The organism is Halorubrum halophilum (assembly GCF_000739595.1).
Taxonomy (GTDB): Archaea; Halobacteriota; Halobacteria; order Halobacteriales; family Haloferacaceae; genus Halorubrum; species Halorubrum halophilum.
In genome coordinates, this window is record NZ_BBJP01000081.1 from 110,431 (window position 1) to 163,502 (window position 53,072).

A 53,072-nucleotide genomic window follows, 5' to 3' on the forward strand; every position below is an offset into this window, starting at 1 on the left:
GGAGCGAGTGAGCGTCTGGATCGACAGCATGTCGAGCGACTGGACCATCGCGCGGGGCACGTTGATCGGCTCGTTCTCCAGCCGGTTGATCACCGTCTCGATCGAGTCGGCGTGCATCGTCGAGAAGGTGGTGTGGCCCGTGTTCATCGCCTGGAACAGGGTGATCGCCTCCTCCCCGCGGACTTCCCCGACCACGATGTACTCGGGGCGGTGGCGCAGCGCGGAGCGGAGCAGATCGTACATGTCGATGTCGGCGCCCTCGTAGCGTCGCTCGCGGGTGACCGAGGAGAGCCAGTTGTCGTGGTAGAGGGACAGCTCGCGGGTATCCTCGATGGTGAGTATCTTCGCTCGCGGCGGCACGAACATCGACACCGCGTTCATCGAGGTGGTCTTCCCGGAGGCGGTGCCGCCCGCGAAGATGAGGCTCTTGTTGTGCTCGATACAGAGCCAGAAGTACGCCATCTGTGCGACCGAGAACGTGCCGTACTCGATCAGGTCGATCGGCGTGAACGGGTCCTCGGCGTACTGCCGGATCGTGAACGCGGAGCCGCGCGGCGTCACCTCCTCTCCGAGCGCGAGCTCCGCGCGCGACCCGTCCGGCAGGGTCGTCTCCACCATGGGGTCCCCGACGGAGACGTGGCGCCCGGACTGCTGGGCGAGCCGGATCACGTAGTTGTCGAGCGCGGACTTCTCGAACGAGACGTTGGTCTCGATGTCGGTGTAGTCGTCGTGGTAGACGAAGATCGGGAGGTCATAGCCGTCACACGAGATGTCCTCGATGTGACGGTCGTTGAGGAGCGGATCGACCTTCCCGTAGCCGCGGAAGTCGCGGTAGAGGTAGTACGAGATCGCGTGGAACGTGTCCATGCCGACGTCGACGCCGTACCCCTCCAACAGCGACTCAAGCTCCGTCCGGAGGGTCTCCTCGTCGGTCCGGCCGGTTCCCTCGCGGTACAAAAGCGGGTCCCGGATGTCGTCGACCACGCGGTCGAGGAGGCCGCGCTCGAACCGATCCAGATCCGGCTCGACCGCGTAGTATCTGTGTTCGCTCTCCGCGTCGTCGTAGGTGATCACGACGTACGCGTACGGCGCGTTCACCCAGTACCGGTCGACCTCGCGCTCGCCGTCGGGGACCGCGAAGGCGGCGATCGGGCCGTCTCGGTCCGGTCGGAAGGGCCGAACGTCGAGGTCGGTCCCTCGAAGCACCTCCCACGTTCGCGAGAGCCGCCGCCGGAGGGCCTCGATGCGGTCTCCGGCGTCGTCGTCGCGAGCGTCACTCGCCATCGTCGTTACGGGGCGGTATGCGCCGTGGCGGTTTAAAGTCCACTCGGTGATTATCAGCGGCGACATCGGGGCCGTCGTCGGCTCTGGTCGCCGTCGATAGGCTCGTCGCTCTCATGCGCGGCGACGCCGACGGCTCTGGCGGCTCTCGCACTCGACGGGGATCCGCCCGTTACGTTCATACGGGACGACCGCAAAGGATTGGACAGGAAATGCGGCGTGACTACTTCGAGCTGACCGTCGAGGGCGTCGACGACGCCGACCGGCAGGCGACGCCGCTGGTCCGTATCGACTTCCACGGGCCGGACGGACTCCTGCGCGACCGGCTCTCGGGGACCGACGGCGACCTCCTCGACGCCGACGACGTCGACGTGGCGTTCCGACTCCGCGAGCCCCTCTCGACCGCGGACGACCCGGAGGGCGTGGTCGGCGTAACGAACCGCTACACCGGGGACTTCGTCCTCGAGCTCAACGAGACGGCCACGGACGTCCTCCCCTTCATCCACGCCGCGCGCGACTCGGCGGGCGACGAGGACGCCCGCTACCGTGTCGAGATCGACGTCGACGGCGAGCGGCTCGTCACCTACGACAAGGACACCTTCCTCGTGTACGACCACGAGGGGAACCTCCTGCGCAACGAGAGCCTGATACCGTCGGGCGTCGAGCTCTGACCGAGCGCCGGAGCGTACGTGCCGCCTTGCCGCCATCGATCTGCAGTATTCACTCCCGGTGTCGATCAGAAAGTGCCCTTCAGCGACCGCTGCTTCGAACAAGAAGATCTCTGAAGGGCGGGATTTTCACAGAACCGGTGAGACGGGACCGAACCCGAACGACGGGACGGAAAGGGAAGAGAGGCGGACCGCCTTAGTCCTGACAGCAGCCGCCGGCCTCGCCGCCGAAGTCGACGGCGAGCGGCTCCGAGATGGCCTCGTTGACGGCTTCGAGGGTGTCGTTCAGCTCCTCCTGCGCGTCGAGGAATTCGCTCATCACGGGCATCGAGTGGAGCTCGTCTTGCGCCGCTTGGACCTTCTGGAGCCCGGAGTTCGTCGCCTGTCCGGTCTCTCTGGCCTGCATGAACTCCGCGCGGAGCTGCTCGAACTCGTCGATCTTCGCTTGGACCTCCTCGTCCCGCTGGACCGCTTCGCGGGCCGACTCGAACCGCTCGTACTCCTGTGTCCGGGCGATGCGCTCGCCGAGCTCGCGGCCGAGGTCCTCGATCGTGGCCTGTTCGTCGGGGGAGGCGTGTTCGACGCTCATACCCGATCGTCGGTGCGGATCGGTTTCAACCTGCCGGAGCCGGGGGTGCTTCCGGGGATCGGTCGCCCAGCGTCCGTCCCGCTCACTCGTCCTGCGCGACCTGCGACTCCACGAACGCTACCACGTCGCGCAGCTCCTGCTGACCGATCCCGTGGCCGCCCGGATAGCTCCCGCGGGTGACGGCGGCGCCGATCTCGTCGAACCGATCGGCAGCCGCGGTCGACCGCGACTCCGGGATCACGCGGTCGCCGGCCCCCGCGCCGACGAACACCGGCTTGCCCTCGATCCCGTCGGGTTCGAGGTCGGCGTGCGCGTCCGCGAGGTAGCCGTGCAGCGCGCCGACCCACGCGTAGCGGTCCGGCTCCTCTAAGGCGAGCGAGAGGCTCGTGATCGCCCCCTGACTGAACCCGAGCAGGCCGAGCCGATCGGGATCCAAGTCGTAGGCGTCGACCGCGGCGTCGACGCTCTCGGCGACCAGATCGAGGCTCCGCCGGAAGTCCGCCGCGTCGGGCTGGCTCGACTCGAGACCGCCGGCGGAGAGGTCGAGCTCGTACCACGTGTAGCCGCCCTGCAGCGGGTCGGGCGCGCGCAGGCTCACGACGTGGAGCTCGTCGGGCAAGCGCTGCGCAACCGGCAGCAGGTCCTCCTCGTCGGCGCCCCGGCCGTGCAACACGAAGACGGCGGGGGCGTTCTCGGGCTCGTCGTCGGGCGCGACGTGGACGTGTTCCAGCGGGACGTCGGTCATGTGTCCCGCGTTCGTCGGCTCGGGGGTTGTATCCGTCGGCCGCGGCAGCGATCGGTTCCGGGCGGGAACCCCGCGATCGATCCGGGGATCGAGTCGTCATCCGCGCCGATACGCGGGTGAATTATTTGGCGATCGCGGCGAGAGCTCGATCCATGCGTCCCCGCACCATCGCCGGTGTGACGGCGATCCTCCTCCTCGCGGCCGGGATCGCCGCCGCACCGGCGGCCGACGCCCGCGAACCGCCGACGCCGATCTGCGGCGTCTGTGACCTTGACCGAACGACGCCGGACGGCACGCCCGTGGTCGCCGGCGAGAGCGAGCTGACCGTCACGCTCCGCGAGAACGGGTCGACGACCTGGGAGGCGGAGGTCGACCTCGCATCCGGTGGCGACGCGCTCGCGGCGAACAAATCGCTTCGGCACAGGGTCGTCACCGAGGCGATTCAGGACGGGATCGCGGAGCCGAGAGACGTGGACGCCAGGGTCGACGGCGACACGCTCCGCGTCGACTACCGGGACCCGAACGCCACGGAGCGACACCTCGGCGTCGTGGTTTTCACGCCGCTGACGCCCGCAGCCCCCTCGATTCCACTCGCCATCGGCGGCGAGGGGGTGCGGTACCTCGGCGCCGATCGAGTGACCGTTCGCGGGGCGTCCGGATGGGAGGTCCGGGGCGACGCGAACGCGGCCGACTCGGACGGCCGGCTCGTCTGGACCCGCGACGGCGGCGGCGAGCCCGACGACCGGGGGCGGGTCTTCGTCGACGTCGATCGGGATCCGGTCGCCGTCGAGGAGAGCGCGGTGCTTCCCGGCGCGCGGGCGTGGATCGGACGACTGCTCACGAGCGACACCCTCTGAGGGACCGGACGCGCCGCGCCGCACCGCGTCGGGTACGAACGTCACGAACATCACGGACGAACGCCACGGTCGAACGCGCCGTTTAACCGTCCTGCCGCACAATTCGTTCGACATGAGCGGCTCCACGGAGGGCGACCTCACCAAGACGGGGATGGCCCTGAAACACGACCGCGAGTGGGACTACGAACTCGATCGGATCCTCGAGGCGATCGAAGAGCGCGACGCCTCGAAGGTCGGCCTCCAGTTCCCCGAGGGACTCAAGCGCCGCGGCCCGAAGGTCGCCGACGACCTCCGCGAGGTGGCGCCGGACGACGTAACCTTCATGCTGTCCGGACAGCCCTGTTACGGCGCCTGCGACCTCGACACGTACCTGATGCGCCGGACAGACGTGTTCGTCCACTTCGGCCACACGCCGATGAAGGAGTCCGACAGCATCGTCTACGTCCCCCTCTTCTCGAACGTCGACCCCTTCCCGATCATGGAGGACGCGCTCGAGGAGGAGCTCACGGCTCCGGAGGAGGACGCCGACGTGGGTCTCGTCACGACCGCCCAGCACATGAACCGCTTCGAGGAGATGACCGACTGGTTAGAGGAGCGCGGCTACGAGGTCCACACCCGCCGGGGCGACGACCGGCTCACGAAGGAGGGGCAGGTGCTCGGCTGCAACTACGCCTCCGCGGACATCGACGCCGAGCAGGTGCTGTACGTCGGTGGCGGGAAGTTCCACCCGGTCGGGCTCGCGATGGAGCACCCCGACAAGCGCGTCGTCATCGCCGACCCCGTCAACAACGCGGTCTCGGTCGCGGAGCACGACCAGTTCCTCAAGCAGCGCTACGCCTCGGTCCACAAGGCGATGGACGCCGAGAAGTGGGGCGTCATCTTCTGTACGAAGATCGGCCAGGGCCGCTGGGAGAAGGCCCAGGAGATCGTCGAGAACAACGAGAACGCCTACCTGATCACGATGGACGAGGTGACGCCGGACCGCCTCCGCAACTTCGACATGGACGCGTTCGTCAACACCGGTTGTCCCCGGATCACGACCGACGACGGCCCGCGGTTCCACAAGCCGATGTTGACCCCCGGCGAGTACGAGGCCGCGATCGGCGAGAAGCCGCTCGACTCGATCGAGTTCGACACGTTCCACGACACCTGGTAAGCGGCGCAGCCCAGATCCGCCGACACCGAGAACCACAGCGCACCCCGCCGCCGACCTTTTCGAATGGAGAAAGTGTTTCACTCGCGAGATCGATCCCCCTCCACATGGTCCCGCCACAGGCTGCGTCCCTCCTCTCTCGCATCGTCGCCGCAATCGGTCCCGCGATTGATAGTCCGCCGCAGTGGACCGGCGTGGAACTTCTCGGATCTGCCGCCGTCAGCTTCGTCACGACCGCCGTCGGCATTACCCTCGTCGGGGTGATCGTCTCAGCGGTTTCCCCCAACTTCACCGACGACGGCGTCGAGTACCTCCACGCTGAGCCCGGAGAGGCGTTCGTGTACGGCGTCGTGGCGTACGTGGCGATCGCCGTCGCGATGTTTCTGCTCGCGATCACCGTCATCGGCCTCATCGTCGTCGTCCCCGCGGTGATCGTCCTCGCGGTCCTCAGCTTCGGCGGGACGGCCGTCTCCGCCATCGCCCTCGGAACGTGGATCCGATCGGCGCTCGGGATGGGGGCCGCGGACGGGCGCGGAGCCGACATCGTGGTCGGCGCGGTCGCGTGCGCGGGACTCGGCCTCGTCCCCGTCCTCGGCGGGCTCGCGAGGTTCGTCGTCGGCGCGATGGGGTTCGGCTACCTCGCGCTCTGGATCGCGAACGGTCAGTTCGACCGCGACTACGGCTCCGTCAACGCCGGGAGGTACGGCGGAACCGGCGGCTCGACGGGTCCGGACTCTCTCGGCGAAAACGACGAGGGCGACGCCGACCGCGAAGGGGTCGATGACCCCGACCGCTTCCGTAACATCGCCGCGCTTGACGCCGAACGCGAGGCGGAAGCGAACGAGCGAGCGGCGGAGGGCGACGCGTCCGACGAGACCGGCTCGACCGGGCGCGAGCGATAGCGGCGGAGACGGGCCGCTTACCGAGTCGCTTCGACCTCTCGTTCCACGTAGTCGACGGCGTCCGCGGGCGATTCCACCGCCTCCACGCCCTCAATGTCGTGCGTGTCGAGCCCGGCGACGGCTCGTCCGTGCGCGAGGGCCAGTCCGATCTCCGAGAGGGTACCGTCGGAGCCGTCGACCGCGATCGCGGCGTCGCCGTTCATCACCACCAGGGCGTTGCGGGCGTGACCCATCCCGGTCGCGATCGGCACCGTGACGTGCGGGTTCGCGTCCGCGCGGCGGTCGGTCGGGAGAATGCCGATCGTCTCTCCGCCGGCGTTCTCGGCGCCGCGACAGACGGCCTCCATCACACCGCCTAGACCGCCGCAGACGACCGTGTGGCCGTGGTTTGCGAGCCGTTCTCCCAGCTCTTCGGCGACCGCTTCCGTCTCGGGCGGGACCGAACTCCCGCCGATGACGCTGACGCGCATACCGCGGGACGCGAGCTGGACGCATATAAAGGAGGTCGTACCTGTCGCGGGATTGGTGAAACCCTTTTAAGCGCTGAGCGTCCATACTCCCTATGACGTACGATACCGTCGTGTTCGACAACGACGGTGTCCTCGTGGGCCGCACGCGGTTCGACGTGCTCCGGGATGCAACCCGGGACGCGTTCGAAGAGTGCGGCGTCGAGGAGCCCGATCCGGACGACGTAGAGCGCATGACCATCGGTGCGACCCCCGGCAGCGTGGGGACCGTCTGCCAGACGTACGACCTCGATCCGGGGTCGTTCTGGCGGACCCGCGACGACGTGGTCTCGAAGGCCCAACAGCAGGAGGCGCGCGAGGGGCGCAAGACCCCGTACGACGACCTCAACGAGCTACAGAGCCTCGAGGTGGAGATGGGGATCGTCTCCTCGAACCAGCAGGCCACCGTGGACTTCCTCGTCGATCACTTCGACGGCTTCGAGCGGTTCGGCGCGGCCTACGGCCGAGAGCCCACGATCCACTCGCTCCAGCTCCGCAAGCCGAACCCCCACTACATCGAGCAGGCGCTCGGCGACCTCGACGCCGGCAACGCCTTGTTCGTCGGCGACAACGAGTCCGACGTGCGCGCCGCCGAGAACGCGGGCATCGACTCCGCGTTCATCCGACGGCCCCACCGGCGCGACTGGGAACTGAACGTCTGGCCGACCTGGGAGATCGATCGGCTCTCCGACCTCCACGACATCGTCGGGTAGGTCACGGTCGGTGGCGGGCTCGAATCAGAAGGGTCCCCGCCCACCCCGCTCTCTCAAGGTTTAACTCCGATCGGGAGCTACGCCGCCACAGTGACAGACGCCCCGCCGTGGACCGACATCTTCGGCCACGCAGAGCCGTACCCCGAGCAGGCCGACGGGATCGACGCCGCGATCGACGCCGCCGAGGACGGCGGCTTCCTCGCCTTGGAGGGCGCGTGCGGGACCGGCAAGACGATGCTCGCGCTCACCGCCGGGCTCGACCGCGTGCGCGACCCCGACTCCGAGTTCGAGCGCGTGTTCGTCCTCACGAGCGTCAAACAGCAGCTACGCCAGTTCGAGACCGATCTGGAGACGATCAACGAGGATCTCCCTGAGGGGTACGATCCGGTCTCCGGACTCACCCTCGTCGGCAAGGCCGACGTGTGTCCGTACGCCCGCGAGAACCGTGGCGGGATCGACCGCGAGAACGTGTACGAGCGCTGCGAGGGGCTCCGCGAGCGCACCCGCAACCTCGTCGGCGACGGCGGCGCGACCACGACCTCGAACCTCGTGAGCGAGGCGCAGAGCCAGCAGGTCGGGCTGATGGACTCGGGGGCGCAGGGCGGCTCGACCGGCGGCGGAAGCGGCGGCTCCGGCGCCGCCGACTACCTCACCGTCGACGGCGAGCCCACTCCCTACCGACCGGACACCGAGGAGTTCGAGGGGACCGAGTTCTGCCCGTTCTACGCTGGGTTCCTCGACGACCTTCCCGAGGACGGCGACCCCGCTGAGGCGGTCCCGTTTGACGTGACCGAGCTCGGCCACGTCGGGCCGACGGAGCTGGTCCGGCTCGCCGCCGGCCACGGCACCTGCCCGCACTCGATCATGGGCGCGCTTGTCCCCGAGGTCGAAGTCGTCATCGGTAACTACTACCACGCGTTCGACCCGGTGACGACGGGCACGTTCACCGGCGCGCTGCTGGACGACTCGACGTTCGTCGTCTGCGACGAGGCGCACATGCTCGAACCGCGCGTACGCGACCTCGTGAGCGACCGGGTCGCCGACGCCAGCCTCCGCGACGCCGAGAACGAGCTCACGCGCGTCGTCCAGCCGCTCTCCTTCGAGACCGCGGGTGCGGAGTCGGACGACGCCGAACTCGTCCGCGGCGAACTTGAGGATGCCGACGTGACCGTCGAGGAGATCGAGTCCGTCCGGGAGTTCTACGCCGACCTCCGGGGCGAGCTCGACCGGCGGGTGACCGAACGGCTGGACCGCGAGCGTCCGGACTGGCGGGCGTCGATGCGCGACCTCGACGACGACGAGGTCGCCCTCCGCGACCCGGAGGAGCCGGCCGAAGACGAGATCACGGCGTGGGCGAAGCGAGAGGGGTACGGCGACCGCGTCTGGGCGCGCGCGGAGCAGGTCGGTGCGGTCGTCAAGCGGGTGCTCGACTCGCTGGAAGAGGAGGACAAGAAGCGCGCTGCCCCGGGCGTCGGCCGCACCCTCAACGCGTGGTACCGCGAGGACCACGAGGAGTTCTTCCGCGCCATCGACCTGGAGCGGACGTGGGACGAGACTGCGCCGCCCGACTCGTGGCGGCGCGCGTACAACGCGAGCCTCGCGCTGTACAACTGCCTGCCGAGCGAGCCGATCGGCGATCGGCTCGCGGAGTTCGGCGGCGGCGTCCTCATGAGCGCGACGCTGGAGCCGATGGACGTGTTCCGCGAGGTGACCGGCCTCGATCACCTCGAAGCGCGGGGACGACCGGTCGTGGAGCGGACGTACGGCCTCTCCTTCCCCGCGGAGAACCGCGAGAGCTTGGCGGTCGACGCGCCCAAATTCACGTACCAGAACCGCGGGGCGCCGGGAGAGGAGAACGACACGCGCCTCGCGCACCTCGACGCGACCGCGGCGGTGGCGGGCCGCGAGGGGAACGTGCTCGTGGGCACACCGAGCTACGCGGAGGCGACGTGGATGGCCGAGTCGCTCTCGGAGCGGCTGGACAAGCCGGTGTTGCTCGACGAGTCGTCCGGCGATCGCGCCACGGAATCGCTGAAAGACGAGTTCTTCTCCGGGAAGGGGAAGGTGCTCGTGACGAGTCTCCGGGGGACGCTCACCGAAGGCGTCGACTACCGCGGCGACCGCCTGTCGGCCGCCGTGGTCTGTGGCGTCCCGATCATCAACACGGCACGACCGCGGACGCGAGCGGTGATCACGGCGTACGACCGTCGGTTCGAGTCGGGGTTCGAGACCGCGCTCACCGTGCCCGCGGTCCGGAAGGCCCGGCAGGCCGTCGGCCGCGTCATCCGTGGCCCGGACGAGCGCGGCGTCCGCGTCCTGCTCGACGCCCGGTACGCCCGCGAGTCGTGGAACAGCGTCCGCGAGTACCTCCCGGTGCACGAGCGCGAGGAGTACCAGCCGGTGAGCCCGGATATGCTCGGGCTCGCGCTGGACCGGTTCGAACGGCGGACCCGCGGCGACTGAGGCGCGGGGTGAAGAAACGGCTGGACGACACTGAGCAGAAGTCGGGGTTACCACCCGCTTAACGTTTCGTTTTACGTAGGTATGTGGCTCGTAACTAACCCTCGGTGACGCCCGTACGGTCTCATGCAGCAACCGACACCGAAAGAGCGGTACCACGTCGTCTGCAGAGAGTGTCAGCTCGAACGGCTGTTCAGCGTCGTCGACGACGCGAACAGCCTCGAACGCGAACACGTCGCAGAGACCGGTCATCGGGTCGCAGTCGGCCGAGTTCGCTAGCTCGCGTCGTTCGGACGAGAGCCGTACCGCCGCGGCCCGGGTGCGGAACGAATCGGAGAAGTCGTCGGGGTGCGGAGCGGAACGGCGCGACGACGGGAAAACGGGGGCGCCCTCGCCGGATAGTCAGTTCTCGCGGCGGGCGAACGCGAGGTTGCCGGAGACGTTCTTGATGTAGGCCGTGACGGTCTCGCCTTCCTGTGCGCCGGGGACGAAGACCGTGTACTCGCCGCGTTCGGCGACGCCGTCGCCCTTGCGGCCGGTGCCGACGATTTCGAGCTCGTACGTGTTACCCGACTCGATCGCCTCCTCCTGCCGCTGGGTGTTCGAGGTGTTCTGCTTTGCGACGGGTCGGAAGGCCCCGCAGGCCTCACAGCGGAGCATGGGCGTGCGGTTCTCGGTCTCGAGCCGAGTGTCCGGCAGACCGCACTCCGAGCAGGTGACGAACGACTCGATGTACGAGTCGATCGCCGCCTGAAAGTCGCGCTCGCGGAAGTTCCCGCTGTAGCGGGCCCGTCCGTCCTCGTACTGGCCGGCGGTACCGAGCTCCTGCTGGATCTTCGAGTGGACGTGTTCGGGGTCGCGGCTCAACGCGTCGGCGATCGCAGAGAGGTTCGTCAGCCGGGTGAACGCGCCGTCCTTCTGCGCCTCCGGGTCCGGGACCGACAGCCGCTCGTCGGAGCCGCCGAGGTCCGGAACCTCCTCCATCGCGCGGTCGAGGCTCGATTCGTAGTCCATACCTGTGCGGACGGCGGCGCGACGGAAATCGCTTCCGGGTTCGGGATCGAAGGGTGACGACGCGACTTTGAGGCGAGAAACAGAGCTGAACGAAAAGGGAGAAAAGAACGCGAAACTCTGCGTGTCGCGTTCGTCCAGAAGTAGCGGGAAGTAGATTTGAACTACCGATCTCCGGGTTATGAGCCCGGCGGAATCTCCTGGCTATCCCATCCCGCTATCGTATCAAAATCGCGTGCGACTGTTAAGGGTTCTGATCCCATCGCCCGTGTGCGATTCGTCCACGAAGCGTTTAAGTACTGATCGGGGCGTTCTCTCCCGGCTGCCGTCGGTCGTCAGGCGGCCTCGTCGTCGGAGCCATCGGCGCTCGCCGCCGCGTGCCGTTGGCTGAGCCGGAGCGCGGCGAGCGATCCGACCGCGAACCCGATCGGGAGCAGGGCCTCGGTGGGCTCGCCGGAGAACGCACGCGGAGCGGTCAACCCCGCCATCACGGCGAATAGCAGCGCCATCAGCCCGGCGATCGGGACCACGTAGCCGTCGGTGACCGGGGTGCGGTCGGATCCGTCGCTCATGCGGGTACGTCAGGGAGGCCGGATTAAAAACCCGAGGCGGACGCGGTCGAGCCGGACATGTTCGCTCGACCGCGTCCGCCTTGCACCGGCCGCAAACGCTTTTATGCATCATAGATAGTGATAAACCGATGCGAAAACCCCTACTGACGACGGACTTCTTGGACCGAGCGCGGCGCCACTACGCCGACGAGGAGGCCGTCCTCGCCACGGACGGGACGCGGTACACCTACGCCGAGCTGGGCGAGCGCGCGGATCGGTTCTCCGCCGCCCTTCAAGAGCGCGGGATCGAGAAGGGCGACCGCGTCGCGGTGTTGGACCCGAACACGCACTATCACCTCGAGGCGGCCTACGGCGCGATGCAGGTCGGCGCGATCCACACGCCGCTGAACTACCGGCTCACGCCCGACGACTTCTCGTACATGCTCTCCGACGCCGGCGTCGACGCCGTCTACGCCGACGCCGAGTACGCCGCGAATATCGAGGCGGTCCGCGACGAGGTGCCGACCGAGACGTTCCTCACGAATGACGCCGACGCGGTCGCGGGCGACTGGGAGTCGTTCGACGAGGCTCTCGCCGACGCGGACCCCGACGCCTACGAGCGCCCGGAGATGGACGAGGACGACGTGATCACGATCAACTACACCTCCGGGACCACGGGCGACCCCAAGGGCGTCTGTCGCACCCACCGCGCCGAGACGCTGCACGCCTACCTCATCACCATCCACCAAGAGATCACCGACGACGACGTGTACCTCTGGACGCTGCCGATGTTCCACGTCAACGGCTGGGGACACATCTACGCGATCACGGGGATGGGCGCCCGCCACGTCTGTACCCGCGGGGTCGACGTCGCCGAGACGTTCGACCGGATCCGCACCGAGGACGTGTCGTACTTCTGTGCGGCGCCGACCGTCCTCAACATGCTCGGCGACCACCACGCCGAGCACGGCGGCGCGACGACCGGCGACAACGACGTGCGGGTCGCCACCGCGGGCGCGGCGCCGCCGGAGACGACGATTCGCACCGTCGAGGAGGAGTTCGGCTGGGAGCTCAAACACGTGTACGGCGCGACCGAGACCGGGCCGCTCGTGACGACCTCGGACGCGAAGCGCCACTACGACGCCGACTCCGACGACCGGTTCGCGGTCAAGAAGACGCAGGGGATCGGCTACCTCGGGACCGACGTGCGCGTCGTCGACGAGAACGGCGAGGACGTGGCCGCCGACGGCGAGACGATCGGCGAGATCGTCGTCCGCGGCAACCAGGTGATGGACCGCTACTGGAACAAGCCTGAGGCCACCGAAGCGGCGTTCTCGGAGCGGCTGGAGGGATACTACCACATGGGCGACCTAGCCGTGGTCGACGAGGACGGCTTTGTCTCGATCCAGGACCGCAAAAAGGACATTATCATCTCCGGCGGCGAGAACATCTCCTCGATCGAGTTGGAGGACACCCTCTTCGAGCACGAGGTCGTCTCCGACGTCGCCGTCATCCCCGCGCCCGACGAGCGGTGGGGCGAGACGCCGAAGGCGTTCGTCGTCCCCGAGAGCGGCGACCCCGACGATCCGGGCGCGACGCCCGAGGAACTCACGGCGTTCGTTCGCGAGCGCGTCGCCGACTACAAGACGCCCGGCGAGGTGGAGTTCGTCGCCGACCTCCCGACGACCGCGACCGGGAAGATCCAGAAGTACGAGCTGCGGGAGCGCGAGTGGGACGAGGAGGACCGGATGGTCGGGGAGGGGTAGCTAACGAACAAAACGGCGGAGGAGCCGCCCGCCTCAGTCCTCGCCGAGCAGACTCTCGACGAGTTCCTCGGGCTCGAACAGGGTGAGGTCGTCGTACCCCTGTCCCGTCCCGAGGAAGAGGATCGGCTTCCCGGTGACGTACGCGACGGAGATGGCGGCGCCGCCGGAGGAGTCAGCGTCGGCCTTCGTCAGGATGGCGCCGTCGATCTCAGCGGCGTCGTTGAACTCCTTCGCGCGGTTCACCGCGTCCTGGCCCGCGACCGCCTCGTCGACGAACAGGGTCATGTCCGGGTCGACGACGCGGTCGATCTTCTCCAGTTGCGCCATCAGGTCGTCGCTCGTGTGGAGCCGGCCCGCGGTGTCGCCGAGGACCACGTCGATGTCGTTCGCCTCGGCGTATTCGACGCCGTCGTAGATGACGGCGGCGGGGTCGCCGCCCTGGTCGTGGGAGATGAGCTCTCGGTCAAGCCGGTCGGCGTGCTCCTGAATCTGCTCGTTGGCGCCCGCCCGGTAGGTGTCGCCGTTCGCCATCACCGACGAGTAGCCGCGGTCGGCGAGCCACTCGGAGAGCTTCGCGATGCTCGTCGTCTTCCCGACCCCGTTGACGCCGGTGAAGACGATGGTGACGGGTTTGTCCGCCTCCGCGATCCGCTCTTCGAAGTCAAACTGCCCGACGGCGATCACGTCGAGGAGGGCGTCGTGAAGCGCCGACTCGACCAGTTCGCCGGTCGTCTCGACCTGCTTGCGGGACTCGCCGAGCATCTTCTCGCGGACGGTCTCGAGGATGCGCTCGGCGACGCTCATCTCCACGTCGCTCTCGAGCAGGGCCATCTCGAGGTCCCACAGTGGCTGCTCGAGGTCCTCCTCCTCGATGATGATCCGGCCGGTCGCGAACGCCTTCGCGCGCTGGAAGGTGCTGGGCTCGTTGTCGTCGTCTGCGTCGTCCGAGCCGCCGGAAGCGGCCGTCTCGGCAGCGTCAGCGTCGCTTTCTGCGACGTGATCGGCCTCGGGGGACTCCGCGGCGGCGCTCTCGTCAGCCACGGGCTCGTCTCCCTCCGGCTCGTCCGACTCCGCGGGCTCCTCGACCTCGGCGTTCTCCTCGACCTCGGCGTTCTCCTCGACGTCCTCCCGGAACCCGGAGAGCTTGTCTTTCAGTCCGTCGAACACGGTCGGACCTTACTCCTCGCCGCCTTCGCCCTGCTGCATCTGCTGCATCTGCTGCTGCTGCATCTGCTGTTGCATCTGCTGGGCCTGCTGTTCGAGCTCGTCACTCTCGGTCTCAAGCTCGTCGACCTCCTCCTGCGTCTCCTCGATGCGCTCGTCGAGCGCGTCGCGCTTGCGACCGAGCACGTCGATGGCGTCTTCTTCGCTCTGCTCCGCGGAGTAGTTGCCGCCGAGCGAGACGATGATCTCGTCGATGTCCTGAACCTCGGCGCGCACGTAGGCGCCGCCGCCGAGCGGGACCTGCACCGTCGAGCCCGAATCGAGGGTCTCGATCGCCTCGATCGCGTCGTCGATATCGGACTGCTCCTCCTGATAGTCGGCGATCTCGGCTTCGAGCGCCTCGATCTCCTCGTCGAGCGCCTGCAGCTCCTGCGAGAGCTGCTGGAGCTGCTGTTGTCCGCCGCCCATCATGCCGCGGACACCTCCTCGATGTCAATCTGGGTGCGCTTCCGGTTGTGCTGGCTCCCGACCGTGGTGTAGATTCGCTCGCGGGCGAGGTCCTCGTTCTCCGCCTCGACGTCCTTGGTGAACGGCTGGAAGCCGTCTCGGCTCTGGAACCGTCCACTCACCGTGTAGGTACTCATGTTCACCGATCCGGCAGGGACAGGGAAGTATCTTCCTAAAAATCGAGACGCGGCCGAACATCAGAAAAAGCAACGAAGAAGCGTTGAAACGCCCTTCGAGACGTAATTTGTTGTCGTCAGACGCGCGATCACCCGGCGAGGTCGGTCGCGTCGTGACCGAGTCGGATGGCCCCGCCGCCTGTCGGCGACAGGAATCCGAGAAGGGTACGGGTCGCGGTCGTCTTCCCGGCGCCGTTCGGCCGGAGAAAGCCGAACACTTCGCCGTCCTCGACGGTGAACGACGCGTCCTCGCTACCGCGAACGTCGCCGTAGTACTTCGTCAGAGACCGACGTTCGATTGCGGGCGTACCGTCGGCAACTCGGCGTCGAGTTTTAAAAAGGGGGAGCAGGATCGCCGGACCGGGCGCGGTCCCGTCAGGCGAGAGTCGAGCGAGGACCGGGGGGCGAAACGCGCGCGTCGGCCTCAGTCGATGAAGCCGAGCGTCTCCTCGATCCGACCCAGCTCCGGGCCGGTAGTGTCCTCGCCGACGACGTACCCCTCGTCGGTGGCGACGAGCCCGGAGCCGACGAGCGGCGCGCCGTAGTTGATCGTTCCGAGGTCGGCTCGCACGTCGAGCGCCTCCTCGACGGCCTGGAGCTCCGACTCGGTCGACTGGGGGTGGCAGAGGACGCCCGTGTCGTTGGCGACCGCGGCGGTGCCGACCGTTCGCACGTCGCCGAGGTCGCCGCGGACCACGGGGACGTCCAGCGTGTCTTTGATCGTCACGATCGACTCGCGCGGGAGGTCCGGGTGGACGTAGGCGCCGTAGTCGTTCGCGAGGACGACGTTCCCGGCCGCGTTGATCTCGCCGGGGAGCTCGCTGACCTCGCGGTCGGCGGCCTCGGCGATCCGCGACTGCTCCCGCTCGGTGGCCCGCGCGGAGACGAGAACCCCGTTCTCGTTCCCTGTCGCGAGTGAGCCGACGGTGTTGGCGCCGCCGACCGTCGTGAGGAGGGGCTCGGCGCCCAGTTCCTCGCCGAGCGCGTCGGCGAGCTCCTCGTCGACGTCCGGCCGGACCAACAGGAGGTCGTCGATCGCGCGGGCGAACACGCCCACGTACGACGAGCCGGTGAAGGTCGCCCGTAACACGTTACTCGGCGTGCTCGGCTTCGACGACCGGCTCGTCGTCTTCGACGAACCGGGCCGCGCGGACGCGGACCTTGCTCGGCGGGTTCTGTCGCCCGTTCGCCCAGACAGCCTCGTTGACCGAGGTGTCGATGACGACTTCCTCCTCGTCGACGGAGAAGTGCTGCGCGAGGTGTTCGCGGACGATCTTCATCGCGAAGTCGGCGCGTTCCTGGACCGGCTTGTCGTTGGCGTCGCGGAGCGGGACGGTGACGACGCGCTCCTCGAAATCACTCGTCGACATTTACTCGTCCAGGTCGTTCCGGCGCCAGTTGCGCCGCTTGGGGTTTCGCGTGACGTTCATGTCGGTCTTCATCATGACCCACGCGGGGACGCGGGTGTTCTGGCGTTCCGCCTTCGCCAGACGCTTCTTTTGGGCCTTCGACTTGTCTCCCATAGTGGCGCACACTTCCCCCGGGTCGCATAAAACCCCTTCCATACGGGGTCGCTCGGCAGCGTCGAATTCCGCGAGACGCACCGTGTCTCGGCGGGGTCAGAGCGCCCGTTCGGCGAGGTTTCGGTAGATCCGGCAACATCGATCGAGGACCTCGATCCCGACGCTCTCGGTCTCGGTGTGCGCCTCGCCGGGCTCGGAGGGCCCGCAGACGAGGGGCTCGGTACCGGCCTCGGCGAGCCAACCGGCGTCGGTCGCGTGGGGCTTGACGACGTGTTCGGGCGCGTCGAGCCCCAGCTCGTCGTGGACCTCGCGGGCCGCCGCGAGCGCGGCGTCGGCGAATGCGTCATCGCCGCAGGCCATCGGCGGGAGGTCCTGATCCACCTCCCACGCGACGCCGTCGACCGCCTCCGCGGCGCGACCGATATCGGCGCGGTCGCCCGGGACGGTGCGCTCGTCGATCGTCACCTCGCAGCGCTCCGGGATCACGTTCCACGTCTCGCCGCCGTGGACCATCGTCACCGCGAGCGACCCGGTCACGGATTCGCTGAAGACGGTCGCCTCCGGGGCGTCGAGCCCCCGAATCACGTCGATGGCGTCGCTCGCGCGGTAGACCGCGTTCTCGCCGGCCTCGGGCTCAGAGGCGTGCGCCGCGGTCCCGCTCGCGACGAGCGTGGAGGCACGCCGGCCCTTGTGCGCGACGACCACGTCGGTGACGCCCGGTTTCGAGTAGGCCGTCGATCCCTCGGCGACGACCGCGCGGCCGGGGGCGAACCCCTCCGCGATCGCGTGGCGCGCTCCCGTCCCGCCGACCTCCTCGCCGACGAACGAGGCGAACGCGAGTTCGCGGTCGGCCGGCGGCTCCGCGTCCCGGAACGCGAGCATGCAGGCCGCCACCGCGCCCTTCATGTCGGCCGCGCCGCGGCCGTATATCCGGCCGTCGCGGCGCTCGACGACGTAGTCGCCCGCGTTCCCCTCTCCGGTCGTCTGGCGGTCGGCCGGGGGAACCACGTCGTGGTGGCCCACGAGCGCGAGCGTGTCGGCGTCGTAGTCGTTCGTCTCGCCTTTATAAGCGATCACGTTTCCCACCGCGTCGCGCTCGATCCGCGCGTCGGTCTCCGCGCGGAGCCACTCCTCGATCGCGTCGCCGGCGGCGGTCTCGTCCTCGTGCGACGGGATCGCGACCAGCGTTTCGGTCAGGTCCGCGAGTTCGTTCATACGGTCGGGTCGGTGTTTGGCGGCTTAAAAACTGAGTGTGCAGATGTCATTTATACGCCGGTTGCGATGGCGCGCGCCTCCGAGCGCCGAGCGGGCGCGAGGAGCGCCGCGCGAGGGAGTCGGTCGCCCGGAGCAGCGCGGAGGGCGACCGACGAGGCTGGGGAGGTATGAGGTGCGGTGCTGTGCGGGGCAGGGTGGGACTCAAAGGGGCAGCCGATGAGGCGGGCGCAGGCGACGTAAGCACTGGAAGGAGCGAGCGTAGCGAGCGACTGAAGCGCACAGCGAGCGTGCGCCCGCCTCATCGGCTGGGGCTTTGGAGGTGTTCACCGTCGATCCGTAGTCATCGATTTATAAACGGGACCCCGCTCAGTGAATCACATCTTCCTCATAAGCGCGCGTGATTAATACGTCTCCGAGCCCTTACCCCAACCATGTCTAATCAGCTCGAAACCGCGACGCTCGGCGGCGGGTGCTTCTGGTGTACCGAGGCGGCGCTCGAACTGCTCGACGGCGTCGAGTCGGTCACGTCCGGCTACGCCGGAGGCCACGCCGACGACCCCACGTACAGACAGGTCTGCTCCGGCAACACCGGCCACGCCGAAGTCGTGCAGGTGGAGTTCGATCCCGACGTGATCGCCTACGACAAGGTGCTGGAGGCGTTCTTCGAGGTCCACGATCCGACCCAGCTCAACCGACAGGGCCCGGACGTGGGGACCCAGTACCGCTCGATCGTACTCACCCACGACGACGAGCAGCAGGAGGTTGCCGAGGCGTATATCGAGGCGCTCGACGAGGAGTACGACGACGACGTGGTGACCGAGATCGAGCCGCTGGAGACGTTCTACCGCGCCGAGGAGAAGCATCAGGACTACTTCGCAAAGAACCCCGACGACGCCTACTGCACCTTCCACGCCAAACCGAAGATGGAGAAGGTCCGCGAGAAGTTCGAGGCGAAAGTCGCGAAGTAGGGCGTTTGCGATATCGGAAAACGCGTGTTTGAACGCTTGAACGATTGTTTATAAGCGATCATCGATAGGAGTACGCCGGTAGAAATCTCCAAAGTCCCAGCCGCTCGGTGATACGTGATCGACGGCTCTGCGGTGAACACCTCCAAAGCCCCAGCCGTGGGGAGCGCGCACGCTCGCTGCGCTCCTCGTCACTCGCTTCGCTCGTTCCTGCGGTGCTTACGTCGCCTCCGCGCTCCCCACGGCTGCCCCTTTGAGTCCCACCCGACCGCACCGCCCCGCACCTCACGCCTCCCCAGCCTCGTCGGTCGCCCTCCGCGCTGCTCCGGGCGACCGACTCCCTCGCGCGGCGCTCCTCGCGCCCTTATCAGGGCGCTCGGAGGCGCGCGCCACCGCGATCGGCCATTTATAAACACTCATCACCCGATCCCTCTCCACTCCCGATCGCGTTCGCCCGGCAACCTCGCGGTCGAACGGTAGACCTTTGCCGCCCCCGGTGTGAGCGGGCGTATGGTCTCGCTGGGACTGGTGGTGGCGCGGTTCAACGACTCCGTCACGGAGCCGATGGCCGAGGCCGCCCGCGAGGCGGCCGCCGACCGCGACGCCGTCATCGTCGACGAACTGAGCGTGCCGGGTGCCTACGACAGCCCGCTGGCCGCCGACCGGCTCGCGCGCCGCGACGACGTCGACGCCGTCGCGGTGGTCGGCGCCATCGTCACCGGCGACACCGACCACGACCACGTGATCGCGAGCGCGACCGCCGACAAGCTCACGCAGGTGAGCCTCGACCGCGACACCCCCGTCACGTTCGGCGTGAGCGGGCCGGGGATGTCCGGCGCGGAGGCGCGCGAGCGCATCGACAAGGGCGCGGACGCCGCCGAGGCCGCGATCGACCTCGCGGAGGAACTCGAATGACCGGCGGAGACGACACACGGAGGACACCACAATGAGCGACGCATACGACTTCTCAGAGCGGATCGGACGCGTAGCACCCAGCGCCACGCTGGCGATATCGAACCTCGCAGCCGAAAAGGAGGCCGAGGGCGCCGACATCGTCGACCTGTCGGTCGGCGAGCCCGACTTCGACACCCCGGAGAACATCGTCGAGGCCGGCAAGGACGCCCTCGACGCGGGTCACACGGGCTACACCTCCTCGAACGGGATTCCCCAACTCAAGGAGGCCATCGCCGAGAAGCTCCGCGGCACCGGTATCGACGCCGACGCCGACGAGGTGATCGTCACCCCCGGCGGCAAGCAGGCGCTGTACGAGACATTCCAGACGCTGATCGACGACGGCGACGAGGTCGTCCTCCTCGATCCGGCGTGGGTCTCCTACGAGGCGATGGCGAAGCTCGCCGGCGCCGACCTCTCGCGGGTCGATCTGGCCCCGCACGGGTTCCAGCTGGAGCCCGCCCTCGATCAGCTCGCGGAGACGGTCTCGGACGACACCGAGCTGCTCGTCGTCAACTCCCCGTCGAACCCCACGGGCGCCGTGTTCTCGGAGGCCGCCTTGGAGGGCGTCCGCGACCTCGCCGTCGAACACGACGTCGCCGTGATCTCCGACGAGATCTACGAGCAGATCACCTACGACGCCGACCATCTCTCGCTCGCGAGCCTCGACGGGATGGCCGACCGGACGGTCACGATCAACGGCTTCTCGAAGGCGTACTCGATGACCGGCTGGCGGCTCGGCTACCTCCACGCGACCGAGGAGTTCGTCGGGCAGGCCGGCAAGCTCCACTCGCACTCCGTCTCCTGCGCTGTGAACTTCGTCCAGCGCGCGGGCGTCGAGGCCCTCGAGAACACCGACGAGTCGGTCACGGAGATGCGCGACGCGTTCCGCGACCGTCGCGACCTCCTCGTCGACCTGTTCGACGAGCACGGCGTCGACGTCGACGTGGGCGACGGCGCGTTCTACATGATGATCCCGGTAGATGAGGACGATCAGGCGTGGTGCGAGGCCGCCATCGAGGAGGCCTCCGTCGCCTGCGTCCCCGGCAGCGCGTTCAACGCGCCGGGGTACGCCCGTATCTCGTACGCCGCGAGCGAGGAGCGCCTCCGCGAGGCGGTCGACCGACTCGTCTCGAACGACCTGCTGTAGCGCTCGAACCGCCACCGCAGCACATTTTCTCGGCGGCCACGAAGCCAACTCCATGGACGAGTCCGAGCGGGAGGCAATACTCGATCAGGTCACCAGTCAGAGCGCGACGGTCGGCGCCTCGGTCCCGGACACGGTAACTATTGATGGAACCGAGGTCGACCTCTCCGAGTTCATCGTGGAGACGCGAGCGATCGAGACGGTCCCGGCCGAGATCGACCGAAAGGTCTCGTCGGTGAAGACGACGCTCCGCGCGGAGCGCGAGCGACGGATGGCTCGTCTGAGAGGCGAGAACGGTGACACTGAGACCACCGATACCGACGCGATCGACCTCCCGCTCGATCGCGAGACCGCCGAGACGCTCGCCGACGAGATCGTCGGGATCGACCGGGCGCTGAACGCCTTAGAGACGATCCGTCATCCCGACTTCGCCGACGAACACGATTCAGCGACGCTCGACGGCCACGAGCGCTGGCTCTCCTTCGTCGACGCCGTGCGGGACTGACCCAAACCGACACGGCCGACCGTCACGGCCGAGCGATGCGACGTTCCGAAACCCTTACTCCCGGAGCGGAACACCTCAGCGTATGAGCGATACGTCCGACTCGACGGATGACGCGGGGGAGGCGCCCGACGGGGGCGACGACGCCGCGGCCGCCGTCGACGCCGAGGAAGTCCGGCACGTCGCGGATCTGGCTCGCGTCCGGCTTGACGACGACGAGGTCGCGGCGTTCGCCGACCAGTTCGGCGACATCCTCGACTACTTCGAGGCGCTCGACGAGGTGCCCGAGACCGAGCGAGAAGAGGAGCTCGTCAACGTGATGCGCCCCGACGAGGTCGAGGCGGGGCTTTCACAGGAGGAGGCGCTGTCGAACGCCGAGGAGACGGAAGACGGCTTCTTCGTGGGGCCGAAGGTGTCGTAGATGGCGGCCGACCACAACGCCTTCATCACGGAGGAAACGATCGAGGGCGATGCGGACGCTGAGGGACCCCTCGCGGACGCGACCGTCGCGGTCAAGGACAACATCTCCACGGAGGGGATCCGGACCACCTGCGGCTCGGAGATGCTCGCCGACTACGTCCCGCCGTACTCCGCGACGGTGGTCGACCGCCTCACGGAGGCGGGCGCGACGATCGTCGGGAAGACGAACATGGACGAGTTCGGGATGGGGACGACCACGGAGACCTCCGCGTTCGGCCCGACCAAGAACCCGGTCGACCCGGAGCGCGTCCCGGGCGGCTCCTCGGGCGGGTCAGCGGCCGCGGTCGCCGCGGGCGAGGCCGACGTGGCGCTCGGCTCGGACACGGGCGGGTCGGTGCGCTGTCCGGCCGCGTTCTGCGGCGTCGTCGGCATCAAGCCAACCTACGGGCTCGTCTCGCGCTACGGCCTCGTCGCCTACGCGAACTCGCTCGAACAGATCGGGCCGATCGCGGGCACCGTCGAGGAGGCCGCGGCCGCGCTCGACGCCATCGCGGGCCCGGACCCGCACGACGGAACCACTCGGGACCTGAGCGAGGTCGAGGGCGCGGACCCCGACGCGAGCTACGCGGCGGCCGCAGACGGCGACGTGGACGGACTCACCGTCGGCGTCCCCACGGAGCTGTTCGAGGGCGCCGACGAGCGCGTCGTCGAGACGGTCGAGGCCGCGATCGCGGATCTGGAGGCGCAAGGAGCCGAGACCACCGAAATATCGCTCCCATCCGTCGAGCACGCGGTGCAGGCGTACTACGTCATCGCGATGGCCGAAGCCTCCTCGAACCTCGCGCGCTTCGACGGCGTGCGGTACGGGAGCCGCGCCGAGTCGGACGGCAACTGGAACGAGTCGTTCGCGGAGACGCGCGAGGAGGGGTTCGGCGCGGAGGTCAAACGCCGGATCCTGCTGGGCACGTACGCGCTCTCGGCGGGCTACCATGACAAGTACTACAAGAAGGCGCAGGACGCCCGGGCGTGGGTCCGGCGGGACTTCGAGGACGCGTTCGCGGACGTGGACGTGATCGCGTCGCCGACGATGCCGGTGCTCCCCTTCGAGCTCGGCGAGAGCCTCGACGACCCGCTCCGGATGTACCTCGCGGACGCGAACACGACGCCGGTGAACCTCGCGAACCTCCCCGCGATCTCGGTTCCCGCGGGCGAGGCCGACGGGCTCCCCGTCGGCCTCCAGCTCGTCGGGCCGAAGTTCGACGAGGAGACGGTGATCCGCGCCGCGAGCGCGGTCGAGGACAGATGAGCCTGACCGACGAGGAGCGGAGCCGGCTCGCCGACATCGTCCGGCTCCAGCCGACGAAGAACGGCGAGCTGCAGGACGCGTGGGGGCTCGACGGCGGCAGCGAGGTCCACCAGTACCTCGAGAACCACCTGAAGGAGTACTACTACCGCGACGACGATAGCCTGATCCGGTCGACCGCCGAGGCGAACGACCTCGTCGACGTCGAGCCCGGGATCGAGGCCGACGCCGTCGCCAAGGGCGGCGCGCCGGAGACGATCCGCGTCCCCGAGCTGGAGGCGCGGGTGTTCGAGGTCGTGGCGGCCCCCGACGAGCGCTCGCAGTCGGTCGTGGCCGTGCTCAACGCGGTCCGCGAGGCGTTCGACCTCGACCCCGACGTGGACGAGGTGCGGCGCGCGCTCCGGAGCCTGGAACGCAAGAACGTCGTCGAGGTCGTCTACCGGACCGTGCCGACGTTCAAGCTGGCCGTCGAGCGCGACGAGATCACCGTCGAGATCGCGGAGTAGCTCGCCGCCGAAGCCGCCGGCCCTCCCGCCGGCGCGGCGACCGCGGAGGAACGCCGTTCCGCAACGACACCTTATAAGCCGTCGGGGCCGGAACCCTCTCGGTAATGCTACAGGGGGTCAACGTCGCGCTCGGCGTCTCGGGGAGCATCGCGGCGGTGAAGGTCGTCGAACTCGCCCACGAGTTGCGCCGCCGCGGCGCGAGCGTGCGCGCCGTCATGTCCCCGGCGGCGACGAACATCGTCCACCCGTGGGCGGTCGACTTCGCGACCGACGAGCCCGTCGTCACCGAGATCACCGGGAGCGTCGAACACGTCGAGCTGTGCGGCCGGGACGGGTGGGCCGACGTGCTCCTGCTCGCGCCCGCGACTGCGAACACCGCCGGGAAGGTCGCGGCCGCGATCGACGACACCCCGGTCACGACCTGTGCGACGACCGCGCTCGGCGCGGACGTGCCGGTGGTGATGGCGCCGGCGATGCACGAGCCGATGTACGACCACCCGGGCGTGCTGGAGGCGCTCGACCGCCTGGAGTCGTGGGGCGTCCGCTTCGCCGACCCGCGGATCGAGGAGGGGAAAGCGAAGATCGCTACTGAGGACGACATCGTCACGGAGGTCGCCCGCGCGACGACGTCCCAGACGCTCTCCGGAGCGCACGTCGTCGTCACCGCGGGCGCGACGAAAGAGCGGATCGACCCGATCCGGATCCTGACGAACCGGGCGTCGGGGAAGACCGGGCGGGCGGTCGCCCGGGCGCTGTACGTCCGGGGCGCGACCGTGACGCTGGTGCAGGACGGCCCCGAGGTCCCCTACGCCGACGTGGTCGCGGTCGAGACTGCGGAAGAGATGATGGAGGCGTGTCGCCGGACCGCGGCCACCGCGGACGCGCTGGTCTCCGCGGCGGCGATCTCCGATTTCACCGCCGACGCGGTCAACGAGAAGATCCGCTCCGGATCGCCGCTGTCGGTCGATCTGGAGCCGACGCCGAAGCTGATCGACTCGGTGCGAGAGGCGTACCCGGACCTCCCGATCGTCGGGTTCAAGGCCGAGACCTCCGGCGACGACGACGCGATGGTCGCAGAGGCCGAGCGGATCCGCGACCGAGTCGGGCTCGCGTTCGTCGTCGCCAACGACGCGAGCGTGATGGGCGACGACGAGACCCGCGTCCTCCTCGTCGGCGAGGAGGGGACCGAGCCGGAGGAGGCGGCCGGCTCGAAGGACGCCGTCGCGGGCCGGATCGCCGACCGGCTGGCCGCGGATCTCGGGCGATCGGCGTAAGGACGAACCGATCGGGCCGACCGCGCGTTCGCCCCTCGCTACCCCGAAACCGTCGCGGATACAAACTGTTTTGAGGCGGTAGAAGAAGGATCGGGACAGAGATACACATGTGCATAGAGACGGCGAAACTCGGCTCCGTCGGAGGTGTGGTGGGTGGCTGACACCGACGGCGACACCGACGCCGGTAGCGAGGCCGCGGGCGGCGGCGTGGGTGACGGGGACGCAGGTTCCGGCAGCGACCCGGAGTACGGGTCTCCGTCCGCCCCGACGGGAGGGCTCGTCGTGCCCGTCGAACCGACTCAGACCCTCCGCGCGACGATCTCGCACGCGGTCGAGGCGGCGGTCGAGGACGGCTTCTCGGCGATCCACCTCGTGGAGATCGCGTCGTGGCGCGACGGCGATCCGGGCGCCGAGGACCGTGCCGCGTCGGCCGAACGCGTGCTCGAACGCGCCGAGGCGTGGGCGAACTCCGACCTCGACGACCTCGACGGGGAACGGCCCCCGGTGACGGTCGCGACTGAGCTCATCGGCGGCGACGAGTACCTGTTCGGGCCGGACGACTACGTCCGGGTGCTCGCCGCCTACGCGGAGGAGCACGGCGCCGACGCGGTGCTGCTCGACCCGGAGTACAGCCCCGTCGGCAACACCACCCTGCTCCAGCCGCTGGAGTTCGCGCTGTCGAACACCTCGCTGACCGTCGAGACGGCGCCGGTGACCCGGCCGACCCGCCGCGAGCGGCTCCGGAGCGAGGCGACCGGAAAGCGGTCCCTCGCGATGTTCGGCTTCTCGCTGGCCTTCTACCTCTTGCTCGGCGACCCGTTCTACTGGTTCGACTGGGTGACCGGCGTCGCGACGGCGGCGATCGTCTCGATCACCCTCTCGAGCGTCAGCATCGACGTCGAGCCCGCGATCCCGCGGACGCCGATGCGGGTGCTCCGCGGCGTGATCTACGTCCCCGTCCTCCTCTTCGAGATCGTCAAGGCGAACGTGGAGGTCGCGCGGGTGATACTGGACCCGCGACTCCCGATCGAGCCGACGATGAACCGGATGCGCGTGATCGTCGGCAGCGGGCTCCCGCTGATGACGCTCGCGAACTCGATCACGCTGACGCCGGGAACGCTGACGGTCCGCGCCCGCGACAGCGACCTGTACGTCCACTCGCTCATCCCGTCGGCCCGCGACGGGCTCTTCGACGGCTCCTTAGAGCGCTGGACGCGGTTCGTCTACTACGGACGGGCGTCTGCGCGGCTCCCCACTCCCCGCGAGCGCGACGACTGCGCAATTTTGCAGGGGCCGGACGCGACCGAGGAGCTGCCGATCGTCGCCGCCGACGGCGGAGCGTCGCCCGTTGACGAGGACGACGAGGCGGAAACGGAGGAGGTGACCGGCGAATGAGCGTCGTCGACGCCGCGCTCGTCGCCGGCTACACGGTCGGCGACTTCCTGCTCCTCGCGGCCGCGGGGTTCACCGTGCTCGCGATCGGGATGCTCTATCGGGCCGTGAAGGGCCCGACGATGCAGGACCGGGTGCTCGCGGTGAACGTCCTCGGGACGAACACCGTCGTCATCCTCGCAATCCTGAGCGCCGCGCTCTCGGAGCCGACGTTCCTCGACATCGCTCTGGTGTACGCGCTGTTGAACTTCCTGATGGCGATCGCCATCTCGAAGTTCACCGTCGAGCGGGGTGGTGTGCTGTGATGGACGCGCTCGGGACCGCCCGCGTGGCGCTCGTCGTCGCCTTCACGCTGCTCGGGCTGTTCTTCTCGTTCGTCTCGATGACGGGCGTCCTCCGGCTGCCGGACGTGTACTCGCGGGCGCACACCGCCTCGCAGGCGGACACGCTCGGCGCCGGCTTCGGGCTGGCCGCGGTCGCGCTGACGATCGGCTGGGAGGCCGCCGGCGTCAAGAGCGTGCTCCTGCTGTTCTTCATCTTCGTAACGAACCCGACGGCGGCCCACGGGATCGCCCGGGCCGCCTTCGAGGAGGGGATCGTGCCGTGGACCGAGGGGGACGAGCGCCGATGACGGTTTCCGGCTTCGCCTCCCCGGTCGCGGCGCAGGTCACCGCGATCGAGGCGAGCCTGCTCGCGTTCGTCGTGCTCACGGCGCTCGCGACCGCGCTCGCCCGAGACGTGCTCGCGGCGGTCATCGTCTTCGGGGCGTACAGCCTTGGGATGGCCGCGCTGTACACGTTCTACCGCGCGCCCGACGTGGCGCTGACGGAGGCCGCGATCTCGGCCGGCGTGACGACCGTCCTGCTGCTGTTGACGCTCGCGAAGACGACCCGGATCGACCACGACGCGGTCTTCGAGGAGGTGAACCTCCCCGCCGCGGGCGCCGCCGGGTTCCTGTTCGCCGGGCTGCTGCTCACCATGGGCGACATCCCGGCGATCGGCTCGCCGGACGCGCCGGTCTGGTCGAACCCGGACGTGACGCAGTGGTACCTCACGGAGACGTACGCGCAGACGCACGTCGAGAACACGGTGATGGCGGTGCTGGCGGCGTTCCGTGGGTTCGACACCTTCGGCGAGGCGGTCGTCGTCTTCGCCGGCGGGATCGCGGCGCTGATCGTACTCCATCGAGAGGTGTTCGCATGAGCGACGACGTCGACGACACCGATATGACCGACACAACCACCGACGCGGCCGCGGACAGCGAGGCAGGGGCATCCGCTGACGCCGACTCCGACCTCCCGCCGCACCGCGCCGCCCCCCGGTCGGGACGGCTCGACTCCGAGGAGCGGCAGGGGACGCCATACACCGAGAGCCAGGTGATCATGCCGACCGTGAAGATCGTCGCGCCGTTCGCGTTCACCTTCGGCCTCTTCATCACCTTCCACGGGAGCGGCTCGCCTGGCGGCGGGTTCCAGGGTGGCGCGATCATGGCCGCGGTGGTGTTCATGATCGCGTTCGCGTTCGGCATCGAGTCGACGCGGGACTGGCTCGCGAACACCGTCGTCGTCGCGCTCGCGGTCGGCGGCGCGCTCGCGTTCGCCGGCATCGGGCTCGTCCCGGTCGCGCTCGGCGGGGCGTTCCTCCAGTACGACCTCCTCCCGATCCCGATCCTCGATCCCGTCAAGTACGGGATGGAGGGCGTGGAGGTCGTCGGTATCGCCCCCATCGTGAGCGGCGTGCTCATGGGGCTGTTCTTCCTGCTCGCGAGGGGGTTCAACTCCGAGGGCAGCGGGTTCGGAAACGGCTCTCTCGGCGAGGACGGGTCGATCGACGAGACCGGTTCCCTCGAAGAGGACGCGGCCGACGCCGGAGGTGACCGATGACGGACGCCATCCTCGACGCCGTGTCGGGGGTCGCTCCCGTCCTCGCGTCCGGGACCGCGACGGCCTCGGCGGTCGACGTGTTGACGACGAGACACGCGTACGTCGCGTTCGCGCTGCTACTGTGTATCGGGCTCTACATGATGATCGCCAATCCCAACCTCGTGAAGAAGATTATCGGCCTCAACCTGTTCCAGACGGCGATATTCCTGCTGTTCATCACCTCGGCGTACGTCGAGGGCGGCGCGATGCCGATCGTTCCCGAGGGCGCGGCCGAGACGGAGACGTTCGTCAGCCCGCTCCCGCACGTGATCGTGCTCACCGCCATCGTCGTCGGCGTGAGCCTCACCGCGGTGGGGCTCGCGCTCTGTATCCGGATCTACGACGAGTACGGGACGCTCCGAACCGACGTGCTCCGAGAGCTGCTGCGCGACGAGGGATCGCTCCCGGAACGACCGTCCGTCGGCGGGGCCGGCGGAGGTGAGACCGATGAGTGACGTGCTCCTCCCTGTTGCCATCGCCCTCCCGCTCGTCGCGGCGACGCTCCCGATCGCGCTCGGGCTGAAGTACGAACGCGCGGGCTGGCCGGTCGCGGCGGTCGCGACGACCGCCCTGGCAGGGCTCGCGACCGCGATCGGCGTCGAGGTGGCCCGCGACGGGACGCTCTCGCACGCGCTCGGCACGTACGAGCCGCCGATCGGGATCGAGCTGGTGGCCGACGAGCTGTCGGTCGCGGTGCTCGCGCTGGTCGCCGTCGTCTCGCTGGCGACGCTCGCGTTCGCACGGGTGGCCGGCCCGCGGGGCAACGCGTTTTACAGCGGGTACCTGCTCTTAGTCGGCGGGCTCACCGGACTCGTGCTCACGGGCGACCTGTTCAACATGTTCGTCTTCCTGGAGATCGTCGGGATCTCGACGTACGCGCTTATCGCGGCCGACCGGTCCGGCGCGAGCGCGTACGCCTCGCTGAAGTACCTCGTGGTCGGGACGGTCGGCGCCTCGCTGTACCTGCTGGGCGTCGGCTACGCCTTCCTCGCGACGGGGACGCTGAACATGCTCGACATGCAGGTCCAGATCGTCGAGCAGGCGAGCTACGCCGACCCGCTGATCCGCGCGAGCTACGCGCTGATCGTCGCCGGGCTCGGGCTGAAGATCGCCGTGTTCCCGATCCACGCGTGGCAGCCGGACGCGTACCAGCGCGCGCCGGACGCGGTGACGACCATCGTCGCGGCGCTCGTGTCGACCGCGAGCGCGTACGCGCTGATCCGGGTGTCATACACCGTTTTCACGGTCGACTTCCTCGCGGCCAACGACGCGATCACGACGGTGATGCTGATCGTCGCCGGCGCATCGATCCTCGCGGGCTCCGCGCTCGCCGCGATGCAGTCCGACCTCAAGCGGATGTTCGCGTACTCCTCGGTCGCCCAGTTCGGGATGATCGTCGCGGCGGTCGCGCTCGCGAACGAGACCGCGCTGCTCGGCGGAATCGTTCACCTGGTCGGCCACGGCCTGCTGAAGTTCGGGCTGTTCCTCGGGGTCGGCCTGCTGGCGCTCGGCTACGGCGCCCGCGAGCTCGACGACCTCGCGAGCGCAGCTCGGTCCGCCCCCTACACGGCTGGGGCGGTCGCCCTGCTCGGGCTCGGGCTCGTCGGGATCCCGCCGTCGATCGGCTTCCTCGGGAAGTGGTACATCGGCGTCGGCGCGGTCGAGGCGAGCATGGGCGGAGGCGACCCCGCCGGAATCGGGATCGCGGTCGTGATCTTCGTCAGCACGCTGTTCACGCTGTCGTACGTCGCGCGAGTGATAGAGCGGTTCTACTTCGCGGGCGTCGGGCTCTCTGACGGGCACGGCGACGGTAGTCACGGTGACGAACACGGCGACGGCTCCGACCACGGCGTCGCGGCCGACGGCGGCAGCGAGTCGCCGTCCGCGCAGACCACCGACGCCCTGATCGGCGGCGACGAGGGGAACGACAGCCCCCTCACGCCCGTCGCTGGCGCGCCGCGGTCGCGGTTCGTTCCGGACCGCGTCCCGCCGGCGCCGCTCGTGATCCTGATCCTCGCGGCGCTGACGACGGTCGCGCTCGGCTTCGGCGGCTACGCGCTGTTCGAGTGGTTCGATCCGTTCCTCACGGAGGTGTTCGCATGATAGAAGCTACACCCGATATACGTCCCCTACTGGCGGTCCTCGTCTCGTTCGTCGCGGCGTTCTTCATCGTCGCGTCGCACCGTTCCCCGAACGTCCGCGAGGGGTGGACGATCGCGGCGGCGGTCGCGAAGTTCGCGATCGTCGCCTCGATGCTGCCGGCGGTCCTCGACGGCGCAGTGTTCGAGTGGTCGCTCGGCGCGTTCCTGCCCGGGATCGAGTTCGTGTTGCGCGCGGACGCGCTGGGAATGCTGTTCGCGTTCCTCGCGAGCGGGCTGTGGATCGTCACCTCCTTCTACAGCATCGGCTACATGCGCGGCAACGACGAGACCAACCAGACCCGGTACTTCGCCGCGTTCGCGGTGTCGCTGTCGGCGACGATGGGGATCGCGTTCGCGGGCAATCTCGTGACGATCTTCGTCTTCTACGAGATCCTCTCGATCGCGACGTACCCGCTCGTCGCCCACGACGAGACCGACGAGGCCCGCGCGGCGGGCCGGAAGTACCTCGCGTACACGATGTTCGGCGGCGGCGTGCTCGTCCTCGCGGGGACCGCCCTCGTCTACCTCATCGCCGGCAATGTGTCGTTCACGGCCGGCGGCATCGAGGAGCTGGCGAACGCCGACCCCGGCCTCGCGATGCTCGCCTTCTTCCTGCTGGCGATCGGATTCGGCGTGAAGGCCGGGATCATGCCGCTCCACCAGTGGCTCCCCGAGGCGATGGTGGCGCCGACGCCCGTCTCTGGACTGTTACACGCGGTCGCGGTCGTCAAGTCCGGCGCGTTCGGCGTCTCGCGGGTCGTCCTAGACGTGTTCGGGCCGGAGCTCGTCTTCGACCTCTCGCTCCCGCTCGGCTTCTCGGCCGGACTGGTACTCTCGACTATCGGAGCGATCACGCTGACGGCGGCCTCGATCATCGCCATGCGGAAGGACCACCTGAAACAGCGGCTCGCCTACTCGACGGTGAGCCAGCTGAGCTACATCATCCTCGGGCTCGGGCTGTTCGGCTGGTACGGGCTCGTCGGCGCGCTGCTCCACATCCCGGCGCACGCGTTCATGAAGCTCACCCTGTTCTTCTGTGCCGGAAACCTCCACGTCTCGACGCACACCGACTACATCTCCGAGATGGCGGGGATCGGCAAGCGGATGCCCCTGACGATGGGGGCCTTTACCGTCGCCTCGCTCGGGATGGCCGGAATCCCGCTGTTGGCCGGGTTCGTCAGCAAGTACTACATGCTGATCGGCGGGATCCGGATGGGCGCCGAACTCACCCCGGTCGCCTACTACCTCGTCGGCGCGCTGCTGCTCTCGGGGGTCCTCAACATCGCGTACTTCTGGCCGGTGATCTACACCGCCTTCTTCGAGTCGGAGGACGCCCACGACGCGAAGCCGCTCGTCGACTTCCGGCTGGGCGGGGAGTCGCGGTCGACGCTGCCGGCGACCGATGGTGGCCGCGCAGCTGACGACGCGGCGACGGACGGGGGCCGCGCAGCGGACGACGCGGCCACAGACGGTGGCCGGCCGGAAGATGGTGGCAACGATGACGACGACGAAGGCGCCGACGACCCCGATATCGACGAGGTCGTCGAGAGCGCCGAGGGCGACTCGGCGGTCAACGCCGGGGACGCGGAGTCCGCCGGTGACGACGCCGAGGTCCCGGACGACTCCGACATCCCAGACGCGGAGATGGACGACCTCCCGACCGACGAGGACGGGGTTGTCCGGCCGGACTTCGACACGAGCGACCGAGACTTCTCCGAGCCCGCGGAGCGCGTCGACACCGGCGACTACGCGGTCGACCAGCGACCCTCCGACGCCGACGTGCCGTTCGGCGTGGGGCGCGGCGACGACTCGGAAACGGACGACACCGATCCGGACGACGCCGGTGCTGACGACCACGAGGCCCATGACGACCACACAGACCTCGCAGATCACGACGACCACGGCTACGCCGGCGGACCGCCCGCGGGCGGCTGGGAGCACATTGCCGGGCTCGACGCCCTCCGCGGGCGCGAGTCGACGTGGTTCACGCTCGCGCCGATCCTCACCGCGATGAGCCTCGCGGTGCTGCTCGGCGTGATCCCCTACGAGATGGGCTTCCTGGAGCTGATCGAGCTCATCGTTGACACGCGGCTCCCCGAGGGGGTGATGCGGCCGTGAACCCGATTCTTACCTCCGTTCCGCCGTACGTACTGCTCGCGTTCGCCGCGCTCGCCGTGCTCGCGCTCCCGCGCCGGTCCGGTCACGCAGTGGCCGCGCTGGCGACCGCGTTCACGTTCGCGCAGGCCGTTCTGCTCGGCGACGGCGGGACGGGAGCGCACCTCGCGACGCAACTGTTCGGCTTCGACGTGGTCTTCCTCAACGTCGATCAGTTCTCGCTGTTGATGGGGGTCGTCGTCGGCTTCCTCGCGACGGCGGCGGTGCTGTACGCGTACGGCACCGAGGCCCCGACGTGGGTGACGGCGTTCGCGCTGATCTACGTCGCCACGACGGTCGGAACGATCTACGCCGGCGACTGGCTCACCCTGATCTTCTTCTGGGAGCTGATGGCCGTCACCTCGACACTGCTGGTGTGGCAGTACGGCGGGGCGGCGGTCCGGGCGGGCTACCGCTACGCGCTGTTCCACGGGATCGGCGGGACGGTCTTCCTCGGCGCGGTCGTCGTCCACGGCGCGTCGATGCTCGGGAGCGTGCCGGCGGCCGAGATATTCCTGTTCTCGTCGACGACCGGGATCCACGCCTCCGCGACGGTGCTCGCGGCGATTGGAATCGGCGTCAACTGCGGGTTCATCTTCTTGCACACGTGGCTGCCGGACACCTACCCGCGCCCGCACGTCGCGGCGTCGGTGTTCCTCTCGGTGTTCACGACGAAGACCGCAGTGTACGTGATGTACCGCGCGTTCCCCGAGGGCGGCATGTGGCTCGCGTACCTCGGCGGGTTCATGGCGGTGTACGGCGCCTTCTTCGCGCTGCTACAGTACGATCCGCGACGCCTGCTGTCGTACCATATCCAGGCGCAGGTCGGCTACATGCTGGCGGGGCTCGGGCTCGCGACCGCCGTCGGCGACTTCGCGGTCACCGGCGGGTTCGCGCACCTGTTCAACAACGTCCTCTACAAGAGCCTGCTGTTCATGGCGGTCGGCGTCGTGATCTACCGGACCGGCGTGGAGGACATCAGGGACATGGGCGGGCTCTGGCGGGTGATGCCGGTCACCTTCCTCGTGTACCTCGTCGGCGCGGCGTCGATTACTGCCGTTCCGGGGTTCAACGGGTTCATCTCGAAGGGGATGGTGATCGACTCCGCGCACAAGATCCACAACTTCGAGCTACTCTTCGGCGAGGGGTTACTCTGGTGGCTGCTGATCCTCGGCGGCGTGGGGACGTTCATGTCGTTCATCAAGCTCGGCTACTACATGTTCTTCCACGGCTCGGCGACGCTGTCGCCCAAGGACGCCACCGCGTTCCAGACCGCCGGGATGGTGCTCGCGGGCGGCGCGTGCGTCTTCTTCGGCACGCCGCTCACCTACACCTACCTCGTCGATCTGATGCCGTTCACGGCCGAGGTTGCGCCGGAGCTGCACCCCTACAGCGCGAGCCACCTGACCGAGTCGGCGTGGCTGCTGGGGGCCGGCTTCGTCGGCTTCTTCGCGCTGAAGCGCCCGCTTGGCTGGCTCGCCCACCACATGCGGGACATCGACGCCGTGACGTACCCCGCCGCGTTCTACCTCGCTCGCGGGTCGGTCTGGGGAGTCACCGAGCTGTGGGCCGCCGTCGACCGCTGGGTGATGCACGCGATCGCGACCGTCGAGTGGATCGGGATGCATCCGCGCGAGACGCTCGGCCGCGCCGGCGCCGACGTCGAGATCCGGACCGGCATCGGTCGGAGCGTGCTCTTCTTAACGCTCGCCGCCGGCGTCGCGCTGTTCGTGTTCGTGCTCGGCTAGCACGACGCGCGCCAGTTTATAAGTGACCGATGGTCCTTCGCCCTCGCTCGTCGCCGGCCGGGCTCCATCGAAAGCGCATTTATAAAGTCTCCTCCGAGCGGACCCGTGAGTTCTTATTCCCCGAGCGGTGACGGACGGCCATGTTCACGGAGCGGTCCGACCTCGTCGCGGACGACGACCCGGTTCGAGGGTACGGCGTCGCGGTGACGCCCGGCCGGGAGGGACCGCTCGTCTTCGTCGCGGGCTACGGAGAGCCCAACCGGCTGTACGCCCGCGACGGCGACCGCTTCGTCGACACGGCCTGCGGCATCGTCGCCGACGGGACCAGACACGGAATGGGCGTGTGCGCGGCCGACCTCGACGCCGACGGCTGCGAGGAGGTGTACGTCCACAACTGCACCAAGGGCGCCGACGGCGGCGGCGACCCGGACCTCCTTTTAAACCGGCTCGAATCGGAGCGCTACCGCTGGACCGACCTGTTCGCGCTCGACGTGAACGCCGACCGGCTCGCCGTGCGCGCCGGGCGGTCGGTCGCCGCGCTCGACCGCCTCGGGACCGGTCGCTACGGCGTCGCCGTCTCCGGGTACGCCGGCCCGCTCTCCTTCTACGAGATCGGCGACGACGGCGAGATCACGGACATGGCCGACGCGGTCGGCCTGGAGGTCGACGGCGGCTGTCGGTCGCTGCTCGCGGTCCCGCACTGCTCGGGCGAGGGCGACCTGTTCGCGGGTGTCGAACGTGGACCGAACCGGCTGTTCCGGAACGACGGCGGCCACTACGACGCCGCCGACGGCGGCGCAGAACTCTCGGACCCGGCGGGCGACACGCGCGGGGCCGCCCTCGTCGACGAGGGGGGCCAGTTCGCCTTCGCGGTCGGAAACGAGAGCGGGCCGAACCGCCTCCTCCGGCGAGCGCCCGACGGCGGGTTCGTCGACGCCGCGCCGCCCGCGCTCCGCGACACCGGCCGCGTCCGGACCGTCGTCGCCGCCGACTTCGACAACGACGGGCGCGAGGAGCTGTTCTTCAACGCCTCGGGAGAGCCCAACCGACTCTTTGCTCGCGAGAACGATACCGACAGCGGACGGTGGCACCGGGTCGATCCGGGCCCGGCGGCCGAGCCGGACGGGTTCGGGACCGGCGCGGTCGCGGCAGACGTCGACGGCGACGGCGTCCTCGAACTGGTTGTCGTCCACGGCGAGGTCGCGGCCCAACCGATTTCGGTGTATAAGGACCCGAGCGCGGCGACCGCCGGATGGATCCGAATCCGCCCGACCACGCGCCACGGGGCGCCCGCTCGGGGGGCCGTAGTCCGGCTCGAAACGGCCGACGGCGTCCAGCGGCACACGATCGACGCCGGGGGCGGCTGCCTCTGTCAGACGGAGCCGGTGGCGCATTTCGGGCTCGGCGGGTCGACCCCGATTCGGGCCGACGTTCGGTGGCCGGACGGCCGCGAGCGAACGCTGGCCGACCCGACGGCGAACGCGGAGCTTACGGTCGAACATCCCTCGCGGACCGCGGGGTCGACCGGACGGCGACGGGGGCGCCGACACGTCGAGGAGGGCGGTAGTCGCCCCGCCAGTCAGTGAAGTCGGATCGCACGGCCAGAACTGCCGCCCTTCGCGGGTTCAAGTGTCCGGAGGCGTACGGACGGGTATGGTAGATCCGACTTCCGACCTCGAGGAGGACGTCGACGAGGAGTCCGCGCCGCGCTGTGCGACCTGTGGGGAGCCGGCGCTGGGCACCGGCCGCCGGACGGTGACGTGGGTCGACGGCGACGACGCCGTGTACCGACAGTTCTGTTCGCAGGCCTGTCGAGACGAGTGGACGGACGAGCGCCCCTCGACGGGGGGCTGATAAGGGGTCGGAGCGAGTGAGGGACCGCGACGGGGCGGTCGGACTCGCGACGCGTCGCGGGAGGCTTTTTCACCATAGGGGTGGTAGCGGGAGGTATGATATCGCTCGACGAGGCCGTGACGGCCCGACTGGAGTCGCACGGCGAACGGTTCGAGGTGCTGATCGACCCCGACGCCGCGCTCGCGATGAAGCGGGGCGAGTTCGAGGGCGACCTGGAAGACGTGATCGCCGCCGAAGACGTGTTCGAGAACGCGTCGCGGGGCGATCGCCCGGCCGAGGAGGACTTAGAGACCGTGTTCGACACGACCGACGCGCTGGAGATCATCCCCCAAGTCGTCGAGCGCGGGGAGATCCAGATCACCGCCGAGCAGCGCGAGGAGATGATGGAACGCAAGCACAACCAGCTCGTCACCACCATCACGCGCAACGCGGTGAACCCGCAGATGGACGACTCGCCGCATCCGCCCGAGCGCATCGAGCGCGCGCTCGAAGAGGCGGGCTTTCAGGTCGACCCGATGGAGCCGGTCGAGAACCAGGTCGACGACGCGCTGGAGGCGCTCCGGCCCGTCATCCCGATCCGGTTCGAGGAGGTGACGATGGCGGTCCAGCTCCCGGCCGACTACGCAGGCTCCGGACAGGCCCAGATCCGCGAATTCGGCGATCTGGAGCGCGAGGAGTGGCAGAACGACGGATCGTGGGTCGGCGTACTCACCTTCCCCGCCGGGCTCCAGAACGACCTGTACGACCTTGTCAACGAGGTCACGTCGGGCGAGGGCGACGCCCGCGTGATCAAAGACAAAGACGAGCTTCGAACGCGGTAAGTCGGCGCGCGGCGAGGGCCCACCCGCGTCCCCGCCCTCCCCCCCGACCGCCATACGTGCCGCGGCCGAGAGCTTCATACGCGGTCGCGGGCCTCTGTCTCGTCATGCACGAACGCGCGGCGGAGTTCGCGGAACGGGCGCAAGACCGACACGGTATCGACCTCGATGTGCTGGAGTTCGACGCGGGGACGGAGACCGCGGCCGCGGCCGCCGACGCCGTCGGCTGCGACACCGCAGCGATCGCCTCCACCATCGTGGTGTCGGTCTCGGGCTGGGAGGCCGGAGTCGACGAAGCGGCCGACGCCGACGAGGACCGACTCGTCGCGGCGATCACGAGCGGCGCGAACCGGCTCGACCTCGACGCGGTCGCGGAGCGGTTCGGCGCGACCTCGGCCTCGATGGCGGACCCCGAGCGGATCCGCGAGGTCGTCGGCTGGAGCATCGGCGGCGTCCCGCCGATCTGTCACGACGCCGCGCTCCCGACCGTTCTCGACCCGACGCTCACCGAGTACGACACGGTTCACGGCGCGGCGGGGACGCCGAGCGCGCTGTTCCAGATCGACCCGGAGACGCTCGCGGACCTCGCGGACGCGACAGTCGTCGACCTCACCGAGTGAGCGGAGCCGTCCGCGTCCGAACACCGGCGTCGAGTTGTTAAGTGAGGGTGCTCTCCCCGGCACGAATTATTAATATGAAGTTGTGAAATAACAATCTTTTTCTGTTAATCAGCGGTATCGATCGGTATGACTCACTCACGGCGGTCGGTGTTGCGGCGCGGCGCGGGGCTCGCAGCTGCGGGAACGGCGACATCGCTGGCCGGCTGTTCAGACGCCGCGACCGGTGACTCCGGAGACTCCGGGGAGTTCGACGCGGGTTACGCGGCCTTCTTCACCCTCAGCGACTGGGCGAATCGGGTCGCCGGCGACCACGCGAGCTTCGAGGACCCGGTCGACGTGGGACAGCTCGGCCACGGGTGGACGCCCGACGGGAACCTCGCCGCGGACGTGGCTTCGACGGACGCGTTCGTCTACCTCGACAACCCGGAGTTCTCGTGGGCGCAGGACCTGGCCGAGACGCTGGAGAGCGACTACGACACGGTCGCGGTGATCGACGGGCTCGCCGGGCTCGAAGAGGATCTGCTCGACTGGAACCACTCGCACGAGAGTGACGGCGGAGAAACCGGTCACGACGACGGGGAGAACCAGAGCCACGAGGACGAGGAACACGACGGCGGGCGGCACGACCCGCACGTCTGGGTCGATCCGGTGTTCGCCGCGGACATCGTCGACACCATCGCGTCGGGGCTCGGCGAGGCGGACCCGGACAACGCCGACGCCTACGCCGACAACGCGGCCGCGTACGCCGAGGAACTCGAGGCGGTCGACGCCGCCTTCGAGTCGATCGCCGACGAGGCCGCGCGTGACGTGGCGGTCATGGCTGGCCACAACTCCTTCCAGTACCTGGAGGCGCGCTACGGCTTCCGGCTCCACTCCCCGGTCGGCGTCTCGCCGCAGAACGAGCCGACGCAGAGCGAGATCGCCGACACGATCGAGCTCGTGAACGCGGAGGGGATCGACGCGGTGCTGTACGACCGCTTCGAGTCACCCACCCTCGCCGAGTCGATCGTCGAGAACAGCGACGCCACCGAGGCGCTTCCCGTCACGCCCGCCGGCGGGACGACCCGCGAGTGGAACGACGACGGGTACGGTTACCTCGAACAGATGACCGAGGTCAACGTCCCCGCCTTCGAGCGGGCGTTCGGGGCGCAGTGAGCGGTGCGGACGCCGGCTCGATCGACCGCTCGGTCAGCGAGCCGGCGACGGCGCGGCGACGGACTAAAAGAGCTAAACGTCCGGACGACCCAGATCGAACACACGCAGTGACCGAAATCGTCGACCTCGACGGAGTGACGTTCGCCTACGGCGACACCGTCGCCGTGAGAGACGTCTCCCTGACGGTCGAGGAAGGCGACTTCCTCGGGCTCGTCGGGCCGAACGGCTCCGGCAAGACTACCCTGCTTCACCTCATGCTCGGGCTCCACGAGCCCGACGAGGGGTCCGTCGAGCTGTTCGGCCGGCCGGTCGAGGAGTTCGACGACGGCGGCCGAATCGGCTACGTCTCGCAGAAGGCGACGAGCCGAGGCGGCGCAATGCCGGTCACCGTCCGCGAGTGCGTCACCATGGGTCGGTTCGCGCACGCCGGGCGAGGGCGGCTCTCTCAGGCCGACCGCGCCGCCGTCGCCGGCGCGATCGAGACGGTCGGCATCGGCGAGCTCGCCGACCGGCTCGTCTCAGAGCTGTCGGGCGGACAGAAGCAGCGAGCGTACATCGCGCGAGCCCTCGCGAGCGACGCGGACCTGCTCGCGCTTGACGAGCCGACGGTCGGCGTCGACGCCGAGTCGCGCGACGCCTTCTACGCCCTCCTCGATGAGCTCAACGACGAGGGAATCACCATCATCCTCATCGAGCACGACATCGGCGTCGTCACCGACCGCGCGAACCGCATCGCCTGTATCAACACCGAGCTGTACCACCACGGGGACACCGAGTCGTTCATTGAGAGCGACGCCCTCGCGGAGGCGTACGGCACCGCCGGACAGGTCGTCCACCACCACCACTGATGAGCGGGGAAACGCCTGCGGACGACGGCGACCCGTCTCGGCCCGATCGGGGACTCCGCCGGACCGCGGAACTCGCCGGGATCGGGGTCACTGGCGTCGTCGCGGTCGCCATGCTCGGGTTCGTCCTCCTCTACTGGGCGCAGGACCTCCCGGTGGCGAGCGACCTGTACGCCGCGTTCCGGTCGTTCGGGCGCGGGATGGACGCCGCGTTCGGGACGAACGTGTTCAGGCACCCGATCATGTGGCAGTCGATGGCGGTCGGGGTGCTCGTCGGGGTCGTCGCCCCGCTCGTCGGCTCCTTCCTCGTCCACCGCGAGATGGCGCTTATCGGCGAGACGCTCGCACACACCGCGTTCGCCGGGGTGGCGATCGGTATCCTCGTCACCTCTTCGACCGGCTGGAACGGCTCGCTGCTACTCGTCGCGCTCGCGGTCGGCATCGTCGGCGCGCTCGTGGTCCAGTGGCTCACCGAGCGCACCGACGCCTACGGCGACGTGCCGATTGCAATCATGCTCAGCGGGAGCTTCGCGGTCGGCACGCTGATCATCAGCTACGGCGACGGGCTCACCGGCGTCAACATCGAGGGGTACCTGTTCGGGAACCTCGCGGTCGTCACGCCGGAGGGAGCGCGGCTGATGGGGATGCTCTCGCTGATCGTCGTCGCGGGCGTGGCGCTGACGTACAAACAGCTCCTGTTCATCACCTTCGACGAGCAGGCCGCGCGGGTCGCGCAGCTCAACGTCACCGGCTACAACACCCTGCTCGTGGTGTTGACCGCGGTCGTCGTCGTCGGCGCGATGCAGGTGCTCGGCGTCATCCTCGTCGCCGCGATGTTGGTCGTCCCCGTCGCGGCCGCCTCCCAGATCGCCCGGAGCTTCCGCGAGACGGTGTACCTCTCGGTGATCTTCGGCCAGCTGTCGGTGATCGGCGGCTTCGCCGTCTCGATCGGCCTCGGGCTCCCCTCCGGGGGATCGATCGTCGTGACGGCCATCGCGGTGTACCTCGCGAGCATCGTCCGCTCCGGCTTCTCGGTGAAGGCAATCTCGGCGCACGGGTGAGAGAAGATCTCGATCCTCGTGAAGGCACTATAGCTGACCGCGACCGGTTTCCACAGACCCTTATGTACGGCTCCCGTCCGACGGGTATGGGAGACACCGAGACCTACACGGTCACCGACCCCGACGGTAACGAGGAGTCCTTCGAACTGCCCGCCGGCCTCGTCGACGTGCTCAGCCAGCAGGGCGAGGAGCCGACCCGCGTCGTCAGCGACGTCGTGGTGCAGGCGATGGCCCAGCAGGCCCACGTCATCGCCCACCACAGCGAGGGCGAGGTGCCCGACGACATCGCGGAGATGAACGACACCGCCGCGGAGCTGTTCGAGGAACGCTTCGGGCAGTCGCTCGAAGACGCGCTCGGCCACTCGCACTAACTGTCCGCCGCGACCTGACGACCGACTGATTCCTTTTACACTGTATCCCCCGCAGCCGACCGCTTAAACCGCCGGAGCGCGTACTCGAAAGCATGGACACCGACCCGGACGCGCCGGTGCTGATCTTCGACGGCGACTGCCCGTACTGCTCGGTGGCGGCCGTCGCGCTCCGGCGGCTGGAGGGCGTCGTCGCGGTGCCGTGGGAGGCCGACCCCGTCGGCCCGTTCCTCGACGCGCAGTTCGGCTCGCGCCCGTTCGCGATGGTGCTCGTCGACCCCGGCGAGGGACGGGTGTACGCCGGTCGCTCGGCGGCCGAGGAGCTGGCCGAGCGCGCCGGTACGCCCGGAATCGTCGGCGGGCTCGTTCGCGACAACTACGACCGGATCGCCGGCGTCGTCGGAACGCTGTCCGGTCGCGGCCGCGACCCCGCCGACGTGCACGACATCTACGATCTGACCGACGACGCGGGGGAACTCGTCGGCGACCTCCGCCCCGCTGCGAGCGACCCGCCGGAGGCGCTGTCGTGAGCGGGGGCAGAGAAGGAGCGGGTTCGGACCGCCCGAACGGAGGCACCTACACCCTTCTCGTCGAACTCGCGGCCCCGGCGACGGTCGAGGTCGGTGCACTCGGCGAGCACCGGTTCGAAGCGGGGACGTACGCCTACACCGGCAGCGCGCTCGGCACTGGGGGGTTCTCCCGCGTCGACCGCCACCGCCGGACCGCTCGCGGCGAGCACGACGTGCGCCACTGGCACGTCGACCACCTGCTCGGGCACCCCGACGCCCGGATCGACCGCGTCGTTCGGAGCGTCGGCGCCGACGCGGAGTGCGAGGTCGCCGATCGTCTCCCGGCCGGCCCGGTCGACGGCTTCGGGGCGTCCGACTGCGACTGCGGGAGCCACCTCGCCGCGGCCGGCGAGGGCGGATCGCTCGACGAGTTCGCCGCGGTGGTCCGCGAGGCGCACGAGGACGCGGTCACAGGGACCGGCGGCTCGGTCGACGTGGTCGCCGGATCGGCGGAGGGGGTCGACGGCGCGGTCGGCGACGCGAGCGCGACCCGGTGAGCCGTCGGGGTCGCCCGTCGCTCCGCTCGTCGACTAGAGGTCGTACCGGTCGACGATGTCGGTGAGCTGTTCGCGGCGCCCCTCGATCGCCTCGTCGCGCAGCGCCTCCTCCTCGGGCGTCGGGGCGGTTAGATCCGGAACGCTCGCCGGGTTCCCCTCGTCGTCGAGCGCGACGAACGTGAAGTAGGAGGTGGTCGTGCGGCGCTCTTCGTCGGTTCGGGGGTTCTCCGCGCGCACGTCGACCTTCACGTCGAGGCTCGTGGTCCCCACGTTGAACACGTACCCCTCGATGACGGCGACCTCGCCCATCTCGATGGAGGAGATGAAGTCGACGTGGTCCATCGAGGCGGTGACGACCTGTCTGTTCGAGAAGCGCATCCCGGCGATGGCGCCGCAGATGTCCATCCAGTGGAGGACCGCGCCCCCGAGCGCTCGTCCGAGGTTGTTCGTGTCGTTCGGCAACAGCAGTTCGGTCATCTCGGTGTACGACTCCGCGACCGTCGCCGTCTCGTCCATGTCGTCGGTGGGGTAGCGGGCGACTTGAACTCCCTGACTGGCGACGGGCGACGGGTGGCAGACAGTGGGCGGCGGACGGCGAACGAGACGAGTCTCAGCTCCCCTCTTGCGGGCCGTCGTCGAACTGGACCGAGTCCTGCGAGCGACCCGCCTCGTCGATCACCTCGTCGGAGACGACGATCGGACAGTCGATCCGGACCGCGAGCGCGAGCGCGTCGGAGGGACGCGCGTCGAAGACGAACCGCTCCGGCTCGCCGTCCTCGTACCGCTCCGCGTCGACCTTCGCGTAGAAGGTGCCGTCTCGGAGGTCGTCGACCCGGACTCGGTCGATCGCGCCCCCGAATTCGGTGAGGATGTCGACGAGGAGGTCGTGCGTCAGCGGACGGTCGAACGGTTCGCCCTCGAGCGCCATTCCGATCGACTGCGCCTGATCGGCGCTGACGAAGATCGGGACGTACTCGCCGCGCGCGGACAGGATGACCGCCGGCACGTCGCCGCCGGGTGCGGAGCCCGCTCCGACCCCGACGACCTCGGCTTCGTGTTCCATACCGGATCGTGGCGGCGGCGGCATGAATAGCTGTCCCACGCGATCGCTACGCGCAGGCGCCGCGCTCGGACGGCCCACCGCCGTCAGCGACCGCTCCAGTACCAGTACGCCCAGCCGATCGTAAACACGAGCGCGGCGCCGAGGAAGAAGACGATCCCGGGCTCGATAAGCGAGACGGCGTACTCCGCCAATGGGTCGACGACGTACTCGACGGTGCCGTCGATCTCTCCGCCTCCTCCCCCGCCCGCGCCCCCGTCGGTCTCGGGAGCAGTCTCGATAGAGGGCCCGTCCGCGGCGTCTTCGGTCGCGGTGTCACCGCCGTCTCCGCCACCCGTGGTCGTCGTCACGCGGGCGGTCGGTCCCGATACCGAGAGGACCCGTTGGGCCGCGACCGCCGCCAGCCCGATGATCCCGTAGCCGCCGAGCAGCCGCATCAGGGCAGACTTGATCCCGCGCGACGCCTCCGAGTCGCCGGCGAACAATACGAGCGGCTCGTCCGCGGCCGCGTACACGTCCATCTCTCGGCCCTTCTCGGAGTAGGTCGTGTCGACCACGTCGACGAGGTCGGCGCCGTCGAGCTTCGAGAGGTGGTACTGGACGTTCTGGAGCGAGGTGTCGACGGCGTCGGCGAGCTCCGACTTGGTCGCCGGCTCGTCGTGGAGTCGGGTGAGAATCTCGCGCGCCGTCTCGGAGCCGAGCGCGGCGATGAGCTCGTCCGCGTCGTCGTCGTCGACGCCGACCACCCGGGGCTCGCGGTCCTCGGGGGTCGCGTCGGGGAGGGAGGGCAGCAGCCGCGACATACCACCCTCTGTGACCCGTGAGAATACAAATTTGTTGGATCGGCGAGGGAGCGACGCGCGCTCACCGACTCACAAACCCTAAACGCGGCGACGGAGTACGTCGTGGCAATGACAGAGACGCCAGGGGGATCCGACGGCGAGGCCACCCCTGCGAGCGGCGCGGTCGGAGCGCCCTCCGACGGCGGCGACGGAGACGGAGACGGCTCGGTGACCGTGGTCGGCACCGCGCACGTCTCCGAACAGTCGGTCGACGAGGTCGAGGAGACGATCGAGCGCGAGCGGCCCGACGTGGTCGCCGTCGAACTCGACGAGGGGCGGTACCGCCAGATGAACGGCGAGAGCCCCGACGACCTCGACGCGGGCGACCTGCTTCGGGGCAACACCGTCTTCCAGTTCCTCGCGTACTGGATGCTGTCGTACGTCCAGACGCAGCTCGGCGACCGCTTCGACATCGAGCCCGGCGCTGACATGCGGGCCGCCATCGACGTCGCCGAGGGGCTCGGCATCGACGTGGCGTTAGTCGACCGGGACATCCAGACGACGATCCAGCGCTTCTGGGCTCGGATGACGGTCACGGAGAAGCTTCGGATGGTCGGGGGACTCGCGTTCGGCGTCACCGACTCCCGCGTGGTCGGGGTGCTGGTCGGGCTGTTCGTCGGGATCCTCGCCGGGCCCGTCATCGGCCTCTTCGGGGGAAGCGTCGGCGTCACCGACGCGATACTGACGAGCGTCACCGGCGGTGTACTCGCGGCGGTCGGCGTCGCGATCGTCGTCGATCAGGTCGGAAAAGTCGCGCTCTCGCCCGACGGGCGCCTCTTCGCCGCGGCGGGGCTGGGTGTCACAGCTGGGATCGCCGCCGCCGCTGTCGGCGCACTCGACGGGGTCGTCGCGACGTACCTCGGCGGGTTCGCCGTGACGGCGATCGGGAGCCTCGGTCTCGGTATCTCCCTCGGGCTGACCCTCGGCGTGCTCGCGTCGCTCGCGATGGGCGTCGTCGGGAGGGACGGCGGCGAGCCCGAACACGGCGGGATCGAGGAACTGGGGATGGAGGACCTGACCGACACCGACGTGGTGACAATGATGATGGAGGAGTTCCGGCAGTTCTCCCCGGGCGGCGCGGAGGCGCTCATCGACGAGCGCGACGCCTTCATCGCCCACCGGCTCGTCGCACTCCGCGACGCCGGCTACGACGTGGTCGCGGTCGTCGGCGCGGGTCACCGCGCGGGGATCGAGGGGTACCTCACAGACCCCGCGTCGCTCCCGCCGATGGAGGACCTCGTCGGGAAGGAGCGCGGGCGCGGGCTCCCGTGGAAGAAGGCGATTGGCTACGCGATCACCGTCGGCTTCGTCGGATTCTTCGTCCTGCTCGCGCTTGCCGGCGTGGAGAACGCGTTCCTCTTCCGGCTGTTCGGCGCGTGGTTCCTGATCAACGGCGCGTTCGCGTTCGCGTTCGCGAAGCTCGCGGGCGCGCGCTGGACCTCCGCCGGCGTCGGCGGCGCGGTCGCGTGGATGACCTCGATCAACCCCGTGCTCGCGCCCGGCTGGTTCACCGGCTACGTCGAGCTTCGGAGTCTCACGGTGAACGTCGGCGACATCGGGCGGCTCAACGACCTGCTCTCCGACGAGACGCTGTCGCCGTCGGATCTGGTCTCGTCGATGCTCGACGTGCCCCTGTTCAAGCTCATCGTCGTGGTCGCGATGACGAACATCGGCAGCATCGTCGCGAGCTTCCTGTTCGCGGTGTACGTCATTCCCGCGATGTTCGGCGACGTGGGCGGCGTCGACGAGGTGGGGCGGCTCATGATCGAGGGCGCACGGACCGGCGCAGAGTTCCTCAGAAATCTGATCACGGGGGGAGCATGAACGGGTCCCTCGCCGGGGTGAACGCATGAGCGGAGCCCCTCAGGGTCGCCGGATCGCCGGCCTCTACTTCAGCGGGACCGAGATCCGCGACCTGCTGGTCGCGTGGCTCGCGCTCGGCGTCGCGTTCACGCTCTTCTTCGTGAACGGCACCGCCGGCTTCGATCGGCTGCTCGCTGCGGGGGTCGTCCCGCCGCTGCTCGTCGGCCTGCTCACCGCGGGCGTCGCGTTCCTCCTCCACGAGATCGCCCACAAGGTCGTCGCGGTTCACTACGATCAGGTCGCCGAGTTCCGCGCGGACAACGGTATGCTGTTCATTGCCGTGATGAGCTCCCTCTTGGGGTTCATCTTCGCCGCGCCCGGGGCGGTCCACCACCGCGGCCGGCTGACGCCGAAGGAACACGGGCACATCGCGCTGGCGGGCCCGGTCGTCAACCTCCTGCTCACGCTCGCGTTCCTGCCGGCGCTCCTGCTCGGGCCGGTCGTCGGGAGCCCGGTGATCACCCTGATCGGCTCCCGCGGGATCGCGATCAACGTCTTCCTCGCGGCGTTCAACCTGATCCCGTACGGCCCCCTCGACGGGAAGACCGTCATGGGGTGGAGCAAGGGCGTGTGGGCCGCGTCCTTCGCTCTCTCCGTGGTGCTCACGGTCGCGCTCGTGTTCGTCGGCGGGCTTGGCTTCGGCGGACCGTTCTGAGTCGGGCAGGCGATCCGTCGCAGACGGCCCGGTCGCTCGGTGGGAACGGTGCGCTTTTGCTCCGCGGGCGTCCCTCGACACACATGACCGAGGGCGACGGCGGCGGAGACGGGAGCAACGACGGCGCGTCCGGAGACGACGAACTCACCTACGCCGACGCCGGCGTCGACATCGACGCCAGCGAGGCGGCGACCGCGGCGCTGATCGGCGCGGTCGGCGAGGGTGAGGGCGACTACGCCGGCCTGCTCGACATCGGCGACCGCTACCTCGCGCTGGCGACCGACGGCGTCGGGACGAAGCTCCTCGTCGCCGAGGCGCTCGGCGACTACTCGACCGTCGGGATCGACTGCATCGCGATGAACGTCAACGACCTCGTCGCCGCCGGCGTCAGACCGGTCGCGTTCGTCGACTACCTCGCGGTCGACGAGCCGGACGAGCGGTTCGCCGAGCAGGTCGGCGAAGGACTCGCGCGCGGCGCCGAACTCGCCGACATGGAACTCGTCGGCGGCGAGACCGCAGTGATGCCCGACGTGATCCGCGGGCTCGATCTGGCCGGCACCTGCGCCGGCCTCGCCGCGAAGGACGCCGTCTTCGACGGCGAGGCGCGGCCGGGCGACGCGCTGGTCGGGTGGGAGTCGTCGGGGATCCACTCGAACGGGCTCACGCTCGCGCGCGAGGCGGCGACCCGCGAGCACGCGTACACCGACCCGTGCCCGTTCGAGGGGTACGAGACGGTCGGCGAGGCCTTACTGGAGCCGACCCGGATCTACACCGACCTGCTCGACCCGATGCGCGAGCACGGCGTGCACGGCGCGGCCCACGTCACCGGCGGCGGGTGGACCAACCTGACGCGGCTCGGCGCGAATCGCTACGTCGTCGAGGACGCCTTCGACCCCCAGCCGGTCTTCGAGTTCGTGCAGTCGGAGGGGGGCGTCTCCGACGAGGAGATGCACCGGACGTTCAACATGGGGACCGGCTTCGTCGCGGCGGTCGACTCTGATGACGCCGAATCGCTGGTCGACGAGACGGACGGGCGCGTGATCGGGCGGGTTGAGGAGGGCGACGACGACGAGGGGAGCGTCGTGATTCGCGGATTAGATTTATAAGTGGTCACTGTCGATAGCGCTCTCGATCGCTTATAAATATGTAACTTCGGCTCGACGGCGAGCACTTCCAAAGCCTTCGCTCATTTATAAATCATCGATGCGGAATCGACGGTGAACACCTCCAAAGCTCCAGCCGCTCGATTATAAGTAGCTGCTGACGGATCGACGATAAACACCTCCAAAGCCCCAGCCGCGAGGACGCCGCACGCTCGCTGCGCTCCTCACTCGTCGCTCACTCCGTTCGCTCCGTCGCTGCGGTGCTTACGTCGCCTGCGGCGTCCTCGCGGCTGCCCGTTTGAATCCCACCCGACCGCACGGCACCGCAGCCTCACGCCTCCCCAGCCTCGTCGGCCGCCCTCCGCTTCGCTCCGGCCGGCCGACTCCCTCGCACGGGCGACTCGCGGCCGATGGCCGCTCGTCGGCACGCGCCACCGCATCGTTCATTTATAAAGAGTCGTCGTCGCCGTTCTGTGCGGCTTCGACGCGATCCGCGGTCGACTCCAGCGCCTCGGCCAGCGTTCTTGCCTGCGCGGGCGAGAGGTCGATCTCGTCGGCGTGGGCGGTGAGGTCGTCGATCGCGGTGTTGTCGAGTTCGATCTCCAGCGTGACCTGTTCGGGGTCCTCACGGGGCGCGGTGACGTTCACCACGCCGGGCGCATCCGCCTCGAACTCGTGGCCGCGGGCGCGGCCGTCGACGAGGTCGAGCGTCGTGTAGGCGTTCACGCGGAGGAGGCGGTCCGACATCTCAGTCGTCCGCCGGCGGCGACGGCGCGTCCTCCATCGAGTCGTTCTCGGCGTACGGGTACCAAGTGCGCTTCGTGTTGTGCATCATCGGGTCCTCGTAATCGGTCTCCTCGGGGTCGACGAAGGCGTCGAGTTCGTCCTCGTCGTGGCGGGCGACGAACGCCCGGAACGACTCGCCCTCGTCGCGCTCGTCCGCGAAGCTCTCGACCAGATTCGCGATCGCACCGGGTACCTCGTCGACGGGCACGCGCTGGGTGACCCACCGGGCGAACTGCGGGTTCTCGCCGAGCCCGCCGCCGAGCCCCACGTCGAGCGCCTCGACCGGGTCCCCGTCCTTGCGGGTCTTCATCCCGCGCAGGCTCACGTCGGCGATCTGCGGCTGCGCGCACGAGGCTGTACACCCGGATAGGTGGATGTGGAACTGGTCAAGGTCCTCGGGGAGTTCGACGTTCTCCTTGAGCCAGCGGGCGTACCGGACCTGCCGGTTCTTCGTCTCGACGATCGACAGCGAGCAGTACTCGGTGCCGGTACACGCGACGGAGCCCCGCATGAACGGCGACGGCGACGGCGAGTAGTGCTCCAAGATCGGTTCGTCGAGCAGGTTATCGAGCTCGTCGTCCGGCACGTCGGTCACGATGACGTTCTGGCGCTGGGAGAGGCGCACCTCTCCGGAGCCGTACTCGTCGGCGACGTCAGCGAGTTCGAGGACGTCTTCGGCACCCATCCGCCCGACGAGGACGTTCAGGCCGACGAAGTTCGTCCCGTCCTTCTGGTCGTGGATCCCGACGAGGTCGTTCCGCTCGCCCGCACCGGTGTTGTACGTGTACTCCTCGCGAACGTCGCGGCCGGCGGTGTGTAGCTCGAAGTCGACGTACTCCTCCTGAAGGGTGTCTCGAACCTTCTCGGCTCCCCACTCGTCGACGAGGAACTTGATCCGGGCGTTGTATCGGTCCTCGCGGTCGCCGTTGTCACGGAACAGCGCCGAGAGCCCGCCGGCCACGTCGGAGACGCGCTCCGGCGAGACCCAGACGTCGATGTCGCGGGCGAGCCGCGGCTCGTTGCGTGAGAGGCCGCCGCCGACGCGGACGTTGAACCCGACGACCTCCTCGCCGTCAACCTCCTTGTACGCGGGCTCGAAGGCGAGGTCGTTGATGTCGCCCTGGCCCGAACCGTCGGCGGAGCCGGTCACGGACACCTTCCACTTCCGCGGGAGGTTCGAGTGGTCGTCGTTCCCCTTGAACGTCTCGTTGAGTTCGCGGATGACGGGCCACGCGTCGATGACTTCCTGCGCGTCCTTGCCGGCCACGGGGTTCCCGACGATGTTCCGCCAGGAGTCCCCGCAGGCCTGCTGGGTCGAGAGACCGTTTTCCTCCAGCTTCTCGAAGATCGCCGGCACGTCCGACAGCTCGATCCAGTGGAGCTGGATCGACTGTCGGGTGGTGAAGTCGGCGTACGCGTCGCCGAAGATCGGGTTCGTCCCGGGGCCACGGGCGTACTCGTCGGCTATCTCGCCGACGGTTCGGAGCTGTCCCGGTTCGAGCACGCCGTTCGGCGTCCCGATCCGCATCATGAAGTACCCCTCCTGTCCGTTCCGCTGGTGGTACAGGCCCCACCACTTGAAGCGCTCGAACCACGCGTCCCGCTCGTCGTCCGGGATCGAGTCGAACCCCTGCTCGGCGAACTCGAACAGGTGGTCACGGATCTCGTTCCCGTAGACCTCCGATTTCCAGTTTTCGACGTCCGTTGGCATCGATCCGGTTTACACCAGACACCCATATAGGCGGCCGCGTCGAGTCAACGTTCCCCGGTGCCCCATCAATGAGGCATATATTGCCGCTACGCTTCGCGCCGCACGCGGCGGACCGCTCCGCGGTCGAGTTCGGTGAACTCGCCCCCGCGTACCCGCCCGATCGGGACCCAGTCGGTGATTCCCGTCTCCCCACACGCGATACACTGGCCGTACACTCGCGCCTCCACCGTCGAGCCGTCGACGCCGACCGTTTGGAAGTTCTCGACGACCAGATCGGTGAGTGTGCACTCGCACAGATCCGGCGCGTCGAGCCGCCACAGTTCGCTGACACGCACTTCTCGGGCGTCGTTGACGGAGATCCACGCCCCGTCGTCGAGGACACGCAGACGAGTGGTCACACCCCCAGTTCGCCCGCGACGACCCAATACGTGACGGTGGTCGCAATCGGCGACAGTTTCGGTGACGCCGTGAGATCAGAAAACTGACCGACTGCGCCGTGGTACGAGGTGAAATCGGCCTCCGGACTACCGGACAGGAAATCCGGTATCCGAGAGTGGTGGTTCGATTTACAGGTGTGTCGGTACTTATGCCTCGTCCCCGCGTACGCCTGTGTGATGACCGAGACGGTTCCCGACTCCACCGGCGATCCCCCCGTCAGACGGGTCCAAGACGGCGAGTACCGACAGCACGCGTCCGCGGACGTGGCGCCCGAACTCTTCGGCGATACCCCGGAGGAACGATGACCGAGCACGTCGATGTCCAAGCGACCGACGACGAAGGAGACGGGATAGAAGTCGACCGACGGGGGGACGACGCGGACGCGGAAGGAGAGGCGGACACCGAATCCGACGACGGCACGGGCCACCTCGACGACATCGAGGACGGCGCCGGCTGCACGGAGATCTGGGAGCGCCTCTCGGAGCGACGGGACGGGTGACGAACCGCTTCGTTTGAGGGGCACCGATCGTCCCGGCGAGTGCCGCACGCGACGCGGACCGTTCTACGACAGATGCGCGGCGATGTCCGCCTCGGTGATGATCCCGACCGTCTCCCCGCCGTCGGTCACCATCACCGCCTTGTAGTGGTCGAGAAGGTTCCGGACCTCGTCGACGGTCGCCCCCGTCGCGACGGTGGGGAACGATTCGCTCATCACCTCGCTGACCGGGTGGTCACCGACGTTTTCGCCGGCGTGAACCACGTCGCCCTGACTGATCGAGCCGACGGGCACGCCGTTCTGTAGCACCGGCAGCTGCGAGTACGCCTCCTCCTCCATCAGGTCGACCGCCTCGCGCACCGCATCGTCGGGCGCGACGCTGATCACCGTCTCGTTCATCAGGTCGCTCGCGCGGACGACCTGGCCCTCTGCCTCCTGAAGCGCGTTTACGATCCGCCGGAGCGTCGAGAGCCGCGGGTCGACGTCGCCGCCCTCGATCCGCGCGATGAGCGGCTGCGAGACGTCCGCGGCATCGGCGAGTTCGCTCTGCGTCAGCTCCAGCGTCGTCCGCCGCTCGCGGAGGTCCTGTGGCGTCGGGAGTTCCATATGCTAGATAACTCGAGGTTATTAGAAAAGGTTTCGGCAACGACCGACATCGCGGCGAGAGTCACGTCGGTCGCATCGATCGCGCCGATCGCGGAGCCCTACTCGTCGTCGCGGTCGTCTTCCTCGTCGCCCTCGGTCTCGATGACCTCGATGACCTCGAGGGGAACGTCGCGGAGCGCGCCGCCGACCTCGCTTTTCGCGATCCGCTCGGCGTGCTCCTCGCTGTCGGCGTTGAAGATGTCGATCTCCAAGAGAAGCCCGACGAGAGCGGTGTTCGCGGCGAGGAACGCGGCGTCGAACGGCTCCCCACAGGCCGGACAGCCGGTGAGGCCGGGCTCGACCTCGACGTACTGCTTGTCCGTCTCGTTGAGTCGCTTGCCGGCTTCGCTGACCGCGACGCCGATGGCGTCGTCGGTCTCCTCGACATCACGGACCAACCAGGCTGCTTCCATCGCGACTTCGTAGTTGCTCATAGCCGAACCGAGGGGCCGCAGGGTTTCCTTTCTTGTGGTTTGCCCGCGGTCACGGCTCTCGCTCGCACGGCGAAGGACCGCGGGGTCCGACGCGCATCGGAGGCGGCGCTCGCCGCCTACAGCCGGTCGAGAACTGCGGCGGTGACCTCGTCGGTCGTCGCGCCGCCGCCGAGGTCGCCGGTGCGCGGGCCGTCGGAGAGCACGCCCTCCACCGCGTCGCGCACCTGCTGTCCCTCCTCGACGTGGCCGAGGTACTCCAGCAGCATGGCGGCCGAGAGGATCGCCGCGGTCGGGTTCGCGATCCCCTCGCCCGCGATGTCGGGCGCGGTGCCGTGGACCGGCTCGAACAGCGCGTTGTCGTGGCCAACGTTCGCCGAGGGCAACAGGCCGAGCCCGCCGACGAGCCCGGCGGCGAGGTCGGAGAGCACGTCGCCGGCGAGGTTCGGACAGACGATCACGCCGTACTGGCTCGGGTCGAGCGGGAGCTTCGTCGCGAACGCGTCCATCAGCTCCTCGTCGGCGTCGACGCCGCGCTCCTCGGCGACCGCGAGTACCTCCTCGCGGAAGCGTCCGTCCGTCTCGCGCATCACGTTCGCCTTGTGCGCGACCGTGAACCCCTCGTCGGAGTCTCCGGCCGGCCCGCGACCGTCCTCGACGAACTCGCAGGCGTACTCGGCCAGCTCGCGAGAGGCCGAGGAGGTGACGACCCGCGTCAGCGTCGAGAGGTCGTCGGAGAGCCGGTCCTCGTGACCGGCGTAGACGCCCTCGGTGTTCTCGCGCAGGAAGACCACGTCGGTCTCCGGTCGGACCGCGTCGACGCCGGGATAGGCCTTGGCGGGCCGGACGTTGACGAACGAGTCGACCGCCTCGCGCAGCGGAAGGATGACATCGGCGGCCGTCTCGCCGGCCGCGCCGAACAGCGTCGCGTCCGCGTCGGCCGCAAGATCGTACGTCTCCGCGGGGAGCGCCTCGCCTGTCGCCTCCTGCACCGCGTCGCCGGCCTCGGCCTTGACGAACTCGAAGTCGACGGGGAGCGCTTC

62 protein-coding genes, 1 tRNA gene and 1 pseudogene (2 of these 64 only partly in view) are annotated in these 53,072 nt (G+C 68.9%); 40 read left to right on the plus strand and 24 right to left on the minus strand.

Features of this window, described 5'->3' with window-relative positions:
* Positions 1-1,284 carry the 5' portion of a type II/IV secretion system ATPase subunit gene (locus tag ACP96_RS16495; protein ID WP_050026025.1) on the minus strand. 411 nt of this gene lie to the left of the window's left edge, so 1,284 of the gene's 1,695 nt are visible here — the first part of the coding sequence; it begins with the start codon at positions 1,282-1,284; the stop codon falls past the left edge of the window.
* Between the two features lie 209 nt (positions 1,285-1,493).
* Here ACP96_RS16495 and ACP96_RS16500 point away from each other — a divergent pair, with 209 nt between their 5' ends.
* Positions 1,494-1,952, plus strand: coding sequence for a DUF5793 family protein (locus tag ACP96_RS16500; RefSeq protein ID WP_050026028.1), 459 nt, complete (start codon positions 1,494-1,496; stop codon positions 1,950-1,952).
* 193 nt (positions 1,953-2,145) lie between these two features.
* Here ACP96_RS16500 and ACP96_RS16505 read toward each other — a convergent pair whose 3' ends face one another.
* A complete protein-coding gene (locus ACP96_RS16505; protein ID WP_050026030.1) occupies positions 2,146-2,538 on the minus strand; it encodes a YlbF family regulator in 393 nt (130 codons plus the stop codon).
* An 82-nt stretch (positions 2,539-2,620) separates the two neighbouring features.
* Complete coding sequence (locus tag ACP96_RS16510; RefSeq protein ID WP_050026032.1) at positions 2,621-3,283, minus strand: alpha/beta hydrolase; 663 nt, start codon at positions 3,281-3,283, stop codon at positions 2,621-2,623.
* A gap of 152 nt (positions 3,284-3,435) precedes the next feature.
* On the opposite strand from ACP96_RS16510, the gene ACP96_RS16515 reads away from it, so the two are divergent.
* The 3 genes from ACP96_RS16515 to ACP96_RS16525 all read left to right on the plus strand — a co-directional run bounded on the left by ACP96_RS16515 (position 3,436) and on the right by ACP96_RS16525 (position 6,195).
* Complete coding sequence (locus ACP96_RS16515) at positions 3,436-4,140, plus strand: hypothetical protein (RefSeq protein WP_050026034.1); 705 nt, start codon at positions 3,436-3,438, stop codon at positions 4,138-4,140.
* A 112-nt stretch (positions 4,141-4,252) separates the two neighbouring features.
* Positions 4,253-5,296, plus strand: a complete 1,044-nt coding sequence (dph2, locus tag ACP96_RS16520; protein WP_050034142.1) for a diphthamide biosynthesis enzyme Dph2 — start codon at positions 4,253-4,255, stop codon at positions 5,294-5,296.
* Between the two features lie 104 nt (positions 5,297-5,400).
* Entirely contained in the window at positions 5,401-6,195 is a 795-nt protein-coding gene (locus ACP96_RS16525; RefSeq protein WP_050034143.1) for a hypothetical protein, read from the plus strand.
* Positions 6,196-6,212: 17 nt separating this feature from the next.
* On the opposite strand, the gene ACP96_RS16530 is transcribed toward ACP96_RS16525, so the two are convergent.
* Positions 6,213-6,665, minus strand: a complete 453-nt coding sequence (locus ACP96_RS16530) for a TIGR00725 family protein (protein WP_050026038.1) — start codon at positions 6,663-6,665, stop codon at positions 6,213-6,215.
* Positions 6,666-6,757: 92 nt separating this feature from the next.
* Here ACP96_RS16530 and ACP96_RS16535 point away from each other — a divergent pair, with 92 nt between their 5' ends.
* From ACP96_RS16535 to ACP96_RS19405, 3 genes are all read left to right on the plus strand, one after another.
* Positions 6,758-7,414, plus strand: coding sequence for an HAD family hydrolase (locus ACP96_RS16535; RefSeq protein WP_050026040.1), 657 nt, complete (start codon positions 6,758-6,760; stop codon positions 7,412-7,414).
* A gap of 90 nt (positions 7,415-7,504) precedes the next feature.
* Entirely contained in the window at positions 7,505-9,877 is a 2,373-nt protein-coding gene (locus ACP96_RS16540) for an ATP-dependent DNA helicase (protein WP_050034144.1), read from the plus strand.
* A 123-nt stretch (positions 9,878-10,000) separates the two neighbouring features.
* The gene (locus ACP96_RS19405; protein WP_200895713.1) at positions 10,001-10,153 is read left to right on the plus strand and encodes a hypothetical protein; all 153 of its coding nucleotides are present in this window, start codon (positions 10,001-10,003) and stop codon (positions 10,151-10,153) included.
* Between the two features lie 123 nt (positions 10,154-10,276).
* On the opposite strand, the gene ACP96_RS16545 is transcribed toward ACP96_RS19405, so the two are convergent.
* From ACP96_RS16545 to ACP96_RS16555, 3 genes are all read right to left on the minus strand, one after another.
* On the minus strand, positions 10,277-10,888 hold the full coding sequence (locus ACP96_RS16545) for a translation initiation factor IF-2 subunit beta (protein WP_050034145.1): 612 nt from the start codon (positions 10,886-10,888) through the stop codon (positions 10,277-10,279).
* Positions 10,889-11,029: 141 nt separating this feature from the next.
* A tRNA-Met gene (locus tag ACP96_RS16550) sits at positions 11,030-11,104 on the minus strand.
* 116 nt (positions 11,105-11,220) lie between these two features.
* On the minus strand, positions 11,221-11,457 hold the full coding sequence (locus ACP96_RS16555; RefSeq protein WP_050034146.1) for a hypothetical protein: 237 nt from the start codon (positions 11,455-11,457) through the stop codon (positions 11,221-11,223).
* Between the two features lie 128 nt (positions 11,458-11,585).
* Here ACP96_RS16555 and ACP96_RS16560 point away from each other — a divergent pair, with 128 nt between their 5' ends.
* Positions 11,586-13,202, plus strand: coding sequence for a long-chain-fatty-acid--CoA ligase (locus ACP96_RS16560; RefSeq protein WP_050034147.1), 1,617 nt, complete (start codon positions 11,586-11,588; stop codon positions 13,200-13,202).
* A gap of 33 nt (positions 13,203-13,235) precedes the next feature.
* Here the strand turns inward: ACP96_RS16560 and ftsY are convergent, their stop codons facing one another.
* The 8 genes and pseudogenes from ftsY to ACP96_RS16595 all read right to left on the minus strand — a co-directional run bounded on the left by ftsY (position 13,236) and on the right by ACP96_RS16595 (position 17,787).
* Positions 13,236-14,369 (minus strand): signal recognition particle-docking protein FtsY, encoded by a 1,134-nt coding sequence (gene ftsY / locus ACP96_RS16565; protein WP_050034148.1) that lies wholly within the window; start codon positions 14,367-14,369, stop codon positions 13,236-13,238.
* A gap of 9 nt (positions 14,370-14,378) precedes the next feature.
* Positions 14,379-14,834, minus strand: a complete 456-nt coding sequence (pfdA, locus tag ACP96_RS16570) for a prefoldin subunit alpha (RefSeq protein ID WP_050026052.1) — start codon at positions 14,832-14,834, stop codon at positions 14,379-14,381.
* Positions 14,834-15,010, minus strand: a complete 177-nt coding sequence (rpl18a, locus tag ACP96_RS16575) for a 50S ribosomal protein L18Ae (RefSeq protein ID WP_050026054.1) — start codon at positions 15,008-15,010, stop codon at positions 14,834-14,836. The genes pfdA and rpl18a overlap by 1 nt, the downstream gene beginning before the upstream one ends.
* 140 nt (positions 15,011-15,150) lie before the next feature.
* Positions 15,151-15,348, minus strand: a pseudogene (locus ACP96_RS18310) (ATP-binding cassette domain-containing protein); the annotation flags it as partial.
* Positions 15,349-15,473: 125 nt separating this feature from the next.
* Positions 15,474-16,139, minus strand: a complete 666-nt coding sequence (locus ACP96_RS16580) for a translation initiation factor IF-6 (protein ID WP_050026056.1) — start codon at positions 16,137-16,139, stop codon at positions 15,474-15,476.
* A 1-nt stretch (position 16,140) separates the two neighbouring features.
* On the minus strand, positions 16,141-16,419 hold the full coding sequence (locus ACP96_RS16585) for a 50S ribosomal protein L31e (RefSeq protein WP_050026057.1): 279 nt from the start codon (positions 16,417-16,419) through the stop codon (positions 16,141-16,143).
* Complete coding sequence (locus ACP96_RS16590; RefSeq protein ID WP_004050128.1) at positions 16,420-16,572, minus strand: 50S ribosomal protein L39e; 153 nt, start codon at positions 16,570-16,572, stop codon at positions 16,420-16,422. It lies immediately after the preceding gene.
* 96 nt (positions 16,573-16,668) lie between these two features.
* The gene (locus tag ACP96_RS16595) at positions 16,669-17,787 is read right to left on the minus strand and encodes a M20 family metallopeptidase (RefSeq protein WP_050034149.1); all 1,119 of its coding nucleotides are present in this window, start codon (positions 17,785-17,787) and stop codon (positions 16,669-16,671) included.
* Positions 17,788-18,218: 431 nt separating this feature from the next.
* Here ACP96_RS16595 and msrA point away from each other — a divergent pair, with 431 nt between their 5' ends.
* The 27 genes from msrA (at position 18,219) to ACP96_RS16730 (ending at position 41,999) form a co-directional block, all read left to right on the plus strand.
* A complete protein-coding gene (msrA, locus tag ACP96_RS16600; protein WP_050026246.1) occupies positions 18,219-18,755 on the plus strand; it encodes a peptide-methionine (S)-S-oxide reductase MsrA in 537 nt (178 codons plus the stop codon).
* A gap of 507 nt (positions 18,756-19,262) precedes the next feature.
* Positions 19,263-19,667, plus strand: a complete 405-nt coding sequence (gene ribH, locus ACP96_RS16605) for a 6,7-dimethyl-8-ribityllumazine synthase (RefSeq protein ID WP_050034150.1) — start codon at positions 19,263-19,265, stop codon at positions 19,665-19,667.
* Between the two features lie 31 nt (positions 19,668-19,698).
* Positions 19,699-20,853: a pyridoxal phosphate-dependent aminotransferase gene (locus tag ACP96_RS16610; RefSeq protein ID WP_050026243.1), complete on the plus strand. Its 1,155-nt coding sequence runs from the start codon at positions 19,699-19,701 to the stop codon at positions 20,851-20,853.
* Positions 20,854-20,905: 52 nt separating this feature from the next.
* A complete protein-coding gene (locus ACP96_RS16615; RefSeq protein ID WP_050026240.1) occupies positions 20,906-21,355 on the plus strand; it encodes a DUF5788 family protein in 450 nt (149 codons plus the stop codon).
* An 82-nt stretch (positions 21,356-21,437) separates the two neighbouring features.
* Positions 21,438-21,773, plus strand: a complete 336-nt coding sequence (gene gatC, locus ACP96_RS16620) for an Asp-tRNA(Asn)/Glu-tRNA(Gln) amidotransferase subunit GatC (protein ID WP_050026238.1) — start codon at positions 21,438-21,440, stop codon at positions 21,771-21,773.
* The gene (gene gatA / locus ACP96_RS16625; protein ID WP_050034151.1) at positions 21,774-23,078 is read left to right on the plus strand and encodes an Asp-tRNA(Asn)/Glu-tRNA(Gln) amidotransferase subunit GatA; all 1,305 of its coding nucleotides are present in this window, start codon (positions 21,774-21,776) and stop codon (positions 23,076-23,078) included.
* Positions 23,075-23,581, plus strand: coding sequence for a DUF5797 family protein (locus tag ACP96_RS16630; RefSeq protein WP_050026236.1), 507 nt, complete (start codon positions 23,075-23,077; stop codon positions 23,579-23,581). The genes gatA and ACP96_RS16630 overlap by 4 nt, the downstream gene beginning before the upstream one ends.
* 104 nt (positions 23,582-23,685) lie before the next feature.
* Positions 23,686-24,855 (plus strand): bifunctional phosphopantothenoylcysteine decarboxylase/phosphopantothenate--cysteine ligase CoaBC, encoded by a 1,170-nt coding sequence (coaBC, locus tag ACP96_RS16635; RefSeq protein ID WP_050034152.1) that lies wholly within the window; start codon positions 23,686-23,688, stop codon positions 24,853-24,855.
* Positions 24,856-25,008: 153 nt separating this feature from the next.
* Positions 25,009-26,250: a monovalent cation/H+ antiporter subunit E gene (locus tag ACP96_RS16640; protein WP_152663364.1), complete on the plus strand. Its 1,242-nt coding sequence runs from the start codon at positions 25,009-25,011 to the stop codon at positions 26,248-26,250.
* Positions 26,247-26,552: a cation:proton antiporter gene (locus ACP96_RS16645; RefSeq protein ID WP_004050115.1), complete on the plus strand. Its 306-nt coding sequence runs from the start codon at positions 26,247-26,249 to the stop codon at positions 26,550-26,552. Before ACP96_RS16640 ends, ACP96_RS16645 begins: the two co-directional genes overlap by 4 nt.
* A complete protein-coding gene (gene mnhG, locus ACP96_RS16650) occupies positions 26,552-26,878 on the plus strand; it encodes a monovalent cation/H(+) antiporter subunit G (RefSeq protein WP_050026232.1) in 327 nt (108 codons plus the stop codon). The genes ACP96_RS16645 and mnhG overlap by 1 nt, the downstream gene beginning before the upstream one ends.
* Positions 26,875-27,450 carry a DUF4040 domain-containing protein gene (locus ACP96_RS16655; RefSeq protein ID WP_050026230.1) on the plus strand — a complete coding sequence of 192 codons (576 nt, stop codon included), beginning with the start codon at positions 26,875-26,877 and terminating at the stop codon, positions 27,448-27,450. The genes mnhG and ACP96_RS16655 overlap by 4 nt, the downstream gene beginning before the upstream one ends.
* Positions 27,447-28,130: an MnhB domain-containing protein gene (locus ACP96_RS16660; protein ID WP_050034153.1), complete on the plus strand. Its 684-nt coding sequence runs from the start codon at positions 27,447-27,449 to the stop codon at positions 28,128-28,130. The genes ACP96_RS16655 and ACP96_RS16660 overlap by 4 nt, the downstream gene beginning before the upstream one ends.
* Positions 28,127-28,624 carry a cation:proton antiporter subunit C gene (locus ACP96_RS16665; protein WP_200895718.1) on the plus strand — a complete coding sequence of 166 codons (498 nt, stop codon included), beginning with the start codon at positions 28,127-28,129 and terminating at the stop codon, positions 28,622-28,624. The genes ACP96_RS16660 and ACP96_RS16665 overlap by 4 nt, the downstream gene beginning before the upstream one ends.
* Complete coding sequence (locus ACP96_RS16670; protein WP_050034154.1) at positions 28,617-30,272, plus strand: proton-conducting transporter transmembrane domain-containing protein; 1,656 nt, start codon at positions 28,617-28,619, stop codon at positions 30,270-30,272. The genes ACP96_RS16665 and ACP96_RS16670 overlap by 8 nt, the downstream gene beginning before the upstream one ends.
* Positions 30,269-32,428: a cation:proton antiporter gene (locus tag ACP96_RS16675; RefSeq protein ID WP_050034155.1), complete on the plus strand. Its 2,160-nt coding sequence runs from the start codon at positions 30,269-30,271 to the stop codon at positions 32,426-32,428. The genes ACP96_RS16670 and ACP96_RS16675 overlap by 4 nt, the downstream gene beginning before the upstream one ends.
* Positions 32,425-34,212: a Na(+)/H(+) antiporter subunit D gene (locus ACP96_RS16680; RefSeq protein ID WP_050034156.1), complete on the plus strand. Its 1,788-nt coding sequence runs from the start codon at positions 32,425-32,427 to the stop codon at positions 34,210-34,212. The genes ACP96_RS16675 and ACP96_RS16680 overlap by 4 nt, the downstream gene beginning before the upstream one ends.
* A 140-nt stretch (positions 34,213-34,352) precedes the next feature.
* The gene (locus tag ACP96_RS16685; protein ID WP_050034157.1) at positions 34,353-35,798 is read left to right on the plus strand and encodes a CRTAC1 family protein; all 1,446 of its coding nucleotides are present in this window, start codon (positions 34,353-34,355) and stop codon (positions 35,796-35,798) included.
* A gap of 67 nt (positions 35,799-35,865) precedes the next feature.
* Positions 35,866-36,066 carry a DUF7576 family protein gene (locus ACP96_RS16690; protein WP_050025488.1) on the plus strand — a complete coding sequence of 67 codons (201 nt, stop codon included), beginning with the start codon at positions 35,866-35,868 and terminating at the stop codon, positions 36,064-36,066.
* A 95-nt stretch (positions 36,067-36,161) separates the two neighbouring features.
* On the plus strand, positions 36,162-36,887 hold the full coding sequence (locus ACP96_RS16695) for a ribosome assembly factor SBDS (protein ID WP_050025490.1): 726 nt from the start codon (positions 36,162-36,164) through the stop codon (positions 36,885-36,887).
* 104 nt (positions 36,888-36,991) lie between these two features.
* On the plus strand, positions 36,992-37,504 hold the full coding sequence (locus ACP96_RS16700; protein ID WP_050034158.1) for a YbaK/EbsC family protein: 513 nt from the start codon (positions 36,992-36,994) through the stop codon (positions 37,502-37,504).
* Positions 37,505-37,630: 126 nt separating this feature from the next.
* Positions 37,631-38,659 (plus strand): metal ABC transporter substrate-binding protein, encoded by a 1,029-nt coding sequence (locus ACP96_RS16705; RefSeq protein WP_050034159.1) that lies wholly within the window; start codon positions 37,631-37,633, stop codon positions 38,657-38,659.
* Positions 38,660-38,766: 107 nt separating this feature from the next.
* Positions 38,767-39,507 carry a metal ABC transporter ATP-binding protein gene (locus ACP96_RS16710; RefSeq protein WP_050034160.1) on the plus strand — a complete coding sequence of 247 codons (741 nt, stop codon included), beginning with the start codon at positions 38,767-38,769 and terminating at the stop codon, positions 39,505-39,507.
* Positions 39,507-40,565 (plus strand): metal ABC transporter permease, encoded by a 1,059-nt coding sequence (locus ACP96_RS16715; protein ID WP_050034161.1) that lies wholly within the window; start codon positions 39,507-39,509, stop codon positions 40,563-40,565. Before ACP96_RS16710 ends, ACP96_RS16715 begins: the two co-directional genes overlap by 1 nt.
* An 86-nt stretch (positions 40,566-40,651) precedes the next feature.
* Positions 40,652-40,936 carry a DUF7545 family protein gene (locus ACP96_RS16720; protein ID WP_008004266.1) on the plus strand — a complete coding sequence of 95 codons (285 nt, stop codon included), beginning with the start codon at positions 40,652-40,654 and terminating at the stop codon, positions 40,934-40,936.
* A gap of 92 nt (positions 40,937-41,028) precedes the next feature.
* The gene (locus ACP96_RS16725) at positions 41,029-41,463 is read left to right on the plus strand and encodes a hypothetical protein (protein ID WP_050034162.1); all 435 of its coding nucleotides are present in this window, start codon (positions 41,029-41,031) and stop codon (positions 41,461-41,463) included.
* Positions 41,460-41,999, plus strand: coding sequence for a GIY-YIG nuclease family protein (locus tag ACP96_RS16730; protein ID WP_050034163.1), 540 nt, complete (start codon positions 41,460-41,462; stop codon positions 41,997-41,999). Before ACP96_RS16725 ends, ACP96_RS16730 begins: the two co-directional genes overlap by 4 nt.
* A 33-nt stretch (positions 42,000-42,032) precedes the next feature.
* On the opposite strand, the gene ACP96_RS16735 is transcribed toward ACP96_RS16730, so the two are convergent.
* The 3 genes from ACP96_RS16735 to ACP96_RS16745 all read right to left on the minus strand — a co-directional run bounded on the left by ACP96_RS16735 (position 42,033) and on the right by ACP96_RS16745 (position 43,862).
* Positions 42,033-42,515: an acyl-CoA thioesterase gene (locus ACP96_RS16735; RefSeq protein ID WP_050034164.1), complete on the minus strand. Its 483-nt coding sequence runs from the start codon at positions 42,513-42,515 to the stop codon at positions 42,033-42,035.
* Between the two features lie 94 nt (positions 42,516-42,609).
* Positions 42,610-43,062, minus strand: coding sequence for a bifunctional nuclease family protein (locus tag ACP96_RS16740; protein ID WP_050034165.1), 453 nt, complete (start codon positions 43,060-43,062; stop codon positions 42,610-42,612).
* An 83-nt stretch (positions 43,063-43,145) separates the two neighbouring features.
* On the minus strand, positions 43,146-43,862 hold the full coding sequence (locus ACP96_RS16745) for an ArsR/SmtB family transcription factor (RefSeq protein WP_050034166.1): 717 nt from the start codon (positions 43,860-43,862) through the stop codon (positions 43,146-43,148).
* A gap of 108 nt (positions 43,863-43,970) precedes the next feature.
* Here ACP96_RS16745 and ACP96_RS16750 point away from each other — a divergent pair, with 108 nt between their 5' ends.
* The 3 genes from ACP96_RS16750 (at position 43,971) to purM (ending at position 47,525) form a co-directional block, all read left to right on the plus strand.
* Positions 43,971-45,725 (plus strand): TraB/GumN family protein, encoded by a 1,755-nt coding sequence (locus tag ACP96_RS16750; RefSeq protein ID WP_050034167.1) that lies wholly within the window; start codon positions 43,971-43,973, stop codon positions 45,723-45,725.
* A 25-nt stretch (positions 45,726-45,750) separates the two neighbouring features.
* Positions 45,751-46,419, plus strand: coding sequence for a Zn-dependent protease (locus ACP96_RS16755; RefSeq protein WP_050025505.1), 669 nt, complete (start codon positions 45,751-45,753; stop codon positions 46,417-46,419).
* An 83-nt stretch (positions 46,420-46,502) separates the two neighbouring features.
* Positions 46,503-47,525 carry a phosphoribosylformylglycinamidine cyclo-ligase gene (purM, locus tag ACP96_RS16760; protein ID WP_050025507.1) on the plus strand — a complete coding sequence of 341 codons (1,023 nt, stop codon included), beginning with the start codon at positions 46,503-46,505 and terminating at the stop codon, positions 47,523-47,525.
* A gap of 444 nt (positions 47,526-47,969) precedes the next feature.
* On the opposite strand, the gene ACP96_RS16765 is transcribed toward purM, so the two are convergent.
* The 3 genes from ACP96_RS16765 to ACP96_RS16775 form a co-directional block, all read right to left on the minus strand.
* Positions 47,970-48,269: a DUF6360 family protein gene (locus ACP96_RS16765; RefSeq protein WP_050034168.1), complete on the minus strand. Its 300-nt coding sequence runs from the start codon at positions 48,267-48,269 to the stop codon at positions 47,970-47,972.
* Position 48,270: 1 nt separating this feature from the next.
* On the minus strand, positions 48,271-50,019 hold the full coding sequence (locus ACP96_RS16770; protein WP_050034169.1) for a nitrite/sulfite reductase: 1,749 nt from the start codon (positions 50,017-50,019) through the stop codon (positions 48,271-48,273).
* An 86-nt stretch (positions 50,020-50,105) separates the two neighbouring features.
* Positions 50,106-50,417 carry a hypothetical protein gene (locus ACP96_RS16775; RefSeq protein WP_202593982.1) on the minus strand — a complete coding sequence of 104 codons (312 nt, stop codon included), beginning with the start codon at positions 50,415-50,417 and terminating at the stop codon, positions 50,106-50,108.
* Positions 50,418-50,633: 216 nt separating this feature from the next.
* Here ACP96_RS16775 and ACP96_RS19775 point away from each other — a divergent pair, with 216 nt between their 5' ends.
* Together ACP96_RS19775 and ACP96_RS16780 are read left to right on the plus strand one after the other, a co-directional pair.
* On the plus strand, positions 50,634-50,762 hold the full coding sequence (locus ACP96_RS19775; RefSeq protein WP_268762302.1) for a hypothetical protein: 129 nt from the start codon (positions 50,634-50,636) through the stop codon (positions 50,760-50,762).
* Entirely contained in the window at positions 50,759-50,956 is a 198-nt protein-coding gene (locus ACP96_RS16780) for a hypothetical protein (protein WP_050025511.1), read from the plus strand. The genes ACP96_RS19775 and ACP96_RS16780 overlap by 4 nt, the downstream gene beginning before the upstream one ends.
* A gap of 63 nt (positions 50,957-51,019) precedes the next feature.
* On the opposite strand, the gene ACP96_RS16785 is transcribed toward ACP96_RS16780, so the two are convergent.
* From ACP96_RS16785 to ACP96_RS16795, 3 genes are all read right to left on the minus strand, one after another.
* Complete coding sequence (locus ACP96_RS16785) at positions 51,020-51,559, minus strand: CBS domain-containing protein (protein ID WP_050025513.1); 540 nt, start codon at positions 51,557-51,559, stop codon at positions 51,020-51,022.
* 98 nt (positions 51,560-51,657) lie between these two features.
* A complete protein-coding gene (locus ACP96_RS16790; protein WP_050034170.1) occupies positions 51,658-52,032 on the minus strand; it encodes a DUF555 domain-containing protein in 375 nt (124 codons plus the stop codon).
* Positions 52,033-52,148: 116 nt separating this feature from the next.
* On the minus strand, positions 52,149-53,072 hold the 3' portion of the coding sequence (locus tag ACP96_RS16795) for an isocitrate/isopropylmalate family dehydrogenase (RefSeq protein ID WP_050034171.1). Its footprint extends 75 nt past the window's final position; only the last 924 of its 999 coding nucleotides appear in the window; the start codon falls outside the window, past its right edge; it ends in the stop codon at positions 52,149-52,151.

What these genes read in the sequence shown, in the direction of transcription:
- ACP96_RS16500 (WP_050026028.1), top strand. Translation starts at nt 1,494, where the DNA reads ATGCGGCGTGACTACTTCGAGCTGACCGTCGAGGGCGTCGACGACGCC.
- ACP96_RS16505 (WP_050026030.1), bottom strand. Translation starts at nt 2,538, where the DNA reads ATGAGCGTCGAACACGCCTCCCCCGACGAACAGGCCACGATCGAGGAC.
- ACP96_RS16510 (WP_050026032.1), bottom strand. Translation starts at nt 3,283, where the DNA reads ATGACCGACGTCCCGCTGGAACACGTCCACGTCGCGCCCGACGACGAG.
- ACP96_RS16515 (WP_050026034.1), top strand. Translation starts at nt 3,436, where the DNA reads ATGCGTCCCCGCACCATCGCCGGTGTGACGGCGATCCTCCTCCTCGCG.
- dph2 (WP_050034142.1), top strand. Translation starts at nt 4,253, where the DNA reads ATGAGCGGCTCCACGGAGGGCGACCTCACCAAGACGGGGATGGCCCTG.
- ACP96_RS16525 (WP_050034143.1), top strand. Translation starts at nt 5,401, where the DNA reads ATGGTCCCGCCACAGGCTGCGTCCCTCCTCTCTCGCATCGTCGCCGCA.
- ACP96_RS16530 (WP_050026038.1), bottom strand. Translation starts at nt 6,665, where the DNA reads ATGCGCGTCAGCGTCATCGGCGGGAGTTCGGTCCCGCCCGAGACGGAA.
- ACP96_RS16535 (WP_050026040.1), top strand. Translation starts at nt 6,758, where the DNA reads ATGACGTACGATACCGTCGTGTTCGACAACGACGGTGTCCTCGTGGGC.
- ACP96_RS19405 (WP_200895713.1), top strand. Translation starts at nt 10,001, where the DNA reads ATGCAGCAACCGACACCGAAAGAGCGGTACCACGTCGTCTGCAGAGAG.
- ACP96_RS16545 (WP_050034145.1), bottom strand. Translation starts at nt 10,888, where the DNA reads ATGGACTACGAATCGAGCCTCGACCGCGCGATGGAGGAGGTTCCGGAC.
- ACP96_RS16555 (WP_050034146.1), bottom strand. Translation starts at nt 11,457, where the DNA reads ATGAGCGACGGATCCGACCGCACCCCGGTCACCGACGGCTACGTGGTC.
- ACP96_RS16560 (WP_050034147.1), top strand. Translation starts at nt 11,586, where the DNA reads ATGCGAAAACCCCTACTGACGACGGACTTCTTGGACCGAGCGCGGCGC.
- pfdA (WP_050026052.1), bottom strand. Translation starts at nt 14,834, where the DNA reads ATGGGCGGCGGACAACAGCAGCTCCAGCAGCTCTCGCAGGAGCTGCAG.
- rpl18a (WP_050026054.1), bottom strand. Translation starts at nt 15,010, where the DNA reads ATGAGTACCTACACGGTGAGTGGACGGTTCCAGAGCCGAGACGGCTTC.
- ACP96_RS16585 (WP_050026057.1), bottom strand. Translation starts at nt 16,419, where the DNA reads ATGTCGACGAGTGATTTCGAGGAGCGCGTCGTCACCGTCCCGCTCCGC.
- ACP96_RS16590 (WP_004050128.1), bottom strand. Translation starts at nt 16,572, where the DNA reads ATGGGAGACAAGTCGAAGGCCCAAAAGAAGCGTCTGGCGAAGGCGGAA.
- ACP96_RS16595 (WP_050034149.1), bottom strand. Translation starts at nt 17,787, where the DNA reads ATGAACGAACTCGCGGACCTGACCGAAACGCTGGTCGCGATCCCGTCG.
- msrA (WP_050026246.1), top strand. Translation starts at nt 18,219, where the DNA reads ATGTCTAATCAGCTCGAAACCGCGACGCTCGGCGGCGGGTGCTTCTGG.
- ribH (WP_050034150.1), top strand. Translation starts at nt 19,263, where the DNA reads ATGGTCTCGCTGGGACTGGTGGTGGCGCGGTTCAACGACTCCGTCACG.
- ACP96_RS16610 (WP_050026243.1), top strand. Translation starts at nt 19,699, where the DNA reads ATGAGCGACGCATACGACTTCTCAGAGCGGATCGGACGCGTAGCACCC.
- ACP96_RS16615 (WP_050026240.1), top strand. Translation starts at nt 20,906, where the DNA reads ATGGACGAGTCCGAGCGGGAGGCAATACTCGATCAGGTCACCAGTCAG.
- gatC (WP_050026238.1), top strand. Translation starts at nt 21,438, where the DNA reads ATGAGCGATACGTCCGACTCGACGGATGACGCGGGGGAGGCGCCCGAC.
- gatA (WP_050034151.1), top strand. Translation starts at nt 21,774, where the DNA reads ATGGCGGCCGACCACAACGCCTTCATCACGGAGGAAACGATCGAGGGC.
- ACP96_RS16630 (WP_050026236.1), top strand. Translation starts at nt 23,075, where the DNA reads ATGAGCCTGACCGACGAGGAGCGGAGCCGGCTCGCCGACATCGTCCGG.
- coaBC (WP_050034152.1), top strand. Translation starts at nt 23,686, where the DNA reads ATGCTACAGGGGGTCAACGTCGCGCTCGGCGTCTCGGGGAGCATCGCG.
- ACP96_RS16645 (WP_004050115.1), top strand. Translation starts at nt 26,247, where the DNA reads ATGAGCGTCGTCGACGCCGCGCTCGTCGCCGGCTACACGGTCGGCGAC.
- mnhG (WP_050026232.1), top strand. Translation starts at nt 26,552, where the DNA reads ATGGACGCGCTCGGGACCGCCCGCGTGGCGCTCGTCGTCGCCTTCACG.
- ACP96_RS16655 (WP_050026230.1), top strand. Translation starts at nt 26,875, where the DNA reads ATGACGGTTTCCGGCTTCGCCTCCCCGGTCGCGGCGCAGGTCACCGCG.
- ACP96_RS16660 (WP_050034153.1), top strand. Translation starts at nt 27,447, where the DNA reads ATGAGCGACGACGTCGACGACACCGATATGACCGACACAACCACCGAC.
- ACP96_RS16665 (WP_200895718.1), top strand. Translation starts at nt 28,127, where the DNA reads ATGACGGACGCCATCCTCGACGCCGTGTCGGGGGTCGCTCCCGTCCTC.
- ACP96_RS16670 (WP_050034154.1), top strand. Translation starts at nt 28,617, where the DNA reads ATGAGTGACGTGCTCCTCCCTGTTGCCATCGCCCTCCCGCTCGTCGCG.
- ACP96_RS16675 (WP_050034155.1), top strand. Translation starts at nt 30,269, where the DNA reads ATGATAGAAGCTACACCCGATATACGTCCCCTACTGGCGGTCCTCGTC.
- ACP96_RS16685 (WP_050034157.1), top strand. Translation starts at nt 34,353, where the DNA reads ATGTTCACGGAGCGGTCCGACCTCGTCGCGGACGACGACCCGGTTCGA.
- ACP96_RS16690 (WP_050025488.1), top strand. Translation starts at nt 35,866, where the DNA reads ATGGTAGATCCGACTTCCGACCTCGAGGAGGACGTCGACGAGGAGTCC.
- ACP96_RS16695 (WP_050025490.1), top strand. Translation starts at nt 36,162, where the DNA reads ATGATATCGCTCGACGAGGCCGTGACGGCCCGACTGGAGTCGCACGGC.
- ACP96_RS16700 (WP_050034158.1), top strand. Translation starts at nt 36,992, where the DNA reads ATGCACGAACGCGCGGCGGAGTTCGCGGAACGGGCGCAAGACCGACAC.
- ACP96_RS16705 (WP_050034159.1), top strand. Translation starts at nt 37,631, where the DNA reads ATGACTCACTCACGGCGGTCGGTGTTGCGGCGCGGCGCGGGGCTCGCA.
- ACP96_RS16715 (WP_050034161.1), top strand. Translation starts at nt 39,507, where the DNA reads ATGAGCGGGGAAACGCCTGCGGACGACGGCGACCCGTCTCGGCCCGAT.
- ACP96_RS16720 (WP_008004266.1), top strand. Translation starts at nt 40,652, where the DNA reads ATGGGAGACACCGAGACCTACACGGTCACCGACCCCGACGGTAACGAG.
- ACP96_RS16725 (WP_050034162.1), top strand. Translation starts at nt 41,029, where the DNA reads ATGGACACCGACCCGGACGCGCCGGTGCTGATCTTCGACGGCGACTGC.
- ACP96_RS16735 (WP_050034164.1), bottom strand. Translation starts at nt 42,515, where the DNA reads ATGGACGAGACGGCGACGGTCGCGGAGTCGTACACCGAGATGACCGAA.
- ACP96_RS16740 (WP_050034165.1), bottom strand. Translation starts at nt 43,062, where the DNA reads ATGGAACACGAAGCCGAGGTCGTCGGGGTCGGAGCGGGCTCCGCACCC.
- ACP96_RS16745 (WP_050034166.1), bottom strand. Translation starts at nt 43,862, where the DNA reads ATGTCGCGGCTGCTGCCCTCCCTCCCCGACGCGACCCCCGAGGACCGC.
- ACP96_RS16750 (WP_050034167.1), top strand. Translation starts at nt 43,971, where the DNA reads ATGACAGAGACGCCAGGGGGATCCGACGGCGAGGCCACCCCTGCGAGC.
- ACP96_RS16755 (WP_050025505.1), top strand. Translation starts at nt 45,751, where the DNA reads ATGAGCGGAGCCCCTCAGGGTCGCCGGATCGCCGGCCTCTACTTCAGC.
- purM (WP_050025507.1), top strand. Translation starts at nt 46,503, where the DNA reads ATGACCGAGGGCGACGGCGGCGGAGACGGGAGCAACGACGGCGCGTCC.
- ACP96_RS16765 (WP_050034168.1), bottom strand. Translation starts at nt 48,269, where the DNA reads ATGTCGGACCGCCTCCTCCGCGTGAACGCCTACACGACGCTCGACCTC.
- ACP96_RS16770 (WP_050034169.1), bottom strand. Translation starts at nt 50,019, where the DNA reads ATGCCAACGGACGTCGAAAACTGGAAATCGGAGGTCTACGGGAACGAG.
- ACP96_RS19775 (WP_268762302.1), top strand. Translation starts at nt 50,634, where the DNA reads ATGACCGAGACGGTTCCCGACTCCACCGGCGATCCCCCCGTCAGACGG.
- ACP96_RS16780 (WP_050025511.1), top strand. Translation starts at nt 50,759, where the DNA reads ATGACCGAGCACGTCGATGTCCAAGCGACCGACGACGAAGGAGACGGG.
- ACP96_RS16785 (WP_050025513.1), bottom strand. Translation starts at nt 51,559, where the DNA reads ATGGAACTCCCGACGCCACAGGACCTCCGCGAGCGGCGGACGACGCTG.
- ACP96_RS16790 (WP_050034170.1), bottom strand. Translation starts at nt 52,032, where the DNA reads ATGAGCAACTACGAAGTCGCGATGGAAGCAGCCTGGTTGGTCCGTGAT.